General features: G+C 37.1%; 52 protein-coding genes, 1 tRNA gene and 1 pseudogene (1 of these 54 running past the window's edge). 18 read left to right on the top strand and 36 right to left on the bottom strand.

What is annotated here, in order from left to right; all coding sequences use genetic code 11:
• Window positions 1–377: 377 nt before the first annotated feature.
• Window positions 378–824, bottom strand: coding sequence for a peroxide-responsive transcriptional repressor PerR (gene perR, locus HCB45_RS11750; protein WP_185320052.1), 447 nt, complete (start codon window positions 822–824; stop codon window positions 378–380).
• Window positions 825–906: 82 nt separating this feature from the next.
• Window positions 907–1,848 carry an NAD(P)-dependent oxidoreductase gene (locus HCB45_RS11755; protein ID WP_185619999.1) on the bottom strand — a complete coding sequence of 314 codons (942 nt, stop codon included), beginning with the start codon at window positions 1,846–1,848 and terminating at the stop codon, window positions 907–909.
• 141 nt (window positions 1,849–1,989) lie between these two features.
• On the opposite strand from HCB45_RS11755, the gene HCB45_RS11760 reads away from it, so the two are divergent.
• Window positions 1,990–3,288 (top strand): glutamate-1-semialdehyde 2,1-aminomutase, encoded by a 1,299-nt coding sequence (locus tag HCB45_RS11760; RefSeq protein WP_185620001.1) that lies wholly within the window; start codon window positions 1,990–1,992, stop codon window positions 3,286–3,288.
• A gap of 104 nt (window positions 3,289–3,392) precedes the next feature.
• Complete coding sequence (locus HCB45_RS11765) at window positions 3,393–4,481, top strand: aromatic acid exporter family protein (protein ID WP_003767254.1); 1,089 nt, start codon at window positions 3,393–3,395, stop codon at window positions 4,479–4,481.
• A gap of 41 nt (window positions 4,482–4,522) precedes the next feature.
• On the opposite strand, the gene ntdP is transcribed toward HCB45_RS11765, so the two are convergent.
• The 3 genes from ntdP to mutY form a co-directional block, all read right to left on the bottom strand.
• Entirely contained in the window at window positions 4,523–5,050 is a 528-nt protein-coding gene (gene ntdP / locus HCB45_RS11770; RefSeq protein WP_003719986.1) for a nucleoside tri-diphosphate phosphatase, read from the bottom strand.
• Between the two features lie 154 nt (window positions 5,051–5,204).
• Window positions 5,205–5,951, bottom strand: coding sequence for an enoyl-[acyl-carrier-protein] reductase FabL (fabL, locus tag HCB45_RS11775; protein ID WP_185320049.1), 747 nt, complete (start codon window positions 5,949–5,951; stop codon window positions 5,205–5,207).
• A 3-nt stretch (window positions 5,952–5,954) separates the two neighbouring features.
• Entirely contained in the window at window positions 5,955–7,052 is a 1,098-nt protein-coding gene (gene mutY / locus HCB45_RS11780) for an A/G-specific adenine glycosylase (RefSeq protein ID WP_185620003.1), read from the bottom strand.
• Between the two features lie 200 nt (window positions 7,053–7,252).
• Between mutY and HCB45_RS11785 the strand changes: the two genes are divergently transcribed.
• A complete protein-coding gene (locus tag HCB45_RS11785; protein ID WP_185320047.1) occupies window positions 7,253–8,233 on the top strand; it encodes a metal-dependent hydrolase in 981 nt (326 codons plus the stop codon).
• 30 nt (window positions 8,234–8,263) lie between these two features.
• Here HCB45_RS11785 and HCB45_RS11790 read toward each other — a convergent pair whose 3' ends face one another.
• The 3 genes from HCB45_RS11790 to recX are packed head-to-tail and all read right to left on the bottom strand — an operon-like array spanning window position 8,264 to window position 9,781.
• The gene (locus tag HCB45_RS11790) at window positions 8,264–8,725 is read right to left on the bottom strand and encodes a dCTP deaminase/dUTPase family protein (RefSeq protein ID WP_185320046.1); all 462 of its coding nucleotides are present in this window, start codon (window positions 8,723–8,725) and stop codon (window positions 8,264–8,266) included.
• 11 nt (window positions 8,726–8,736) lie between these two features.
• Window positions 8,737–8,970 (bottom strand): YfhJ family protein, encoded by a 234-nt coding sequence (locus tag HCB45_RS11795; protein ID WP_003767261.1) that lies wholly within the window; start codon window positions 8,968–8,970, stop codon window positions 8,737–8,739.
• A gap of 1 nt (window position 8,971) precedes the next feature.
• Window positions 8,972–9,781 (bottom strand): recombination regulator RecX, encoded by an 810-nt coding sequence (gene recX / locus HCB45_RS11800; RefSeq protein ID WP_185620005.1) that lies wholly within the window; start codon window positions 9,779–9,781, stop codon window positions 8,972–8,974.
• A gap of 97 nt (window positions 9,782–9,878) precedes the next feature.
• Here recX and HCB45_RS11805 point away from each other — a divergent pair, with 97 nt between their 5' ends.
• Window positions 9,879–10,781 (top strand): TIGR01777 family oxidoreductase, encoded by a 903-nt coding sequence (locus HCB45_RS11805; RefSeq protein WP_185320044.1) that lies wholly within the window; start codon window positions 9,879–9,881, stop codon window positions 10,779–10,781.
• Between the two features lie 18 nt (window positions 10,782–10,799).
• On the opposite strand, the gene mprF is transcribed toward HCB45_RS11805, so the two are convergent.
• Together mprF and HCB45_RS11815 are read right to left on the bottom strand one after the other, a co-directional pair.
• Window positions 10,800–13,397, bottom strand: a complete 2,598-nt coding sequence (gene mprF / locus HCB45_RS11810) for a bifunctional lysylphosphatidylglycerol flippase/synthetase MprF (RefSeq protein WP_185320043.1) — start codon at window positions 13,395–13,397, stop codon at window positions 10,800–10,802.
• A gap of 25 nt (window positions 13,398–13,422) precedes the next feature.
• Window positions 13,423–14,097: a VanZ family protein gene (locus HCB45_RS11815; RefSeq protein WP_185320042.1), complete on the bottom strand. Its 675-nt coding sequence runs from the start codon at window positions 14,095–14,097 to the stop codon at window positions 13,423–13,425.
• A gap of 207 nt (window positions 14,098–14,304) precedes the next feature.
• On the opposite strand from HCB45_RS11815, the gene HCB45_RS11820 reads away from it, so the two are divergent.
• On the top strand, window positions 14,305–15,270 hold the full coding sequence (locus tag HCB45_RS11820) for a cation diffusion facilitator family transporter (protein WP_185620007.1): 966 nt from the start codon (window positions 14,305–14,307) through the stop codon (window positions 15,268–15,270).
• A gap of 42 nt (window positions 15,271–15,312) precedes the next feature.
• On the opposite strand, the gene HCB45_RS11825 is transcribed toward HCB45_RS11820, so the two are convergent.
• Window positions 15,313–15,855 carry a GNAT family N-acetyltransferase gene (locus HCB45_RS11825; RefSeq protein ID WP_185320040.1) on the bottom strand — a complete coding sequence of 181 codons (543 nt, stop codon included), beginning with the start codon at window positions 15,853–15,855 and terminating at the stop codon, window positions 15,313–15,315.
• A gap of 190 nt (window positions 15,856–16,045) precedes the next feature.
• On the opposite strand from HCB45_RS11825, the gene HCB45_RS11830 reads away from it, so the two are divergent.
• Both HCB45_RS11830 and HCB45_RS11835 read left to right on the top strand, forming a co-directional pair.
• Window positions 16,046–16,948, top strand: a complete 903-nt coding sequence (locus HCB45_RS11830; RefSeq protein ID WP_185320039.1) for a methyl-accepting chemotaxis protein — start codon at window positions 16,046–16,048, stop codon at window positions 16,946–16,948.
• A 27-nt stretch (window positions 16,949–16,975) separates the two neighbouring features.
• A complete protein-coding gene (locus tag HCB45_RS11835; RefSeq protein WP_003762628.1) occupies window positions 16,976–17,182 on the top strand; it encodes a hypothetical protein in 207 nt (68 codons plus the stop codon).
• A gap of 34 nt (window positions 17,183–17,216) precedes the next feature.
• Here the strand turns inward: HCB45_RS11835 and HCB45_RS11840 are convergent, their stop codons facing one another.
• The 4 genes from HCB45_RS11840 to HCB45_RS11855 form a co-directional block, all read right to left on the bottom strand.
• Window positions 17,217–17,570: a hypothetical protein gene (locus HCB45_RS11840; protein WP_185320038.1), complete on the bottom strand. Its 354-nt coding sequence runs from the start codon at window positions 17,568–17,570 to the stop codon at window positions 17,217–17,219.
• A 20-nt stretch (window positions 17,571–17,590) separates the two neighbouring features.
• Entirely contained in the window at window positions 17,591–17,992 is a 402-nt protein-coding gene (gene fosX, locus HCB45_RS11845; protein WP_185620009.1) for a fosfomycin resistance hydrolase FosX, read from the bottom strand.
• A 15-nt stretch (window positions 17,993–18,007) separates the two neighbouring features.
• On the bottom strand, window positions 18,008–19,387 hold the full coding sequence (rlmD, locus tag HCB45_RS11850; protein WP_185620011.1) for a 23S rRNA (uracil(1939)-C(5))-methyltransferase RlmD: 1,380 nt from the start codon (window positions 19,385–19,387) through the stop codon (window positions 18,008–18,010).
• Between the two features lie 64 nt (window positions 19,388–19,451).
• Window positions 19,452–19,832 carry an OsmC family protein gene (locus tag HCB45_RS11855; RefSeq protein ID WP_045552641.1) on the bottom strand — a complete coding sequence of 127 codons (381 nt, stop codon included), beginning with the start codon at window positions 19,830–19,832 and terminating at the stop codon, window positions 19,452–19,454.
• Between the two features lie 105 nt (window positions 19,833–19,937).
• Here HCB45_RS11855 and HCB45_RS11860 point away from each other — a divergent pair, with 105 nt between their 5' ends.
• The gene (locus HCB45_RS11860) at window positions 19,938–20,582 is read left to right on the top strand and encodes a deoxynucleoside kinase (RefSeq protein ID WP_185320035.1); all 645 of its coding nucleotides are present in this window, start codon (window positions 19,938–19,940) and stop codon (window positions 20,580–20,582) included.
• Between the two features lie 27 nt (window positions 20,583–20,609).
• On the opposite strand, the gene HCB45_RS11865 is transcribed toward HCB45_RS11860, so the two are convergent.
• Window positions 20,610–21,479 (bottom strand): YihY/virulence factor BrkB family protein, encoded by an 870-nt coding sequence (locus HCB45_RS11865; RefSeq protein WP_185320034.1) that lies wholly within the window; start codon window positions 21,477–21,479, stop codon window positions 20,610–20,612.
• Between the two features lie 91 nt (window positions 21,480–21,570).
• Here HCB45_RS11865 and HCB45_RS11870 point away from each other — a divergent pair, with 91 nt between their 5' ends.
• A complete protein-coding gene (locus HCB45_RS11870) occupies window positions 21,571–21,792 on the top strand; it encodes a DUF1128 domain-containing protein (protein WP_003768985.1) in 222 nt (73 codons plus the stop codon).
• A 19-nt stretch (window positions 21,793–21,811) separates the two neighbouring features.
• Here HCB45_RS11870 and HCB45_RS11875 read toward each other — a convergent pair whose 3' ends face one another.
• Both HCB45_RS11875 and map read right to left on the bottom strand, forming a co-directional pair.
• Complete coding sequence (locus tag HCB45_RS11875; protein ID WP_185620013.1) at window positions 21,812–22,618, bottom strand: AAC(3) family N-acetyltransferase; 807 nt, start codon at window positions 22,616–22,618, stop codon at window positions 21,812–21,814.
• A gap of 127 nt (window positions 22,619–22,745) precedes the next feature.
• Entirely contained in the window at window positions 22,746–23,504 is a 759-nt protein-coding gene (map, locus tag HCB45_RS11880) for a type I methionyl aminopeptidase (protein ID WP_185320032.1), read from the bottom strand.
• A gap of 187 nt (window positions 23,505–23,691) precedes the next feature.
• Here map and HCB45_RS11885 point away from each other — a divergent pair, with 187 nt between their 5' ends.
• From HCB45_RS11885 to HCB45_RS11905, 5 genes are all read left to right on the top strand, one after another.
• Window positions 23,692–24,138, top strand: a complete 447-nt coding sequence (locus HCB45_RS11885; protein WP_003767289.1) for a flavodoxin — start codon at window positions 23,692–23,694, stop codon at window positions 24,136–24,138.
• 137 nt (window positions 24,139–24,275) lie between these two features.
• A complete protein-coding gene (locus HCB45_RS11890) occupies window positions 24,276–25,508 on the top strand; it encodes an aminopeptidase (RefSeq protein WP_185320031.1) in 1,233 nt (410 codons plus the stop codon).
• Window positions 25,509–25,609: 101 nt separating this feature from the next.
• Window positions 25,610–26,869, top strand: coding sequence for an MDR family MFS transporter (locus HCB45_RS11895; RefSeq protein ID WP_185320030.1), 1,260 nt, complete (start codon window positions 25,610–25,612; stop codon window positions 26,867–26,869).
• 218 nt (window positions 26,870–27,087) lie between these two features.
• Window positions 27,088–28,080, top strand: a complete 993-nt coding sequence (gene mreBH / locus HCB45_RS11900) for a rod-share determining protein MreBH (protein WP_185320029.1) — start codon at window positions 27,088–27,090, stop codon at window positions 28,078–28,080.
• A 107-nt stretch (window positions 28,081–28,187) separates the two neighbouring features.
• Window positions 28,188–28,261: transfer RNA gene (locus HCB45_RS11905), tRNA-Arg, on the top strand.
• A gap of 199 nt (window positions 28,262–28,460) precedes the next feature.
• Here the strand turns inward: HCB45_RS11905 and HCB45_RS11910 are convergent.
• From HCB45_RS11910 to HCB45_RS11925, 4 genes and pseudogenes are all read right to left on the bottom strand, one after another.
• Window positions 28,461–30,710 carry an ATP-binding cassette domain-containing protein gene (locus HCB45_RS11910; protein WP_185608194.1) on the bottom strand — a complete coding sequence of 750 codons (2,250 nt, stop codon included), beginning with the start codon at window positions 30,708–30,710 and terminating at the stop codon, window positions 28,461–28,463.
• On the bottom strand, window positions 30,703–31,134 hold the full coding sequence (locus tag HCB45_RS11915; RefSeq protein WP_185620015.1) for a MarR family transcriptional regulator: 432 nt from the start codon (window positions 31,132–31,134) through the stop codon (window positions 30,703–30,705). Before HCB45_RS11915 ends, HCB45_RS11910 begins: the two co-directional genes overlap by 8 nt.
• A gap of 207 nt (window positions 31,135–31,341) precedes the next feature.
• Window positions 31,342–31,617: pseudogene (locus tag HCB45_RS11920) on the bottom strand (hypothetical protein); the annotation flags it as partial.
• Between the two features lie 35 nt (window positions 31,618–31,652).
• Entirely contained in the window at window positions 31,653–32,321 is a 669-nt protein-coding gene (locus HCB45_RS11925) for a class I SAM-dependent methyltransferase (protein ID WP_185320026.1), read from the bottom strand.
• Between the two features lie 184 nt (window positions 32,322–32,505).
• Between HCB45_RS11925 and HCB45_RS11930 the strand changes: the two genes are divergently transcribed.
• Window positions 32,506–33,084: a TetR/AcrR family transcriptional regulator gene (locus tag HCB45_RS11930; RefSeq protein WP_185608196.1), complete on the top strand. Its 579-nt coding sequence runs from the start codon at window positions 32,506–32,508 to the stop codon at window positions 33,082–33,084.
• A 76-nt stretch (window positions 33,085–33,160) separates the two neighbouring features.
• Here HCB45_RS11930 and HCB45_RS11935 read toward each other — a convergent pair whose 3' ends face one another.
• The 12 genes from HCB45_RS11935 to HCB45_RS11990 form a co-directional block, all read right to left on the bottom strand.
• A complete protein-coding gene (locus tag HCB45_RS11935; RefSeq protein ID WP_185320024.1) occupies window positions 33,161–34,249 on the bottom strand; it encodes a DUF871 domain-containing protein in 1,089 nt (362 codons plus the stop codon).
• Between the two features lie 21 nt (window positions 34,250–34,270).
• On the bottom strand, window positions 34,271–34,573 hold the full coding sequence (locus HCB45_RS11940) for a PTS sugar transporter subunit IIA (RefSeq protein ID WP_003722196.1): 303 nt from the start codon (window positions 34,571–34,573) through the stop codon (window positions 34,271–34,273).
• A gap of 72 nt (window positions 34,574–34,645) precedes the next feature.
• Window positions 34,646–34,951 (bottom strand): PTS sugar transporter subunit IIB, encoded by a 306-nt coding sequence (locus HCB45_RS11945; RefSeq protein WP_185620017.1) that lies wholly within the window; start codon window positions 34,949–34,951, stop codon window positions 34,646–34,648.
• A 154-nt stretch (window positions 34,952–35,105) separates the two neighbouring features.
• Complete coding sequence (locus HCB45_RS11950; RefSeq protein WP_185620019.1) at window positions 35,106–37,784, bottom strand: sigma-54-dependent transcriptional regulator; 2,679 nt, start codon at window positions 37,782–37,784, stop codon at window positions 35,106–35,108.
• Between the two features lie 134 nt (window positions 37,785–37,918).
• Window positions 37,919–39,214, bottom strand: coding sequence for a DEAD/DEAH box helicase (locus tag HCB45_RS11955; protein ID WP_185320021.1), 1,296 nt, complete (start codon window positions 39,212–39,214; stop codon window positions 37,919–37,921).
• Between the two features lie 42 nt (window positions 39,215–39,256).
• Window positions 39,257–40,030, bottom strand: coding sequence for a hypothetical protein (locus tag HCB45_RS11960; RefSeq protein ID WP_185620022.1), 774 nt, complete (start codon window positions 40,028–40,030; stop codon window positions 39,257–39,259).
• Complete coding sequence (locus tag HCB45_RS11965) at window positions 40,023–40,703, bottom strand: ABC transporter ATP-binding protein (protein ID WP_185620024.1); 681 nt, start codon at window positions 40,701–40,703, stop codon at window positions 40,023–40,025. Before HCB45_RS11965 ends, HCB45_RS11960 begins: the two co-directional genes overlap by 8 nt.
• On the bottom strand, window positions 40,696–41,064 hold the full coding sequence (locus HCB45_RS11970) for a GntR family transcriptional regulator (RefSeq protein WP_185620026.1): 369 nt from the start codon (window positions 41,062–41,064) through the stop codon (window positions 40,696–40,698). Before HCB45_RS11970 ends, HCB45_RS11965 begins: the two co-directional genes overlap by 8 nt.
• A 114-nt stretch (window positions 41,065–41,178) precedes the next feature.
• Complete coding sequence (locus HCB45_RS11975; protein ID WP_185620027.1) at window positions 41,179–42,162, bottom strand: Gfo/Idh/MocA family protein; 984 nt, start codon at window positions 42,160–42,162, stop codon at window positions 41,179–41,181.
• 59 nt (window positions 42,163–42,221) lie between these two features.
• On the bottom strand, window positions 42,222–43,187 hold the full coding sequence (locus HCB45_RS11980; RefSeq protein WP_185320016.1) for a LacI family DNA-binding transcriptional regulator: 966 nt from the start codon (window positions 43,185–43,187) through the stop codon (window positions 42,222–42,224).
• 47 nt (window positions 43,188–43,234) lie between these two features.
• Window positions 43,235–46,495 carry a 1,2-beta-oligoglucan phosphorylase gene (locus tag HCB45_RS11985; RefSeq protein WP_185620030.1) on the bottom strand — a complete coding sequence of 1,087 codons (3,261 nt, stop codon included), beginning with the start codon at window positions 46,493–46,495 and terminating at the stop codon, window positions 43,235–43,237.
• On the bottom strand, window positions 46,492–48,663 hold the full coding sequence (locus HCB45_RS11990; RefSeq protein WP_185620031.1) for a glycoside hydrolase family 3 N-terminal domain-containing protein: 2,172 nt from the start codon (window positions 48,661–48,663) through the stop codon (window positions 46,492–46,494). The genes HCB45_RS11985 and HCB45_RS11990 overlap by 4 nt, the downstream gene beginning before the upstream one ends.
• 429 nt (window positions 48,664–49,092) lie before the next feature.
• Here HCB45_RS11990 and HCB45_RS11995 point away from each other — a divergent pair, with 429 nt between their 5' ends.
• Genes HCB45_RS11995 through HCB45_RS12005 form a run of 3 tightly spaced genes read left to right on the top strand, consistent with a single transcriptional unit; the run spans window position 49,093 to window position 52,139 of the window.
• Window positions 49,093–50,337 carry a sugar ABC transporter substrate-binding protein gene (locus tag HCB45_RS11995; RefSeq protein WP_185608197.1) on the top strand — a complete coding sequence of 415 codons (1,245 nt, stop codon included), beginning with the start codon at window positions 49,093–49,095 and terminating at the stop codon, window positions 50,335–50,337.
• Window positions 50,338–50,397: 60 nt separating this feature from the next.
• Window positions 50,398–51,291: a carbohydrate ABC transporter permease gene (locus HCB45_RS12000; RefSeq protein ID WP_003762776.1), complete on the top strand. Its 894-nt coding sequence runs from the start codon at window positions 50,398–50,400 to the stop codon at window positions 51,289–51,291.
• Between the two features lie 17 nt (window positions 51,292–51,308).
• The gene (locus tag HCB45_RS12005; RefSeq protein WP_003729785.1) at window positions 51,309–52,139 is read left to right on the top strand and encodes a carbohydrate ABC transporter permease; all 831 of its coding nucleotides are present in this window, start codon (window positions 51,309–51,311) and stop codon (window positions 52,137–52,139) included.
• A gap of 46 nt (window positions 52,140–52,185) precedes the next feature.
• On the opposite strand, the gene HCB45_RS12010 is transcribed toward HCB45_RS12005, so the two are convergent.
• Window positions 52,186–53,655: a glutamate synthase subunit beta gene (locus HCB45_RS12010; RefSeq protein ID WP_185620033.1), complete on the bottom strand. Its 1,470-nt coding sequence runs from the start codon at window positions 53,653–53,655 to the stop codon at window positions 52,186–52,188.
• A 14-nt stretch (window positions 53,656–53,669) separates the two neighbouring features.
• Window positions 53,670–57,671, bottom strand: partial view of a glutamate synthase large subunit gene (gene gltB, locus HCB45_RS12015; protein ID WP_185620035.1) — the 3' portion only. Its footprint extends 591 nt past the window's final position; only the last 4,002 of its 4,593 coding nucleotides appear in the window; its start codon lies beyond the right edge, outside the window — the gene reads right to left on this strand; it ends in the stop codon at window positions 53,670–53,672.

Genomic DNA, 57,671 nt, shown 5'->3' on the forward strand with positions numbered 1-57,671 from the left:
TAGCAATTAAATTACTAGTTTGTTTTTGTTGAAAACAGCTTTCTGTTTTCTGCCCTGCGATTACCAGTGAGACTTTACGTCTCATTGCTTTTCGTCTTCTTCTTTGTTCAGTTTTCAAAGGTCAGTTAGTCGCTTTTATGCTTGATGTATGAATGTTTTCTTTTGTTTTTTGCGACTTTTAAATCATATCATTTCAGCGTCTATCTGTCAACAACTTTTTAAATTTATTTTATGTATAAAATTCTTTTAAATCACTGCTATTGTAGCGCCGAAAACTAATATATCAAGTTTTGAGATATATGTCAACTGAATTATGCATAAAATTAAATAAAAATGAAAAAAATATAAAAACACCTAGCTAAGCTAAGTGTTTTTGTTTAATTATTTAATTGTTTTTCTTTACATTCTGGACATGTGCCATATACTTCTAGTCTATGATTATCAATTTCATAGCCGGTTACATGGGCTGCGAAATGTTCGACTTCGTCTAAGCCAGGATAATGAAAGTCTACTATTTTTCCACATACATTACAAATTGCGTGGTAATGGTTCGATGTTGAGAAATCGAATCGACTAGATGCATCACCGTAAGATAGTTCTTTAATTAGACCCGCATCTCGAAAAACGCGCAAATTATTATACACCGTTGCTACACTCATGTTAGGGAAGTTTCCTTCTAAAGCCCGATAAATATCATCTGCAGTTGGGTGGGTGTGTGAGTTAATTAAAAATTCAAGTATAGCATGACGCTGAGGAGTGATTCTGACTCCTGTTTTCTTTAAGACATCTACTGCTTCTTTCAGAGTTGCATTAGACACCGCCATGCACTCCCTTCCAAAAATAATTATTATATTAATAATACCGGAAATAACGCTTAACTGTCAATAGAATGGCATAATTTATAGTTTAATAACCTTTGTTTAAATCAATTTCATTACGTAATTTTGTATTTTCTTTCAAATGATTTATATTTTCGAACCAAATCTCAAAACTACGATCTAAATACTTATTAGAATGTCCAGATACATGGGGGGTGATAGTTATATTGTTTGCATGCCATAAATTGCTATCTGGAGGGAGGGGCTCTCCTGGTAAAACATCTAAATAAAAATGAGCGATTTGTCTATCTTTAGAAGCTCGTTCAATTGTCTCTAATTCTACTGCACTTCCTCTACCAATATTGATAAATACAGCACTAGATTTCATTTTCCGAAAAAAAGATAGCTGATAAATTCCTGAAGTTTCTTCGGTTTGCGGTAAAACACTAACGAAAAAATCGGCTAATGGAGCTACTTTTTCCAAGTCGGTCATAGCATATGTTTTACTAAATGGTTTTGCTGCATGGCCAGTTGTATTAATCCCTAAAACTTCCATATCAAAAGCTTGAGCGAATTCTGCTACTTTTGCTCCGATAGCTCCTGTACCTGCCACTACTAATGTTTTCCCTGCTAATTCAGTAATAGGTTCTTCACTCGCCCATTCTTCTTCTTTTTGCATTTGATAGAAGAAAGCCGCTTTTTTTACGTGAGACAACATAAATGATAAGGCATATTCACCCATTGGTATTGCGTGAATCCCTCTTACATTAGCAACTTTTATTTTTTGCTTTTGAATAATTTTTCTTGGCAGGCTATCTATGCCTGCAGAAAACACCATTATTAATTTTAGTTTAGTAGCTTTTTTTACTATTTCTTCTGTGATGTTGGATCCGTATGTAATGATGACATCCAATTCGCCTAGATTAGCAAAATGATTAATATTCTCATAATAGAAAGTATCGTCCGGAAATTTTTCCGCTTGTAACTTTTGAAGGTGTTCAGGTACATCGAGTGTAAATAAAACTTTCATACTGCCCACTTCCTCTCTTTAGCTCTACTCTAATTTTATGCTTTTTTTCATTTATCAGCAATAATATTGTTTTTTCGATTGCGGCATCTCACTTTTTCGCATAGAATATAGAAGGTATTAAAATTTTGAGGAGATGACAAAATGGATCATTCAATGTCAAAAAAATTGCATGACGAAGCACTTTTACATATAGTTGGCGGGGTTAATAGCCCATCCAGGTCAAATAAAGGAGTCGGCGGTGGCATACCTGTAACAATGGAGCGAGCTGACGGAGCTTATTTTTATGATGTAGATGGCAATAAGTACATTGATTACTTAGCTGCATTTGGACCAATTATTACCGGACACGCGCACCCTCATATTACAGAAGCTATTACAAAAGCTGCGCAAAATGGGGTTTTGTACGGTACACCTACTAAACATGAAATAACTTTTGCTAAAATGCTAAAAGAAGCCATACCTTCTCTTGAAAAAGTTCGGTTTACAAATTCCGGAACAGAAGCAGTTATGACAACTATTCGTGTGGCTCGTGCTTATACCGGACGGGATAAAATCATTAAATTCGCTGGTTGCTACCATGGTCATTTTGATTTGGTGTTAGTGGAAGCTGGTTCTGGCCCTTCTACACTTGGTATTCCAGATTCTGCTGGAGTAACAAAATCAACAGCGGAAGAAGTTATTACGGTTCCATTTAATGATCTTGCATCTTTCAAGGAGGCATTAGCGGTTTGGGGAGACCAAGTTGCTGCTGTTTTAGTAGAACCAATTGTTGGGAATTTTGGAATGGTTGCTCCCGCGGAAGGCTTTTTAGAGGCTGTGAATGAACTTGCACACGCCAATGGTTCTTTAGTAATTTATGATGAAGTTATTACTGCTTTCCGTTTTATGTATGGTGGAGCTCAAAATTATTTAGGTGTTATTCCTGATTTAACTGCTATGGGTAAAATTATTGGTGGCGGCCTTCCAATTGGCGCTTACGGCGGTCGTGTCGATATTATGGAAAAAGTTGCACCGCTTGGCCCAGCCTATCAAGCCGGAACGCATGCTGGTAATCCAGCCTCTATTCTTTCGGGTATTGCATGTCTTGAAGTTTTACAAGAAGAAGGGCTTTATGAACGCTTTGAAAAATATGGTTCAATGTTAAAAAACGGGATTGAAGATGCTGCTGTTAAACATGGTATCTCGGTGACGGTCAACCAAATTGTCGGCGCTCTAACTGTTTACTTCACGGATGAGCCTGTAACTAATTATGCTGAGGCTGGTGCAACGAATGGTGATTTATTCGGTCACTTTTTTAAAGGTATGTTAGAAGAAGGTATTAATTTAGCACCTTCAAAATATGAAGCTTGGTTCATTACTTCAGCTCATTCAGAAGCAGACATTTTAGAAACAATCCAAGCAGTTGATACTGTTTTTGGAAAAATGGTTCAAGGTAACTAGGTAATATTACTGTATAAACTTGAAAGAAACGTTATAATAGAAGAAGAATGAGCGGGAAAATAAAAAATCCCGCTCAAATAGTCTATAGAAAGGAATAACCTTCCATGAAATTCGGAGCTAGAATTTTGAAAACAGGTATTGCAATTACATTGGCACTTTTTATTGCCCAACTTTGCAATTCACCCTCTCCATCTCTGGCAGGCATTTCCGCCGTTTTTGCTATCCAGCCTTCTATTTATAGGTCATATCGAACTATTTTAGAGCGGGCACAAGGGAACGTTATTGGAGCCATCATTGCAATTATTTTCGGACTTTATATTGGTAATGATTTTATTTTAATTGGTGTTGCTTCGATTATCTGTGTAGCTTTATTAATGCAATTTCGTTTGGAGAATACGATTGGCCTTGCTGTAGTTACTCTAATAATTGTCATGGACTCTCCTGGTAATGACTTCTTAGAAATCGCTCTTATTCGTTTTGGGACAATTATGTTAGGTTTACTTGCTGCATTTATTGTCAATCTATTCTTTTTACCACCGAAGTATGAAGTTTCATTGTTTCAGTTAATTTATAATACGAATAGCGAAATTGTTCGTTGGATTAAATTAAACTTGCGTCATGCCGCTGACTTCCCGCTTCTAAAAAAAGATATGGAATGGATGCAAAAACAGTTAAATCAAACGCGTAACTTATATGGATTATACCGAGAAGAGCGTACTTTTTTAAAGAAAAATGCTATTTCAAAAGGTCGGAAAATAGCTGTTTATAGGCAGATGTTACTTTGCTCACAAAAAGGTTTTGAACTGTTAAAAATCCAACACCGTTATGAAAATGATTATTTGCAACTACCTCCAGATAAACAAGAACTAATTAGGCAACATATTGATTACTTAACAGATAAACACGAGCAACTCTTATTAACATACATCGATAAAGTTTCCATTGATCTCGAATATGTAGAATCACATTTAGCGCAAGATCCGCAAGATTTAATGCAACTTTTCCTACGTGAAATGGAAGAAACAGAAAAAGATGAATACGAAGACATGATGGATAAATATCATTTAATGCGTATTATTGCCTCAGTTTTTGCTTACCAAGAAACAATCGATTATTTAGAAAAATTAATTCATAGTTTTAAACTTCGACACACAGAAGAAAATCAAATCGATATTAATGTTAATGAAGAATAAACAAAAAACGAGCTTGGAGATAGACTCCTAAGCTCGTTTTTTTAACGATATTCTTTATACTTTTCATACCAAATGTCAATGTAATCAGGAGAAAACGGACCTTTTTTGTCCAGAATCCAGTGGCTTAGCACATCTACATTAGTTTTTAGTATCCGATCAATTGAATCTGGATACTTCATTTGGCGACGGTGTTGTTCGTATTCGCCTTCATCAAGCAAATGGAACCTTCCATCTGGGAAAACCTTAATATCGAGGTCATAATCAATGTACTTCAGCGCTTGTTCGTCTACCGCAAAAGGTGTACCTAAATTGCAGTAATGATAAATACCATCTTCTCTAATCATCGAAATTACATTAAACCAGTAATCACTATGAAAATAACAAATTGATGGCTCGCGCGTTACCCATTTACGTCCGTCTGCTTCCACAACTAATGTATGGTCGTTTCCGCCGATAATAATATTCTCCGTAGATTTAAGCACCACTGTCTTTTTCCAAGTACGATGAAGTTTACCGTTATGTTTGTAACTCTTGATCTGTATTATTTCTTTCTCTTTAGGTAAGTACATCCTTTATCCTACTTTCCTCATGTACTATCAAAATCATTTTTATTATAACATAAGGCAAGACAGCAAAAAAACAATATCGTGCTGAAACAGAAGATTTTCCTGAAAAAAGAATGTTTTTTACATCAAACAGCTGATTTTCCCCTGTTTTGCTTTACTATACTAAAAGTGTTCTGCCGCCATCTACTAAAATAGTTTGCCCGCGTATCATGTCTGCTTTCTCACTAGCAAGGAATAATACAGCATTTACTAAATCATTTGGCTCAATCATTCGTCCAGCTGGCGTTTTACTTACTGCATCTTTTAACAATTCTTCGCGATTTGGAAAGTGATTTAGTGCATCCGTTTCAATTAAGCCTCCAGAAACAGCATTAACCGCAATACCAAATGGTGCGAGTTCTACTGCTAAATAACGAGTAAGTGATTCTACCGCCGCTTTTGAAACACCGACTGTTGTGTAATTTTCTAAATAACGAATGGAACCAATTGAGCTTAAACTGATAATCTTCCCACTTTGGTGGCGTTGCATTAACTTAGCTGCCTCCTGACCTGCAAATAGTAGTGCCTTCGCATTAATATTCATCGTCCAATCCCAATGCGATTCTTCTAACTCCATCAAAGGTCGAAGGACACCGCTCGCTGCATTATTAATAAAAACATCTAAACGACCGAATTCTTCGTCTACCGCTTTAAATAAGTCTCTAATTTTTTCCACATCACCAACATTTGCTTTAAAAATAACGCATTTTCTTCCTATTTGTTCAATTTCTTGCTGTACTTCTTCTGCCTTTTTGCGATTTCTAGAAAAATTCACGGCGATGTCATAGCCTTCTTTTGCAAGTGCGATGGCTATTTCTCTTCCAAGACCTCTACTACTTCCTGTTACTAATGCTACTTTGTTCATTTGTTACTCCCCCTTAAAATCTTTCCAGGCTTGCCACATTTTTTGATATGGTACTGGAAAAGCAAGCCGTTTCATCTCTTCTTCCGTCGCAAAATACCAATTTTCATTTGGGACTGCTGACTGAAGTTTTGCCACACGAATGTCCATTTTCCAGACTAAATGAGAAAAAATGTGTTTGATATGCGCAATTGGCTCGTTTTCTAGTAAAACTTCTAAGCCATAATTATGTAAAAATTGTAGTTTAGCTACTTCATCATTTTCTTTTTTTGAAATTTCAATAGTAGGAAATTGCCACATATTCGCAAGTAGACCATTTTCTGGCCGTTTTTCTATAGCAATTTTTCCTTCTTCTGAAATAACAATAATGCTTAATAGTTCTTTGGTTTTCGTCTTTACTTTTTTAATTTTTACTGGATAATTCGTTTCGACGCCATTTTTATGCGCTTCACAAAACGATTGCAGAGGACAGAGCAGGCACATTGGTTTTGTAGATGTACAAACAAGTGCGCCAATTTCCATTAAACCTTGGTTAAAGGCTGCCGGATTTTCTTTGTCGATTAGTTGATATAACACTTCCTCAAAAATTTTCCGAGTGGATGCTTTCATAATATCCTCGCCAATTTCTAATACGCGCGCGATAACACGCATAACATTTCCATCCACAGCTGGTTCAGCTTGATTGTAAGCAATACTTAAGATAGCTCCCGCTGTATATGGACCCACACCTTTAAGCGATAAGATAGTTGTTAAGTCAGTAGGAACTTTACCAGAAAAATCTATCATCACTTGTTTCATCGCTGTTTGGAGATTTCGGACACGTGAGTAATAGCCTAATCCTTCCCATGCTTTTAATATATCTGCTTCATCAGCATTTACAAAACTTTCCATTGTTGGAAATTGAGTCATAAAACGATTAAAATAAGGGATCACAGTATCGACTTTTGTTTGTTGAAGCATGATTTCTGAGACCCAAATCCGATAAGGTTCAGTATTTTCGCGCCACGGTAAGATGCGCTTATTCGCTTCATACCAGGAAACGAGTGCCTCTTGAAAAGCAGTTATTTTTGTTTCATCCCATGTTAGTCTCTTCATTTTTCTCATTTTCCCCTCGTAATTCTAATAGATTTCTAATGTGTGATGCTCCGGATGTGTAGTATAATGTAAACAGGGAATAAAATTGTATACCCATTCTTAAGCCGTTTTCTATTATACCGAAAGCTGACTTAATTGAATAGTGTTGTGCTTTCTCAGACGACACCACTTATATTTTTAAAGACCGATTTTAGAGGAGGCAAAGTCACTTGGATACTGGCACACATGTAGTAATGGGAATTGCACTCGGAGCGTTAGCAACCGTTGACCCGGTAGTTGCCGGAAGTTCTCAAGCTGCCATTGGTATTATGACAGCAACAATTATTGGTTCACAAATTCCAGACATTGACACTGTATTAAAACTTAAAAATAACGCTGATTATATTAGAAATCACCGAGGAATCACGCATTCCTTGCCGATGCTTGCCATTTGGCCATTACTTATTTCATCTATTTTGTATTTACTTTTCCCAGCAGCTACGTTTATTCATTTGCTATTATGGACATTTATAGCGGTTGGGTTGCACATTTTTGTTGATATTTTTAATGCGTACGGAACGCAAGCAATTAGGCCGTTTAAGGAAACCTGGGTTGCTTTTGGATTTATCAATACATTTGATTGGTTCATTTTCGGCTCTCACGTCGTTGCTATTGCAGCTTGGTTGTTAGGTTCTCCTGTACTACCTACGTTTGTCACGCTCTACGTTATTTTGGCACTTTACTATGTGGCAAGATTTGTTACGCAGCGAATGATTAAACATGCGGTTCAAAACTTAATCCCCGATTCAGAAGAAATCATTATCGCGTCCACAATTCATTTCTTTCAGTGGCGTGTGGCGGTTACAACCAAGGATCATTACTACGTAGGTAGAGCTTTCAAACGAAATATCTCTATTTATGAAAAATTTGACCGTTTACCTGTTCCAGATAACGAAATCATCCGTTCTGCGAAAAAAGATAAAAATCTCGCTGCTTTTATCTCATTCTCCAAAGTATATAATTGGCGCATTGAGGAAAAACTAGACGGAACTTATGTAACATTTACTGATTTACGCTACCGTAGTAATGGGCATTATCCATTTGTAGCAGTAGTTAAATTAGATGATAATTTAACTATTATTTCATCTTACACTGGTTGGATTTTCTCCACTGAAAAATTATACAAAAAACTAGCACCTGTTAGTATTTAAAAAAAGACCCGGCATTCCGGGTCTTTTCGTTTACCTACCAGTACTTCCTACCCCACCAATTCGTGATTCGTTTGCAACATTGTCAGTATCTGCTACTAAGTATTTTTGGAATACGCCTTGAGCGACACGTTCGCCAGACTCAATTTCTACTGGTTTTGAAGAGAAATTTTTAATTGCAATACCGATATTACCGTCATTACCTGGGTTACTATAATAAGAAGAATCGATTATTCCAGTACCGTTACATAACAATAAACCTTTTTTAATGCCGATAGAAGAACGCACGTGGATATTTAAAACTTCATCTTCCTGCATATAACTTTTAATATCTGTCCAAAAAATATGTTTTTCTCCGGGTGCGATAGTTATTGTTTCATTGGAGAAAAAATCATAGCCAGCTGAACCTTTGTCGCCGCGTATTGGTAACGATATGGTTTGTTGTGGAAACTTTCTACTTGCTTCATTAACTACTTCAAATCCTCTTACTTTCACTTTGTTCACTCCTATTTGTTTGGGTCTTTGCGTTCTACTTGGTGTAAAAAATTGCCATGGCGCTCGATTTGCTGCCGCACATAATCCGCCGCGTACTCAGGGCCACGGTATGGGTAACCTGCTTTGGCATAGGAACTTTCGAAATCTGACCAAAGCATTTCAATCCACCATAAAGCTTGTTCTTTATCTAAATGCGGGTTTTTAGCCATTAATTCCGCTGTTAGTTCATCTAAATACGTATACAACTCACTCTTCCTCCTCAAAACTGATTTCATTTTCAGTTAGGTATGATTGAATTGTATCATAAGAAAAACCTTTCTGCATTAGTGATGTGATTGTTTTTTGTTTGGCAATACTAGGTTTGTAACGTTTATTTTTACGCATCGTTTTTTCGACTTGCTTTTGTAAAATTTCTGCTTCATCAGCCACATCCAATTCGCTCGTTGCTTCAGTTGCAGCTACTTTCGCTAATTCACTCGTATAGCCTTTTTGGATTAAATCAGTAATGATTTTTTGTTGGAGCATTTTTTTAGCACTTTTATTATTTCGTTTCATAATTTTTATTGCTTGTTTGGTGGCATTTTCTAGCTGAGCCTCATCCGAATATTCTTCCATTACTTGACTAATAATTTCTCTTGTTAAACCTTTTTCGACTAATTCACGTTCAATCGTTCTTGGACCTTTTAATGTAGTTTTGATTTGTGTTTTTGTATATAGTTCCGCAAATTCGACATCATTAATGTAATCCATATCAGCTAATTTTTTTAAAATCTCATCAATAGCAAAAGCTTCCATTTCTTGTTTTCTTAAATAATCGCGAATTTCTTTTTCCGAGCGGACCCGGTGAGACAAGAAATTAATTGCTTTATTAAGACCTTTGCGAACCATATCAGCTTGTTTAATTTCTTCTATCTCGACTTCAGTCAACACTTTTCCTTTCATCAACTGAAATCGGGCTAAAACCTCTTCATCTACACTAAAGTTGTATTTTTCATCAATAAATATGTTATAGCGTTCTTTGTTTTTTTGTTGGACACTTATGGACGTGATTTTCATAATCCGCCTCCTTCTAGCTTCTATCATACCGCAAAAATTGGTTTTAATACTACTAAAAAGGGAATAAACTAGTTAGGACAATGAAGAGGTGATAAAATTGCATATCTTACTTACAGGCGCAACAGGTTTTATTGGTGATCATTTAGTACATGAACTAGAAAAATCAGATCACGAGCTTTATATTTTAACAAGACAAAAGCTAAAAAACCGCGCAAATATACATTATATTGAATGGTTAAATGAAGATAGATTGCCGAATTTAGAAGATTTAGCAGTGGATATTTGCATTAATTTTGCAGGTGCTGGTTTGATGGACGAAAAATGGACTTACGACAGAAAGAAAGTGATTGTAAATAGCCGCATCGAAGCTACTTCAGCACTCTTATCGATTGTGAAGAAAATGAAATCCAAACCAAAATTATGGATTAATGCAAGTGCAATTGGGGCTTACACATCCTCTAAGTCAACTATTTATCTGGATACAGAAGAAAATACCTATGCTGATAACTTCTTAGGAAAAACAGTTTATGAGTGGGAAAAAACAGCCAGTGCGGCAAGTAATCTAGGTATTCGTGTTGTTTATGCTCGCTTTGGCCTTGTACTTGGAACTGATGGTGGGTCGTTCCCTATTTTCAAAAAATTATTCCAAACATATACTGGCGGAAAATTCGGCAGTGGTAGACAATGGTATTCTTGGATTCATGTCGATGATGTTGTAGCAGCAATATTATTTATTTTTGATCAGGAACAAATTAGTGGTGTAGTTAATTTTACCGCGCCTCATCCTGTTCAAGAAAAGAAATTTGCCGAACGACTTGGTAAAACAATGCATAAACCTTATAAGACTCCAGTACCGAAAAAAATCATTAAATTCATTCTCGGTGAACGAGCAATGACTATTTTAGATAGTCAAAGAGCATATCCAGAAAAATTAATGAGTAATCATTTTGAATTTCGGTTCGAAACGTTGCAAGATGCTTTAAATGACTTAATTGACTAAGAAAAACCAGATTCTGCTTTACTCAGAATCTGGTTTTTCTATTTCTTCATTTAGAGGGAAATCAAGCACTACTTGATTGTTTGCAAGTGGTCGTTTTTTTCCAACAAGAATCATTAGCTGGAGCATCGTAAACGCAATGGAGCTTCGTTTTCTAAATGCTACAAATTTTTGTTCCCATTCTGTTACATATTTGGATTTGAAATTCCGTAAACCTTTAAATCCATAAAAACCTTGACTATAACGGTACACAAGCCCTGCCAATCGTTCACCTAGAAACGCATACTTACTTTCACCAACGTTTGCTAGTGGCGCCATGCCTGCGTTAAATATCTGAAAACCGTCTTCTTTCGCTCTTTCAAATAAATTAATGAAGAGAAAATCCATGATGCCTGATGGAGCTTCTTTTGAGTATCGCATTAAATCAATTGAAGTCATTTCATCCGTATACGACGGCATCATCGAAGCAAAACCAACCACTGTTCCATCTGCATTTTTAGCGAGAGCTATATCTGCTTGTTCTAAATAATAAGTATCAAAGAATCCTAGAGAAAAGCCCTTTTCTTCTCTGCCATCAAGCCATTCATCGGAAACAGCTCGCAAAGTTTTCCATGTGTCATTATTAAAGGGAGGCTGAATAATTTCAAAAGTGTAACCTTCGCGATCTAATTTGTTCATTAGCGCTCGTTCACCTTTTTTCTTCTTACCACTCATTGTAAAGTTTTGGACATCAACAAAACCTTCCTCGCCAAGCTTAATGAAGTCAAAACCGTGATCATGTAAATAAGGAATCATTGTACCACGTACTTCATAAAACACAGGACGATAACCAAATCTATCTGCATTTGTCATGACTTCTTCAATGGCGTCCTCCATTTTGTCCATATTTCCAGTTGGTTCTCCCATAATTACCATCTTATCAGCAATAATTCGGTAAGAAAAAAGTACTTCCCCATTGGCTGCCCAAAATAGTAATTTATCGCGTAAGAACATCGTATGGCTTACTTCATTTCCACCCCATTTAGTTAAATGTTCGCGTACTTTGACCGCTTCAAATGGGGAGCCGAGTTTTTCTTTGGTAGTAGATAAGTAAATATAAATAATAACTAAACTAACAACTGCAATAAAGACGCCGACAAACCCTACTAACCATAAATGTTCAGAAGCAATACGTAGATAATCAGGGATTTCTTTGGAATGCTTGATGTTTGGTGAATTATAAATACCGATAACAATATAACCTGCTAAACATACGATAAAGATGATACTATCAATAATTACTTTACTCCATGTGTACACTAATTTTTCTCGGTAAAATTCGTTTCTAGCAAGGAATAAACATAGTAAAACAATTCCTAGGAAAATCGCTTGTTTCATCGAAAATACGCGAGCAAGTGTATTGAAAATAGCGCAACCTAATACGATTACAGTTATAATGTATGCTTTTTTAGTTTTACATTCAATACCTCTGGCAAGTCCTAGAAGCAGAAACCCAAACGCAACAATAGTAATTTGTGATGTAAACAAGAAGTTAAATGGCATGATTTTGTATAAGAACGGAACATGATAAATTGCATTTGGCACTGCGGAAGATAATATTAGTAATAGCCCCGATCCATATACGAAAAACACTAAAAATCGATGTGCCACTTTTTGTAAGAATAGTAGTGGTAAACCTTCTAAAAAATCATTCAGACGTTTTCCAGCTTTTTGAACAAAGAATAGCAAGCCGACAATAAACGGGATAATATAGTAGAAAATACGGTAAAATAGCATCCAAGCAAGCGCTAATTCTTGAGAAACACCTAACTGGCTAAGTCCAAGAATCATCACTACATCAAAAGTCCCAACGCCTCCAGGAACCATCGAAGCAATACCAATAACAGAAGCGATAACAAATAGTGGAAATACCTTGAAAATATCTACTGGTTCTCCCATTAAAACACCAATAATCGCAAAACAACCAAACGCAAAGCCCCACTCTAAAAGAGAAGCTACAATTAAAGTTAATTCTCTTTTAATTGGCAAATCTACAAACAATGATTTGCTTTTCCATTTAGTAATCGTGAATAAAATCGGAAAGTAAAGACCTCCAGCTAGAAGCCATGGCCAGTAGTTAACGAAGTGATCAGCAAAACCCGGAATGAGTAAAGTTGTTAATGATACTAAACAGTATATTGATAAACCTGATACTAAAAATAAGGCAATTTTAGAGATGGCAAGTAAAATTTCTTTATGAGAAGCATTCTTTCCATAAAAACTTGCCCTTAAACTTGCGCCTAACACCCCACCAAATCCGCCTATATTAGTGAATGTATTTGTAATCCAACCAGATGCAACTACATGAATTGGCGAAAACTTTCCTGGCAAAAGTTTAACAATAACATAATCATATAAAAGCATTGGTGTAACGGCAATTAAGCCTACAATAAACATAATAAAAATTTGTTCTGGGCTTTGAGAAGTAATATTTGCTTTTAATGATGGATAGTCAATTCCTGTCGCAATATTAACAATCTCAAATATAACAAATCCCATTACAAAAGTAATAAAAACTATTTTTACAATCAAACTATTTTTTTGGAACCAAGCATAGGCTTGCATTAACTTTTCTTTCATAACTAATTCTCCTTAACGAATACATTCATCTTCTTTTATTTATACGTTTTCTAACTGGTGGAGTAACATATGCAAGTAACACACCAATTAAACCGCTTAACGTGTTCAAAATAACATCATCTACATCTGTAGAGCGGTTTGGTGGAAGGGAGATGCTTTCAAATCCTGTAATCATTGTGGTCTGAGCAAATTGTAATAATTCAATCCCACAAGAAGTAAGGAAAATAACAAGTATAGTTTTTCCTGCTGTACTCGTGATTTTAAAGTAAAGTAGAAAGAAAGACAGCGGACATAATAATAAAACATTCCCGATTATTTGAATAATTGTTGGCATCGTTGGTAATGTTTGTTCGAATGTATTTTCTATTGTTGTAAAAGGGATTAAATTAATCATTTCTTTTTGAATATGAAAATCTCCTGTATAAGTGCTGTTTACAAAGTCACCAATAGAAATATAAGCCACTAGGTGTACGAGCACAAATATATATAAAATAAATACACAAAACCAGATAAAATCAATCCAATTTTTTAATTTAGCCATTTTCGTTAAAATAAGTGTCGTTAATAAAAGTATAGAACTATTAGTAATCGTATTAATTAAATCAGCATTATTCCCAAATTGTAATGCAAGTGAAACTCCATATAAGAGATATAATACTGGCAGTAACAATACAAAAAAACGGCATTTTTGGACTTGCATTCTCGTACTCCCACGCCTTCCGTTTCAAAATCAGCTTTCAGACTCTCTGAATAAGCACTTAGTATCAGTTTAGCAGATATAAATTTGAAAAGAAAGCTTGTTTATGCTTACATTTTTGCAAGCTTCTTGAAAGCTACTTAGTTCCTATTTTCTTTTTAACTGAAAAAGTGCTACAATTTCTTAATGATATTCTTGGAGGAGACTAGTATGAAAGAATTATTAGGATTATTAAAAGAAGGCAATAAATCAGCTTTAACCGCAGCACTTGTCAATACGATTGTTTCAGTTATAAAAGGCGTCACTTATTTTTTCACAGGGAATATTGCGATGTTTGCTGAAACGTTACATAGTCTTGGTGACGCAGCTAACCAGTTTTTCGTATTTATTGGTTCTGCTTTGAGTAAGAAACGGCCGACGCAACGTTTTCCTCATGGCTTTGGCCGGATGGTTAACTTAGTACTTCTTGGTGCGGTAATTGTTGTTGGCATTATGGCATTTGAGACAATTCGAGAAGGTTTCGCGCACATTATAGACCCGACAAGTTCAACTGGTTTTCTTATTAACCTTCTAGTACTTCTACTTTGTACTACCTTAGAGTTTTCCGTTCTAGTAAAGGCGATGCACGAAATTGCTCATGATGTTGGTTTGGAATCAAAAGGTCTTAGCTTATTTAAAGATAGTATTTTAAATCTTGGTAAGGCAAAAGCAGCGACTAAACTAGTATTTTTGGAGGATTCGGTTGCAACTGGTGGTGGTTTGCTTGCGATGATAGCAGTCATTATTTCTCACTACACCCCTTTTCATCAAGCAGAAGGTATTGCCTCGATGTTAATCGGCGTTATGATGTTTATTGTGGTTGGGAAAGTATTTTTAGATAATGCTGCTGGAGTTATTGGCGAGTCAGATCAAAGTATGCATTTAACAGTTGGACAATTAGTAATGAATGATCCCGATGTACGCGATATACAAGTACTTACTGTATTAAAAGAAGGTGATCTATTTCACGTTGATGTTGAGATAGAGCTTGATCCAATGCTCACACTTGCGGAAGTAGATGATATTAAAGACCGTTTAGAAGAAAATATTGGTAAACTCCGCGGAGTAGCTGATGTATTAATTTCTTTTGATGAAGACGATGCTATTCGTAACTGGGAATATGGCGACGGACGTTAAAAAAGAAAAAGCCAAGTGGACAAATTGCGCCACTTGGCTTTTTTAGTCTAGAGGATTTATAATTGCTAGTACTTGATGATCTTCCCAAGTTCCATTTATACGCACATTTTGAACCGCTAGCCCTTCTAAATGGAATCCGGCTTTTAGTAAAACTTGCTTAGAACGCTCGTTTTTTGGCATAACACCCGCTTCAATACGATGAAGTCCAAGAATGTCAAATCCAAAATCTACTATTAACTGTACTGCCTCGGTAGCATATCCATTTCCATTATGAGCCTTATCCAAAAAATAACCGATAAATGCAGATTGTAACGATTCACGCAAAATACTAAACAAATTAATCGTGCCAATAAGTTCATCTGTATCTTTCAAGAAAATTCCATAATAATACTCTACATCACTTGCAGCAAAATCTTCTAATCGCAAAATAAGCGCTTGTTGCTCTTCTACCGTATAAAAACGCTCATCTCGCTCCATCGAATAGCCTGCAAAAAAAGCCTTATTCGCTAAATGAAAAGCTAGTTTTTGATTCGCATCGGTAATTTGAAAAGGTCGTAAGTAAATTCGTTCCCCCGTAATTCGCATCCCTATCCCTCCCGTATTTTTCTAAATTATAAGATTGTTCTAACAGGATTGCAAGTAACTCTACTAAGCTGAATTTTTCTATTTTTTCATTTTATAAAAAAATAAATCTTCTAATACAAATATAAGTATGTTATTATGTTGATGTTGGTTATTTTCATATTATTTTTCTAAAAAATGGAGGTTTTTTTTAATGAATGTTAATGCGGAAACAGAAGACGCAACTCTCCTTCTCGATGGTTTACTTCAAAACGTGGCAATAATTCGTTTTGATACTAATAAAAAAGTAACTTATGCTAATGCACTTTTCGCGGAAGCTATGGGGTATACAGAAGAAGAAATGTTGCAATTATCGCACCCTGACTTATGCTTTCCTGACTTTGTCCAAACTGCTAGCTACAAAGCAATGTGGACTAATCTACTTGCTGGACAAAAATTTCAAAATAAAATTGAACGAAAAAACGCTCGTGGCGAACGTGTTTGGTTTGAAGCGACTTATATCCCTATTATTCGCGAAGAAATAGTAGTCGGAGTTGCAAAAATAGCAACTGATATTACGAGAAGAGAAGAAACGGTCCATGATTTTGCATCTGGTTTAAAAAGCATGGCGACAAATTTAAAAGAACATTCCAGTGTTGGAAAAACGCGTAGTGAAGCTCTCCTGGAACTAGTGAAATCAATCACGAAAGAATCCAATGAAAATACAGTTACACTTCATGATTTACAAATAGAAGCACAAAATATTCATGGTATTATCAATACAATTAATGGCATTGCTTCTCAAACAAATTTACTTGCACTGAATGCAGCCATTGAAGCCGCACGTGCTGGCGATGCTGGGCGTGGATTTAGTGTTGTTGCTGAAGAAGTTCGCAAACTTTCAAGCCGTGTAGAAGAGGCGATAAAAGAAGTTGAAAAAAGCGTCAACGGTATCACACAAGAAATTAATACGATTTCCAGTGGTACAGAACGAGTGGAAGCAAAAGTCGAGGAAAGCCAAGAAGTACTTATTTTATCTTTAGAAGATTTTAATCAAATCGAATCAGCCTCTACTGCCTTAGATCAAAATGCCGGTGCTTTCACAAAAATGATTTAACTGACTGAAAAAAGGAGCGAAGAAATCTTGAAACTTATTGGAAAACATCCTTCTGGTCGCGCCATTATTATCCGTTTGAACAACCAAGAGTACCATTATGAAACCGCAAATAGTTTTGGAAGCGCCACTTCATTAACGCGAGCAAAAACAGAAGCAAGAGCTGATAGTTTTACATCAAATGAAATGGATCAAGGTTTACATATCGGTAATTGGCACTGGAAAGAACTTGGATGAAAGAGAATCCCACCTAACAATAGGTGGGATGTTTTTATTTATTCAAATCTTGTTCAAGTTGATTTTTAAAGTTGATTGCTACATCAAACACGGTAACAAATTGGAAATCGCTCATGTTGTAATGGACGACAAACTCGTTATCACGCCGGCGAACCATTATGGATGAGCGGACTTTATCACCGATTGCATCGCCAGCTTGTGTTCCACTATAGAAAACCCAGTGTGTTGCTTCGATTGGATTTGCCATTTTTTCTGCAAGATCGCTTTGAATTAGCTGTTTTATCATAGCACTTAATTCAGGTTCAAACTCATTTTCGATATAACCGTACCAAATAGTTCGGTAGTACTTATTTTCAAATTCATTCGTTTCATCAAATAGTTTTTTCATAGTAGTTCCTCCTGTGTTTGCTATTTATGATACCTTTTTAAGCGTTCTTCTAATGTCCCGGCGTGTAATTCAAACAGATGATTATCATAATCATAAAAATAAACGGATCGTCCTTCGCCTTTTACTCTAGCGCGTTCTGGTTTTATTTCCATGCCGAGTGATTTAATTCGCTCGATATACTCATCCATTTCCTCCACTTGAATTTGGAAAGCAATATGGTTATAAGTGCGCTCTTGTAAAGCTTCACCTTCCATAATGCAAATCCACAGGCCAGCAATTAGAAAAAATTTTTCTTTGGAAAGCGAAAATGTTTCATCGCCACTAGAATAGATTTCTTCTGCATCAAAAATTTCTTCTAAGAATGTGGTTGTTTTATTCAAATCTTTCACAATTAAAGTGATATGGCTTAATCCTGAAATCATGTACCACCAGTCCTTTTAGTTATCTTTTAATTGCAAAAGCACTACTGTTTCGACGTGTGCTGTTTGCGGGAACATATCGACAGGTTGCATATAGCGAATGCGGTATTTCATCGCAAGTAAAGCCAAGTCGCGTGCTAATGTGGACGGATTACATGATACGTAAACAAGTTGTTTTGCTTCTACTTGTAACAGCGATTTAATTAAACCTTGGTCACAGCCACTTCTTGGTGGGTCAACGATGACAGCATCTGGGCGGAAACCTTCATTTACCCATTTTGGCAAAACATCTTCTGCTTTCCCTACTTCATAATAAACGTTTTCGATACCATTTTTCTCTGCGTTTCGTTTGGCATCTTCAATGGATTCTGGAATAATATCCATACCGCGGACTTCTTTTACTTTTCCGGCAAAGGCTTGACCGATTGTTCCAACGCCGCAATAAGCATCTACTAATGTTTCACTGCCTGTTAGTACGAGCGCTTTTTCGACTTCTTGGTATAATCGCTCTGTTTGGAACGGATTTAATTGGAAAAAGGCACGAGCTGATAAATCGAATTCGAGTTCCATTAATTTTTCTTCGATGCTTTCTTTTCCGGCTAGTAGGAACGTTTCGTCACCAAAAATAAGTGAGGATTTTGCTTGGTTGACGTTTTGCATAATTGAAGTGACTTCTGGAAGAGCTGCTTCAATTTCTGCGAGCATTTCACGTTTTTTAGGTAACTTTTTACTATTTGTAATGAAGACGAGTTGTGTTTCTCCAGTTTTTACGCCTGTACGGACAACGATTGTTCGGACGATGCCACTACCAGCTTTTTCATCATAAATCGGTACGCCATATTTTTCGAGTAAATCACGTACAAAATTGGTTACTTTGATGGTAACTGGTTGTTGGACGATGCAGTCTTCAATCGGAACAAGTTGGTGAGAATTGGCGCCGAAAAGCCCTGTTTCGACTTGACCACTGCCTACCATTCTTGTTTGGAATTGGCTTTTATTGCGGTAACGCCAAGGGTCTTCCATTCCGATTGTTGGGCGGATTTTTAATTTTGCTGGATCGATTTTTGTATGTTTTTCGATTGATTGAATAACAATATCTCGTTTTAATTCAAGTTGGGCGCTATAGGCCACATGTTGCAACTGGCAACCACCACACGCCTCGTATACTGGGCAAGGTGCGGTAACTCGGTTTGGAGATTTTTTACGAATTTTATTTAATTTTGCTTCGGTGAAACGATCACGAACTTTGACCGCTTCGACAACTACTTCTTCACCGGTAATTGCGCCAGGTACAAATACAACTGCTTTTTTAAAGTAGCCGATTCCCTCCCCGTTGATTCCCATGCGTCTAATAGTTAGCGGGAACTTTTGGCCTTCTTCTACTGGATTTTGATTCATTATTTTCCTCCATCATTCCAAGTCTTCATTAATACTAACAAAAAAACTGCCACTTGTCAGTAGTTTATGGCATGATTTCAAGACTTTCATCGACAATGATACTTTTTTCAACAGAACGAACCATCGAACAGTATTTTGGGGTTAATTTTAGTGCTTTTTCAAGTGGATTAGGATCTAAGTCAGCACCGGTAATTTTAAAATGAAGATGAATCGCGCTAATCCGATTTTCTTCTTCGGGAATACGTTCCATTGTCGCGTCTACCCATAAATCAGTAAAATCTACTCGTTTTTTCCTTAAAATGTTACGAAAAACAATGGCGCTACAACTGGCAATAGACATCAACATCAAATCTGCTGGTGAATAATCGGTCATTTTGTCATCAATTAAAAAACTTCCTGTGTCAAACCCATTTTCGGTATAAACTAGCTTTAATGGTTTTGTCATCATTATCCCTCATTTCTTCTCTTTTATCGTACAAAAAATCTCCTTATTAAGCAAATTAGTAGTATAATGAACAGATAGTCGACCAAAAAGGAGGCTACTCGTTTTATGGAAGGAGTAGGAAATAAAGTGATTGTTTTAGCAGGAATGATTGGCGCTGGGAAAAGTAGTTATACAGAGCTAATTGCAAATGAACTTGGAACAAAGGCATTTTATGAAAACATTAAGGATAATCGCATCCTTGAAATGTTTTATGATGACCCAAAAAGATGGGCTTTTGCCTTACAAATATATTTTTTAAATACCCGTTTTCGCAGTATTAAAGCTGCACTAACGGATCAAAATAATGTGCTTGATCGGAGCATTTATGAGGATGCGCTTTTTACGCAAATTAATTTTGAAGAAGGCAACATTTCGGAACCTGAGATGGATACATATCTTGATTTACTCGATAATATGATGGAAGAGCTCGCATATATGCCAAAAAAAGCGCCGGATTTGTTAATTTATTTACGTGGAAGTTTGGACACCGTGTTAAGTAGAATTTCCTTACGTGGCCGTCCTTACGAGCAAACCTTTGATAATCCTGGTTTACTTGATTACTATAAGCATCTCCACAGTCGCTACGATAGCTGGTTTGCGTCTTACGATAAAAGTGATACACTCGTTATTAATATTGATGAGATTGATATTAATAAACCAAGCGACGCAAGATATGTCATGCAACTTATTCATGAAAAATTAAAACGCTAAAACTGCCCACTGCAGTTTTAGCGTTTTTTAATTGATTTCGCCTAGTTCTTTTTTCTTTTTACGGATTGCAAGTGTTGCATTTAGCTCTCCGCCAATCATTAAAATAATACCAGTTAAGTAAAACCACAACATTAAAATAATAATCACACCGATACTACCATATGTTGCGGAATAATTGCCGAAGTTATTTACGTAATACGCAAAACCAACTGAAGCTACCGTCCAGCCAATGGTTGAAAAAAGCGCTCCAGGAAGAACACTAATTAACGTACTACGCCTATTTGGCGCCACCCAATATAAAAAGGTAAAGACGACAAAAATAACAACGAGCGTAACAGTCCAACGAAGATTATTCCAAAAACTAAGAAAGTCTTCCGAGAAATTCAAATGGTTAATTAAAAACATTCCAATTTGTTGTCCAAATACGAGTAATAGCAAAGTAGCCCCCACCGTTGCAAGCATTGCTAACGTGAAAAACATCGATAATAAGCGCTGTACGACATAGTTCCGTTTATTCGTTACACCATATGCTTTATTAAGCGATTTCATCACAGCATTCATACCATTAGATGCCGACCATAAAGTCGCGATAATCCCGATAGAAAGCAATCCACCATTTTTCTGCGTTAGTAAGGTGTTTAAATTTTCTTCTAAAAAGCTCATAATCTGATCTGGTGCAAATTCTTTTATCATATTAAAAACCGAATCTTTATCAATATGAAGATAAGCGAGCAACGTGGCCGCGATTAGAAGCATTGGAAAAATCGAAAACAGCATATAATAAGCTAGCTGTGCTGCATTCCCAGAAACGTCATTTCGCCCTACTCGTGCGCTTACTGTTTGGCCCACTTGGACAATTCCGTTATGTTTGATATAATTTACTACTTTTTTCCACACTGATAAGGTCCCCCTTTTTCTAGTCATTCATCTGGAAGTTTTTCTTCTATTATGGTAAAATTTTGTCTATTAGCTTGAAAGGAGCAAAAAGATGAATCTTGAAACCCCTTCACAGGAAAACTTAGATTTTATGTTAGCAGAGATTACTACTAAACTAAAAATGGTGAATGTTGGCGTTTTTGAAAACCTCGAGCTTGACTCTGTTGATTATAACGCACTTACTGATATTTATCAGCTAATTAAACGTAAATCAAATTTTAGCCCACGCGAAATGCAATTATTTGCAGAAGAGTTGCGGCGGATTAGAAAATAAAACAAATTCCAGCCACTATTTAGTGGTTTTTTGTTTGGAAATAATGGGTTCCAAAATCTACTAAATCACACATATCATAGATTTTAGTTGGCGCTCCTATAATCGTCGTTGGGTGAAAATCACGTTCTTTCTCATATGTACGACCTAACGCGATAAACGCTTCACTGTTATAATCAATTTCCTGATACTTCTCCCAAACAATCTCACCTTGTTTCAAAAATGCAGCTTGATTTTCGATAAGCGGAAACATATTTGACCGTTCTTCTGCTAAATGAAGAGAAGTATTATTATTGTTATCCACTCCAAACAAAATTATTTTAGCTGAACGTTGATATAACTTACCGAGCGGTGAATCATCCCCTAAGCTTTTTGCAAGAGGTTGGTGAGCAAGTATTTCTTCTTTGTCTTTTCCCCATGCGCAAAACGAATGATATGGATGAAAACTGCGCGCCACATCTGGCATAGCTCGAAAGGTTTCCGCAATTACGCCCATACCACGAGTTGGTGTTACTAATGGATCAAAGGGTGGCGTCTCTGCTCGAATTGTTTTCCACCAGCTTTCTGGAACGGGTGGATTTTCCCATTTTTCCGGGTCGCTCAATTGTCCGGTTTGCGCTGGCATGATGATATTTCCTTTAATGCCAACCGCCTCTTGAAGGGCATAAATCACCGCCACTGGTCCTCCGCAAATCCAGTGTGCTTTTGACATGGAGGCATGAAAAATAACCGTATCACCTTCTTTAATACCCGCTTTTTCCAGGTCTGACACGATTTTTTGTTTTGTTGCTGGTTTTTTCGTTCGCCAGATGGCCATTTTTTCTCCCAATTGTCCTGTCACCACCTCTAAAAATAAAGCCAGATGCCTAGAAAAAACGTTAAAGTAAAAACAGATGTAATAAACTACATGTTTTTACTCCAATTCTGTTCTAAATTCATCTGGCTCACTAATTTAATTAATCATTTTCGCCTTGATAGGTTAAAATTTCTGGACCATCTTTTGTAATGGCAAAGGTATGTTCATATTGAGCAGATAAAGAACCATCAACCGTTCTCGCAGTCCAGCCATTATCATCCATTTTGGCTTTCCACGCGCCCATATTTACCATTGGCTCGACTGTAATGACCATACCTTCTTTTAAGCGTAGTCCTTTTCCAGCATTACCGTAATGCGGAATATCTGGTTTTTCATGTAAAGTAGGTCCAACACCGTGACCAATAAACTCACGTACAACAGCAAGGTTTTCAGATTCTACATATGTTTGGATAGCATGACCAATGTCACCTACTCGAGCTCCTACCTGTGCTTGCTCGATTCCAAGATAAAGAGCTTTATGCGTTACATCCATTAAGTGTTTCACATCATCAGAAACTTCTCCTACTGCATAAGTCCATGCGGAATCAGCAAGCGCACCATGATAGTTCACGACCATATCCACTGTAATAATATCGCCTTGATTTAACTTTTGTTTGCGCGGAAAACCGTGACAAATTTCATCATTAATACTTGCACAAATGGCATATTCATAACCTTCAAAGCCTTTTTGTTCTGGAGTTGCACCATTTTTGCGTAAAAACTCATCTGTAAATACTTCTAAATCCCAGCTAGTAATACCAGGTTTAATGATTTTTTTTAGTTCTTTATGCGTATCGGCAAGGATTTTCCCTGCTGCTTTCATCTCATCGATTTCGCGTCTTGATTTGAGTGTAATCATCTTTTCATTCCCTCCTAAAATTTCCACTATTTACTATTATAGCTCGAAAACCCTTAGAAATAAAGTAATCTGGAAAAAAGGTTGCAGTTTTTCTGAAGACATTTATAATAGAATGTATCAGTTGAAAAATGGTAGACTGGCTTGTGCCATTTTAAACAATAAAAAATTCAGAAAATGGTGATGCAAAATGACAAAAGTGATGATCGTTTATGCCAGCATGACTGGTAATACACAAGAAATTGCCGACATTTTAGGTGAAGAATTAGAAAAATACGATATCGAAGTAGAAATTGAAGAATGTATTTCAGTTGATCCTGAAGATTTACTAGAATATGATGGCGCACTAATTGGTGGCTATACTTATGATGATGGTCAGCTTCCTGATGAATTCGTTGATTTTTATGAAGATATGGCGGACGTTGATTTTAGCGGCAAAGTTTGTGCTTCTTTCGGTTCTGGCGATACTTTTTATGATGAATATTGCTTAACAGTTGATTTAGTTGAAACACGTCTGAAAGAACAAGGCGCTACAGTTCCAGTTGCTGGGCTAAAAGTAGACCTTGATCCTGACGAAGAAGATGTTGTTCGCGCAGAAAGTTATGCAAAAACTTTCGTTGAGGCATTAAAAGGATAATAAAAAAGCAAGTCCTCTTTTTCGGACTTGCTTTTTTATTTATTTAAAAATAGCAAAAACAGTAGCCTCGTGGTTGCTTTACCTCATTAATTGAGATACAATTCTCGTATTGAATAAAAAGATTGGAGTGATTAATTATGACAGTATTTAGTGAAAAATTAGAAAAGTATGCAGAATTGATTGTAAAAGTTGGTGTAAACGTCCAACCTGAACAGAAAGTAGTAATTATGGCTCCAGTTGACGCGGCTCCCCTAGTTCGCCTTATTTCCAAATATGCTTTTGAAGTAGGCGCAGAGGATGTCATTATGGATTGGCGCGATGAAGAATTAGGCGCATTACGTTACAAAAATGCTCCACTACGCGTTTTTGAAAGCGCTCCGGTTCACCGTGTTGCAGAAAAAACAGAACTTGCCAAAGAAGGCGCTTGTTTTATTTCCATCACCTCGGAAGACCCCGATTTACTAAACGGTGTGGATAGCAACAAAATCGCTACTTTCCAAAAAACAATGGGTGGCGCAATGAGCGAGTTTCGTGAGTTAATGCAAGCAAATGTCGTAAGCTGGACAGTTGTTGCAGCAGCTTCACAAGGATGGGCAGCAAAAGTATTCCCAGATTTAACACCAGTAGAACAAATGGAAACACTTTGGGAAGCTATTTTTGAAACAACTCGTATTAACACAGAAAACCCGGTAGAAACTTGGAAAAATCACGATCAAACACTTGCTGCAAAAGCAGAAAGTTTAAATGAAAAACAATTTACTTCTTTACATTATACGGCTCCTGGAACAGACCTTACAATTGGTCTTCCAAAAAACCATCTTTGGGTTGGCGCTGGTAGTAAGAATAAAAAAGGACATGAATTTATGGCCAATATGCCAACAGAAGAAGTTTTCTGTTGTGCGGATAAACTAAAAGTGGAAGGCTATGTTTCAAGTACGAAACCACTTAGTTATGCAGGAAATATTATCGATGACTTCAAAATCACTTTTGAAAAAGGTCGTATTGTTGGTGTTGAAGCTGCATCTGGCGAAGAAATTTTAAAAGATTTAATCGCAACGGATGAAGGTTCTCATTATTTAGGCGAAGTGGCTCTAGTTCCAGATCCATCCCCTATTTCCCAATCCGGCATTTTATTCTACAACACGCTATTTGACGAAAATGCATCTAACCATCTAGCAATCGGTAGTGCGTATGCGTTTAATGTTAAAGGTGGCGAAGAAATGTCTCGCGAAGAATTAGAAGCTGCTGGTGTAAACAATAGTTTGACACACGTTGACTTCATGATTGGTTCTTCTGAAATGGACATTGATGGTGTAACAGAATCTGGTGAAGTTGTTCCTGTTTTCCGTAAAGGTGATTGGGCATTCTAATCCTTTTTTAAACCTTATACCTTTTGCGTAAAACCCTTGTAGCTACTAGCTTTCAAGGGTTTTCGTTTGTTATTTTCATAGAAGAGAGCGAGGTGCATTAGATGAAATTTAGTACATGGGACATCAATTTAAAAGTAAGGCTTTTTGGGGAAGCACTACTTGATATTTCTTTTTGGATGGTGTTCCCCTTTTTAACGATTTACTTTTCCGAAAGTATTGGCCGTGAACTTACAAGCATTCTACTGATTGTTTCACAAATTTTGGCGGTTTTCACAGCATTACTTGGTGGCTATTTTGCTGATAATTTTGGTAGGAAACGGATGATGAGTATTTCTGTTATCGGAGAAGGTTTTGGTTTTCTTGTTTTTGCGATAGGTGCACTTCATGTTGTGGATTCTCCTTACTTAAGTTTTGCTGGTTTCGCGATTGCGAGTGTTTTTATGGCGTTTTATCAGCCAGCAAGTCAAGCAATGATTGCGGATGTTGTTCCACCTGAGCATCGGACGCATATTTATTCGGTGTTCTATATGATGATTAATATTGCAGTCGTTATTGGTCCGATTCTTGGTTCGGTATTATTTTATAATTTCACGACAGAAACATTACTTGCTATTGTTTGTGCGGACTTATTACTTCTCTTTTTACTGCAAAAATTTGGTCACGAAACAGCACCTCTAATAGTTAATCCAGATTTACAAAAAGCCGTTGTTCAAAAAAGCATTGGCACTGTTTTAATGGAGCAGTTGAAAAACTATAAAATTATTTTTAAAGACAGGATTTTCTTCTTGTATATTATTGCTGGAATTATTGTTTCTCAGGCGTTTATGCAACTGGATTTGCTCTTCCCACTATACATTAAAGAAGTTATCGGTGCCTCTAACTTATTCGCTTTTCATTTTACTGGTGAGCAATTATTTGGTGTTATCGTTTCTATCAATGGATTCTTTGTTGCTGCGCTTACAGTTGTTGTCACTCGCTGGATGAGCCACTTTAGGGAAAAATTTGTCTTTATGAATTCTTCTTTTCTTTATGGAATTGCGATTTTCTTATTTGGTATTTCGACCGGACCATGGGGAGCGATTTGCGCCATTATTCTCTTTAGCTTTGCAGAATTAATGACAGTTGGGTTACAACAAACGTTTGTTTCACAGTTGGCTCCGGAAGATAAACGAGCAATGTATTTTTCCGCGGCCGGTCTCCGTTATACACTCGGTAAAGTAATTGCCCCACTTGCAATTACACTTTCGACTTTAATTGGCTATACTGGAACCTTTACTATTATTGGTATTTTAGCGCTCCTTAGCGGATTGATTTATTACTATATGTATTCAGAGTTTGAAAAACAACGTAAAATTTCCTAATAAAAAACGACTAGCTATTATGGGTAGTCGTTTTTTATTGGATTACTTTTTTTACGATTTATTTACGAAACAACTAAAAAAACTGTTATATCTCGTGTTTAAATTACCTTTTCATGTCAACCATGTTTAAATAATGCTTATACGCTGAAAAAAGTCTATACTGTTAGTTGTACACCTAGAATTTACTCGCTATTTTTAATAGAAAATTAGGTGTGAGAATGTTTGGAACAACAACTATAGGAATTGATTTAGGTACTGCAAATATTTTAGTTTACAGTAAAGAAAAAGGTATTATTTTGAATGAACCTTCTGTGGTCGCGCTAAATACAAATGATGGAACGGTACTTGCGATTGGCCAAGAAGCAAAAGAGATGATTGGTAAAACGCCCACTTCCATTTCTGCTGTAAGACCTATGAAAGATGGTGTTATTGCTGATTTTGATTTAACGAGTGGATTATTGCGCGAGATTATGCGTCGAATCTCCGTTAGTGGTGTTAAAAAACCTAATGTGGTTGTTTGTACGCCAACTGGTGCAACATCGGTTGAGCGCCGTGCTATTTCTGACGCGGTGAAATCAACTGGAGCTCGTTCGGTTGTTTTAATTGAAGAACCTGTCGCAGCTGCGATCGGTGCTGATTTACCTGTAGCTGAGCCTGTCGCGAATGTAATTGTGGACATTGGTGGCGGCACAAGCGAGGTTGCTATTATTTCGTACGGTGGTGTGGTTTCAAGCACTTCTATTCGAACTGGCGGCGACCATATGGACGAAGAAATTATTCAATACATCCGCAAGAATTACAACCTTTTAATCGGCCAAACGACGGCAGAGCGAATTAAAATGGAACTAGGTTACGCGCCAATTGAACATGTAGCTCAAACTGCTGACATTCGTGGTCGTGATTTACTTACTGGCTTACCAAAAACGATTCAAGTAAGCTCTACGGAAATCCAAAGCGCCTTAGCTGAAACGCTACAACGTATACTGGAAGCTATTCGAAATACACTTGAACTATGCCCACCCGAGTTAAGTGGGGATATTGTCGATCGAGGTATTATTTTAAGCGGTGGTGGCTCTCTCCTTCAAGGATTCCGCGACTGGCTAGTAGAAGAAATCGATGTTCCTGTACATATGGCTCCAAGTCCGCTTGAATCCGTGGCAATTGGCACAGGAAAGTCCCTCGTTTTCGTAGATAAATTAGCTAAAAACTAATGAAAAGAAGCATTTGGATTGGCGCTTTATTCCCCAATCTAAATGCTTCTTTATCTTGCTCTTAATGTTTATTTCTGGTAAACTTATTTCTGTTGTTTATATCTCAAGTCCCTGTAGCTCAGTAGGATAGAGCAATTGCCTCCTAAGCAATAGGTCGCTGGTTCGATTCCAGTCGGGGACGTCAAAAAATAAAGCTAAAAACCTCATTTTAGGGGTTTTTAGCTTTATATATCTTTTAATATTTTGGATAGCTCATTCTTTTCTTTGTAAAATAAATGTTGATTTTGTTTGGTTAATGGATGATTTGCTAACCAAATTTCTTAAAAACTAATTTTCTTCATTTACTAGAAACATTTAGCCAGACCTAAATGTTATTTTCTCTATTTTGTTATATAACTTTGTAAATATTTTGCTGTGTAAGAGTCTTTATTTTTCAATAAATCAATTGGGTACCCTTCAAACAATATCTTTCCACCTAAATTACCTCCTCGAAGTCCCATATCAATAATCCATTGAGCATTACTAATAATTTTGAGATTGTGCTCTAAAACAATTAATGTTTTATTTTTTTTCAAGAGTTTATTAAATAATAGAAGTAAATTATCAATATCAATTTCATGTAGCCCTGTTGACGGTTCATCTAATATTAATATATTTGAAGTATCTTGATAAATTGTCTTAGCTATCTTTAGGCGTTGAAGTTCCCCGCCGGAAAACGTATCTAAAGACTGTCCTAGCTTGATATAACCCAAATTAACATCAATTAGGTCTTGCATGACTTTGGTTAATTGGCCATCGTCAAATAAATTTATCACTTTATCGACTGGTAATTGTAAGATATCATAGATATTTAAGCCGTGCCATAAAACAGAAAGAGCCTCATCATTATACCTTTTTCCGTGGCACCCCTCACAAACTTGTTCGACATCCCCCATATAAGCTAAGTCTAGCTTAATATATCCTTTACCTTTACAGATAGAACAAGCTCCTTTTCCATTGTAGCTAAACAGAGATGCACTTTTGCTTGAATGATGAGCGAAGATACTCCTAAGCTTATCAAATATGTTTAGATACGTAAGCACATTTGAACGAACACTACCACTTATCTGACTCTGGTCTAATATACTTGCTTCAGGATATCTATTTTTAAAAAGATACCTAATTAAGGTGCTTTTACCGGAGCCAGCTAACCCTGTTACAACTGTTAATGATTGCTTGGGTACTCTTATCGAAACCTTTTTAACATTGTGCAAACTAGCATTCTCTAATTTATAATAACCAGAGAATTTTTTTCTTTCTGGATTAATATTTACCTTCGTAGATAACACTCTCCCAGTAACTGTATTTGATTTCAATAATTCTCCGTAGCTTCCTTCAAATGTAATAGTTCCACCTCTATCGCCAGCTCCTTGTCCTATCTCAATAATGTGATCTGCCATTTTGATAATATCTGGATCATGATCAACCAGCACTACGGTATTTCCTTTATCTTTTAGTCCTTTAATTATTTTTGATATTCCGTGAACGTCTTCGGGGTGAAGTCCGATACTCGGTTCATCAAAAATATATAGAACATCACTAAGCGCGCTACTGAGATGTTTGGTCATTTTTATTCTTTGAGATTCTCCTCCAGAAAGAGTTGCAGTTGGGCGATTGAGAGATAAATAACTTAAGCCTACATCCTCTAAACTTTTTAATTTTTTAATTAAATCCTCCAAAATTATCTGAACGGTAGGAGACTGAATACCTTTAATGAATTCTATTAATTCAACAATAGTCATGGTTACACAATCTGCAATAGATTTTTCATTAATTTTTGCAGAACGAACTAGTCTATTCACTCTAGTTCCTTGACAGCTTGGGCATTCTTTAACTTCTAAAATACGTTTTAATTGCATAGTATATTTATTAGCCGCTTTTTCGATGAAGTTTTTAGTAATTCTTGGAATAATACCAACATAAGTTGCTGTCTTTGGCCATTTTTCCGTAGGATTGATGGGGGAGCTTCCACGATTGTTTAGTAAAAGTTCCAATTCAGTTTTATTATAATCTTTAATTTTTTTATCATTATCAAAATTACCAGATTCTGTATATCTAGTCAGTCGCCATCCACCTGGCTGAAAAGTAGGAAAGTCAATCGCACCATCATTTAAAGACTTGTCAAAATCAATCAGTTTGGATATATCAATCTCTTTAACCTCACCTAATCCTTTACATGTCTCACACATTCCTTTTGGATTATTAAACGAGTATGTCATAGAGTAGCCTATAAATGGGATGGCAATTCTTGAAAACAAGAGTCTTAAGCTCGCATAAATATCTGTTACAGTGCCTACTGTTGAGCGCGCGTTATCCCCTATTTTTTTTTGGCTAATCACAATAGAAACTGGTAAATTTTCTATTTTATCAACAATTGGTTGCGGATAATGCGGCAGTAGCTGTTGAATATAACTGGAGTAAGTTTCATTTAATAATCTTTGAGATTCAGCAGCTAGAGTATCAAAAACCAAAGAAGACTTACCAGAGCCGGAAACCCCAGTTACGACACTGATTTGATATTTAGGAAATTTAAGAGAAATATTTTTTAAATTATTTGTTTTGGCTCCTTCTATAGAAATAAAACTATTCATAATCTCTCAACCTTTCTAATTTAAGCGCATTCAAATATTTTTCCGCTAGGGATTTAAACTGCTCTTTTTCCTCCATTTCAAAAACTGTATTTGCAACTTGTAAAAGATGAGCGTGTCCACTATCAATTTGAGCTAGTAATTGGTGTCCGTCTTTTGCTAGAAAAGTTAGTAACTCCCGACCATCTTTATCATTTGGCTTCTGTTTAATATAGTTCATTATTTTTAATTCTTTTAATGCCTTTGATAGTTTTGTTCTGCTAGTTCCAAGTAAAATACTGATTTTGGAGGGAAGCATCTCGGACTCTGAATTAAGAAGATTTAAGATATCATATTGAAGCCAACTAATGGTTTTCGGATTATTTCTAGTCCTTTCTGCGACCAATTCACACTGTAAATCCTTTAGCACATTTTCTAACTGAATCATTTACTTGTCCTCCTCGATATAGTTTCTATATAGAAACTATATCAAAAAAGCAATTAAATACCAAGCGCTAATAGTTAAACAGATATAACTTGCCCATCCTAGAGATTAGTTCGTAGCTTGATTCCTCTTATCGGCATTCCAAAAAGCCAAAATTCTTAATTTAACAAGGATTTTGGCTTTTTTACAATCATTATTTTGAAACTTTACTCATACATAAAAATCTAAATCATTTTTCTTTGCTGAAAATTTTAAAGCATATTCAGCATCATCCGAAAATGGTCTGGAAGCAATTTTTACTCTAGTATAATCACAACTATTATTTCTTAGGGCTGATTTAATCACTTTGACACCTATTTCTTCATCAACAACTACACAAAATATATTTAAAGCAAATTGCTTATTGGGATTCGCGGTTTGTCCTATGTCAAAACCATCTACAATTCCTAAACCTTTCCAACCCAGATTGTCATTTAAAACATCTGTATAAAAGAAATTTCAAAAGATAATATAACTCGCAATTATTTTCTGATTGTATACAAAACCCAATTTCCCTTTTCTTTCTCCACTACTTCTCTAAAGCCAATTTCTTTCAAGAGTGCTGTTAGTGTAGCATTTGTTTTATATTCGTCCATATGATAATCAATTTTGTCTTTTTCGGACGACACTATTAAAACACCTTTTTGTGACATGACCCGATAGATTTCTTCAAACCCCTTTTTAGGATTATCCCAATACATATGGGTTTGTATGGCATAAACTACATCGAAAATACCCGCTTGATAATTCATCGATGCAACATCTTGTACAGATAGCTCTACTTTGCCATTATTTATTGCTTTTTTATTCAAATTTGTGGCTGTTTTATAGGATTCTTCAGAAATATCCACACCATAAATAGTTAAATTTTTATTTAGTTCAACGAGGTTTTTAACATTGGAGCCGCCGCCGTAACCAATATCTAATACATAATTAACATCGCTTAGTTCAGTATTACTAATGGTCCACTCACTCAAATCTTCAAAATAGGATGACCATATTTTCGTAGTAATTTCACCAATAATCCCATGCGGGTTCGCCGCTTGTTCGCTTAAATAGTTAATTAATGGTTTATATAAAATAAAACTCAAACCGATGATACCTCCCAAAATGATTAACGTTATTTTCTTTCTTTTTGTTATTTTCATCATAATTAAAGTCCTTTCACGGGTCTTTAGTTTTAAAATAGTTGTATTTATATTTCAAAACTATTGTATAATAATCCCATCTTACAAGTCAATAACTTTTGAAATTTACTGCTTCATATTTCAAATTAAATGCTTTTGTGTTATATTATTACTGAAGATAAGATTAGCTTAGGGAAGTGTTTAGGACATGAATAATTATGAAAAAAGAACACTAAAAAAGAAGACTGCAATTATTCAGGCAGCCCTTTCTTTATTTGGAAAACATGGTTTTTCTGATGTAAGTATTAAAGATATTGCAAGTCTCGCTGGGGTCTCCCAAGTTTCTATATATAATTATTTCGGAAATAAGGAAGCTCTCGTTGCTGAATGCGCTAAAATCATTATGCAAGATACGATTACTTTAGCCGCAGAAATATTAGTTTCTGAAGGTACTTTTACAGACAAACTAGCACGCGCCATCCAGCTTTGCCAAGCGGAAATCAACGTGTCTTTAAGTAAATTTATATCTACAGAAGCTAGCAAGGATTCTCAATTTATAACACTTTTAGTAAACAATATTAACAAGTTAAAAAAAGATATTTATATGGAATATGTTGCCGCTGGAAAAAAAGCAAAAGTAATCAATAATGACATTTCTGATGATGTAATCCAACTTTTCATTGATTCTATTAATGGATTAGGTTTAACAGTTCCAGAAGAAGAACTAGAGAAGAAACAAGCGGAGATTATTCATTTATTTTTATATGGGTTGATTGGGAAAGCTTAATTTCAATACAATAAACGCCTGTAATCCTTTTTATAAATAAGGATTACAGGCGTTTTTAGTGCTAATTATAGTTGTTTTATTTCTTCTTCTCAACCAATCTAAAATGTTGCCACGGTAGAATGGTATCTAGTAAATAACGCTCTTCTGGAACAATTCGAGCAACAATATTGGTATTGCCTGAGTTTTCCATTTCTTGAAGGGCTACTTGCATTTCGCCTTTGTAGCGTTCGTAGCCGTCGTTGTCGATTGTTACATCGCCTTTTGCAATGGTATTTGTGTCATGTGCAGGGAAGTCAAATTGTTTGAAATTAACACGGGTCATTGTCGAGCGTAAAACATACTCGGAAGCATCGCCACGGTTGAAATGTTTTTGTGTTAAGACAATTTCTTTTTCCACATCTGTTGCACCATCTAAAAATTCAACAGCGAGTTGTAATTCATTGCGGTTTAATTCGCTTAAAGCGCGTAATTCATCTTCTGAAGCGAACATATTACCTACAATGACATCATCAATAAGACCAGTGTTCCAAAGATCTTTCGCTTGAACCGTAATGTCCACGCCACGATGTTCTTCCATTGTTGGAAGCCCGCCATCTACAACAAACCATGGGCCGAATTCGCCGCTGTTAGAAGAAACGAAAGCGGCTGTACGTAAGTTTAAGTCTTTGAATTGCTTACTTGTACGCAAGAAATGTTCTCTAGAAAGACCAGTATATTTTCTTGGGTAGAAGTTGTGACAACCAATAATATTTCCTACGTTTGCTTGGTATGATAGAATATTTTCCACGTAGCGAGTACCATTACTGATGTTTAGCTCGATTTTTAGGTCTGTATCGTCAAATGACATAGCAGCCTCTTCTGAACCAGAGAAGCCCAAATCAAGACGAAGCCCTGCTAAACCAAGTTCTTTAAAGCGATCTAATTCTTTATAAGTGATATTTAACGATTCAAATACAGTAGGATCAACATCAGCAATAACATCAAATCCTAGTTCTTTAGCGCGTTTGCAAATTTTCTCTAATTTAGCAAATTCCGCTTCGTCATTAGCAGAAATCAAACACGTGAAAATGCGGCTAAAACCATATTTTGCAGCTGTTTCAATGTATTCTAATGATTCTTCAAGCGCTACGTGTTGTGGAAATACGGATATTCCTAATTTTCTCATTTAAATCATCCCTTCAAAAGCTTATTTAGAGCGGTATAAATCAACAATTTCTTTTGCTAAGTCTTTAAAAGTAATGGCGTTCATCAAGTGATCTTGCGCGTGTACTAAAAGTAAAGAGACTTCTGCTTTTTCGCCGCGTGCTTCTCCTTGAATTAAAGAAGTTTGTGAATGATGCGCTTCAAGTAGTGCCGCTTCTGCATTTTTGATTTGCTCATCTGCAACGTCAAAATCCCCTTTTTTTGCCGCTTCGATTGCTAACATTGCATCACTCTTGGCGTTACCCCCGTGTACGATTAATTGCATAATTGTTTGTTCTAATTCCATTGTTTACACATCCTTTTCATTTATCAAAACTGTGTCTTTTTCCTCTTCAAGCAGTATCTAAACTTGAGGCGATTAGTTAATCATTGCTAGTGCATCATTTAGCACTTTTTCGCCGTCCATTGTCCCGTAGTCAATCCCATTAATAATTGCAACTGGAATACCTAATGGATCCAGTACTCGTTTCAAATTCTTCTCTAAAAAACGAACTTGTGGAGCAAGTAAAACGACGTCTACATTGCCTTTATACTTATCAAAATCAGCTTCTGCAACTGCTATTACAGTGGCATCTACCTGATTGTTTTCGATAGCTTCTGTCATTTTTTTTACAAGAAGACTTGTGGACATACCGGCCGAGCATACTAACATGATGTTTTTCATTTCATAAACCTCCCAGTTTGAAAAGCTGCACGTATATATAATATGCAAGATATGTGCCAACTTTTCTTGTTATAAGTTGCTTCCGTTCGAACTTTCCACTTACACAAGTAAAAAAGCCAAGTGTGTAAGACAATACACACTTGGCAGGTTTTTTCTAGTTTACTTCTACCTGATTAGAGAGCATCATCTGAGTTAAATAAGCAATTTCTGATTGTGGGATAACGATATCATACTCAATTTCAACATTTTCCATCATTTGTTGCGTAATCTGCATTTCAACCATATGATTTTTTGCAAATTCATTTAAATCTGGGAACTCTCTATCTACCGCGCCTAGTTTAACACGTTCAATTAGGAAAGCTAAGTGAAGAATCATACCGATATCTACACCCGATTCAAGAATTACATTAAGTTGCAGCTGTAGTTCTGAAATCACTTTTCTGAGGAAATAAACAAGTTGTTCAGCAGAACTCACTGCTTGTAAATTACCTTCTAATGAGGCGATTAATTTTTCATAAGGTACTTCATCGTTTAAAATTCTGGAAACAATTCCTAAACCGCCTTCTGATAGTACTTCAAGTGCGCTAAAGAATGGAATATCACGATATTCAAAAGCAACTGAACCCATAATTGCTAGAATATTATACTCTTCCATCAGTTGATCAATCCGCTCTCTGAAAGCTTCTTTATGCAAGAACTGTAAAACGATAATTTCGATTTTTGTTTCATCAATAATTGGCGCTACGACTTTGCGCAGTTGTTCAGCTACCCCTTCACCAGTAAAACAAGTAAAGATGACAGCATTTTTCACTGGCTTAGCTCTTAATACATGCGCTTTATATTTATTTTCAAATAATTGCTCACAGCTTTGGTAAATATCTTCTAAGCCACGACCTAAAGATGCTTTTCGCATTGCTTCAAGCACTACAGGTGTACTGACCATTGTTACCGTTTTCGTGCGGATACCGAGTTCTTCTGTAAGCATATTCCCAAATGAAGTGAGTGAACCCATATCAGAAAGTATCAACACACCTTTGACAGGATTTAATTTAATGACGGTTTGTTTTAGTTTTTCATACATCGCTTTCACTTCAACTGTTAGAGGCATATCGAGGGCAATTCCGCTTTCAATGCTTAGTAACTCTTGCACGGTTTCGACCATACTTGTTGCAGTGGACCTGCCATGCATCATGACTATTACTTCAACTTGATTTTCCTGAGAAAGCGCTGTATCTACTACTTCCTCTGTCAAAAACATTGTCAAAAATCCGATTTCATCAAAAGGAATCTCAATGCTAAGTTCTTGTTCAATCAATGCGGATAGATCAATTGCGACTTGGAATTCTTTTGGATATTTTTTACGGATATTATTTAAATCAGGATGAATAATATGTTTTTGTTCACGAACTCGTTCAATCGTGCTTTGTAAATGCAAGGAAAAAGCGAATTTCATTTTTTCATTATATTTACGATTTAATTTTTCTTCTGCCATTGTGTAAACTTTTTCTGTTAATTCCCAAACTGCTGGCGCGATAATTTCTTTGGCTGTTTGGTGGGTAGGTAATTGGACCATATAGTCGTGGAAATATTGATCCACATCGACATAAAGCGCTTCTTCTAACTCACTTTGGTCTTTACCTTCTTTCATTAACTGGTCTGCTTTTTCTTGGATGGCATGGTAAACATCGTGCACATCTTCCACTTCAGCAGAGGCATCACTTGTATCAACAAATTTAAAAATCGCTTTATTAACGTCAATTAAGCGGTTTAATTTTTCTGGTTCGTCTTTTAAATGTAGCAAGCCTTTTTGGACGTGAATAGGTAAGTCATCTTGTTCGATTAAAATATAATTGGCCGTTTTTGTTTTATAATGTAAGAATGCTTTGGCACAGGCTAATTTTAAATCTCTTTGCAATTGACCAACGTTGGCGCTTGCATGATAAAGTAAAAAGGCAATGAGTGCTTTTCGGTGTACGCGAATGGATTGATGCAGCCTGATTGCTTCTTGGTTTAAGAAAAACTCGACTAATTGATAACGTTCTTCTAAGTTTCTTTCAGCAAGGGATGGCAAGGTAATAGTCATCGGAATACGTCTAGTGAACGTTTCTAGTAAAAAGTTATCTGGTGATTCTGTTGTTGCACCAATGATTTGCACTTGCGCATGATGAACGTTAGCGCTTTCCCCAAGTGGCCGAAATTCGCCTTTATCAATGAAAGTGAAGAGCATTTCTTGTCCTTCTGGAGGTAAACGGTGAATTTCATCTAGAAATAAAATACCGCCATCTGCTTTTTTTAGTAAACCTTCACGAGTTTCTTCTGCTCCTGTGTATGCTCCTTTTATAACACCAAAAATATGACCGAATAAAAGTTGCGGGTTTTGCGCATAATCGGCACAATTAAAGGATATAAATGGCGCATCAGCGGGAATAGTCTCAGATTCTTTCGCGAATTGATACATACATTCCGCAAAAAGGGATTTCCCTGTCCCAGTCCGACCTAAAATCAAACTATGAAGTCCATTTGGGGGATATAGTATCGCCGCTTTTGCTTGTTGGATGCTTACTTTTAAGCTATCTTCTGACCCAATTAATCTTCCAAATGCAGACTCTTGATAAATCCCTGTTACTTCTTCTGCTTTAGAAGTAGTTTTTAGCGCCTGATAAAATACTGGTTTCCCAGGAAGTTTGTCTATTCTTTTTTCTTTAAAAAGATCATTTAGATAACGACTAGCGTTTGCTCGGTCCATTTGAAGCAATTCTGCGACATCCGCTGCAGATACTTTTTCTTCTTTTCCATTTAGAAGTTGGAGGACTTCTTCTTTTCTACTAGACATCTACTCTACTCCTTTTTAAAACTCTATGTTCCCATTATACCTTTTTAAACAGCATACTCGCAACGATAAAAATTAAGTAAAAAAAAGCGCGAATGCTTTTCTATCTATCAAGAAAGAAAAACATTCAGCACCGTTTATGATTTTTTAAAATTATTTGGTTTTCTATTAGTTTTATTCGGTTTGTTATTCCTTGTTATTTTAGAAGAACTGGTAGACTTTTCTTTACGGAAAGGTTTTTTCGTTTCTTCTTTTTTACCTTTTTGAACTTGCTTCGGTGGTCTAGTTGCTTTTTTGGCAATTTTATTTTCTGGAACTGCTCCGTCGAGAAGTTTTCCTTGATAAAATCGAACTTGTTTGCCTTTTAGATGATGGATAGTTAAATATTGTTTTAACGTTCTGATTTCACGAGGGTTGGCAAAGGTAATCACCGTACCTGTTTTTCCCATTCGTCCAGTACGACCTGAACGGTGCGTATACTCTTTTTCGCTTGCTGCTAAGTCATAATGAATCACATATGGTAAATCTTCTATGTCTAGTCCACGGGCCGCAACATCTGTTACGATTAAATAAGTTAACGTGCCTTTTTTAAAGTCGTCCAAATATTTTTTGCGTTTTTCTTTACGAATTTCGCCGTGGATTCCAGCTGCTTTTACTTTATCATAATGTAGTTTTTCTAATAAAATTTCCATGCGTGGTTTATCTTTCACAAAAACCAAGCCTCGCATATCTTTTATGTGAGAAATTCGGCGCAGCAGAGTCGCTTTATCGCGTGACTCTACATCCATGTATAAATGCTCTACGTTCGTTAATTCTTCTGGTTTTGCTGTTACTTCAAGCATCACTGGTGTTTTTTCTGTTTGTAAGAAAAAGGCTTCAGGATTTTCCAGTTTTGTTGCGGATACTAATGTCAATTGACGATCGCGAACAGCACTCTCAACTATTTCTAGAGTACTTTTGAAGTTCTCTTGGCGTAGTAATTGGTCACACTCATCCAAAGTAATCGTTTTAATTTCGTGCATTTTTATTTTCTTTTGTTTGATTAGTTCAAGTGCACGACCTGGAGAGGCTACGATAATTTGTGGTTTTTTCTTCAATTTTTCGATTTGCCGTTTCACATTAGCTCCCCCGATTAAAGAGATTACTGTGAGTTCATCACTTGGTAACCACGAACGGATTACTTCCGTGATTTGCATAACTAATTCATGAGATGGCGCTAAAACAAGCCATTGCGTTTTTGGAATTGCTTCTATTTTTTCAAGAGTTGGCAGTGCATAAGCGACTGTTTTCCCCGTTCCAGTTGGTGACACTGCGAGTACATCAGCCCCGTCTTTAATTGGTTGGTACATCGCACTTTGAATCTCAGTTGGCGTTTCATAACCATGTTCTTTCCATTTTTCCGCCCAAAAGCTAGGGATATTTGATTCTGTCATGACCCGACTCCTTTATTAGTTCTTCTCTGTATCATACCATGCTTACTGCAAGTCTGCACTTTTATTTAGAATTTTTGTTGCTAGAAAAATGTAAACAAGAGCCATCAAAAGATTAAAACCCAGCTGGATAAAATTAAAATGAACACTTGAAAAAAGGGAATAATAAAAATGGATTTCTGAGCTACTTTTAGGTAAAAAATCTGTTCCGATAGATATTTGAATGGCGTTAATTAATACAAAGTAGACTAACGCGCCGATAAAACCAACGCGGAAACCATTGACTGGTACCATACTCAAAGCTGTTGCTAAAAAAAGGATACATACTAAAGAAAAAGTATTAAGACCCATCGCTAAAAAAGTATCAAAAATGATATTTAATATTACTGAAAAAGACATCTCTGCGCCACCTATTATCGCCAAGCTAATTATAATCATAAGAACCCCAGCCGTTAGAATAGCCGTTTCGATTAAGACGATGATTAATTTATTCAATAGAATTTTCCAAATAGGTATTTCTGTTTGAAAAAACAAGTAACGGTTTTCATCGTAAACCCCAGATCGAGCTGCTGCCAAAAATAAAAGTAACCAAATAAGTAACCAACTAGCACCAACAAACCCTATTAAAGCTATGAAAACACCATCGCCGGACCCAAATACAACTCCGTCTATATCTGATTCCATTACAAGCGGCTCAGATAAGCCATTTCCTAATTTAGAAAAAAGGCCAATAAGTAAACTAATCAGCCAACCAACAAAAGTTGCAAAAAATATGTAACGATGCGAGTTCCATTCTAATTTCCAGTGTGCTTTAAGCATGCCCAAATACCTCCCGATAGTAATCCACCACTGATTTACTGTATTCTTCCCGAAGTGTTTCTGTGTCTATTTTCTCGATTATTTTGCCTCGTTTCAAAAAGATAATTTCATCAAACATCATTTCCATATCTTGGATTAAGTGTGTTGTGACAACAAGAGTTGCATCTTCTTTAAGAAACGTCGCGATGCTTTTAATTAGTTCATCGCGCGAAATCAAATCAATTTCTGAAAATGGCTCATCCAGCAAATAAAGATCTACATCTCGACATAAAATAAGTGCCAACATTACTTTTGCAGCATTCCCTTTGGATAAGTATTTGGTATTTTCTTTTACGTTGATTCCCATTGAATGAATCATTTGTTTTGCTTTTTCTTGGTCAAAATCCGGAAAAAAGCTCCGATAAATTTGAAAATAGTCACGAATAACCATATTAGGCAGAAAATCTTCACTCGGTAAATAGGCGATTCTGCTGTTTTCTGCTAAGTTTATTGTTCCTGATGTTGGTTTAAGCAGACCAGATATGGCATTTAACAAAGTCGTTTTTCCCGCGCCATTCGGACCAAGCAGCCCGATGATTTTCCCTTTTTTAAAAGAGAGGTTAATGTCATTTAATGGTTTTCTTTTTCGATATTTTTTCGTTAATTTCGTGATTGTAATAAGATTTTCATCCATGGTTGCGGCTCCTTTTTATTAGTAATTCTATTGCTGTCTGATTATCTAAACCGATACTTTTCGCTTCTTCCAAAAAGCGATTTGTAATTTCATCTGCTAACTCTTTTTTTAATTGGTCGAAAAGTGCTCTGTCGGAAGTGACAAATGACCCCATTCCGCGTTTTGCATAAATATAACCCGCTCGTTCTAACTCTTGATAAGCGCGGCTAACGGTATTAGGATTTACTGCAAGCATTACGCCCATTTCCCGAACAGAAGGCAACTTATTCTCCTCCTTCCATTCACCTGTAATCATTTGTTTTTTCATCCAGTCGACGATTTGACTATAGATTGGTTTATCTGTATGAAAAGTCGGATTCATCGCTACCTCCTTTTTAAACGAAACTAGTGTATTAAGTGAATAGTACACTAGTGAGAAAGTATTTGTCAAGAATAAAAAAAGCTAGAAATCGCGAGGATTTCTAGCTCTTCAACATTATTTTTCTGCGTCAAACCAAATATCGTTTTGGTGGCGTAGTTCGTTTGAAACACGTAATACTTTTAAGCTTAAATCGGCCAAGTATTCGTATGTATCTCGGTCACCTTGTTCGATAATTCTTGCAAACTCAGCTGCTTCAAATTGCATATCATTAGCGACAACTGGACCAGCCAGTTCTGTTTCTTCTTTTGTCGCATTATCATAAAAAGTAATTTTTTCAATTCCTGTAAGTGGATCTACAATTAATGTTCCTTTTTGACCGTAGATTTCACTTGGTAAGAAGGATTGTGAATTTTTTCCTTGAATGATAGTGACATTGAAGGATGGATATTCAAGAACAATTGGCCCAAGTCCGTCTACACCAGTTGTTAATTTCGTTGCAAAATAAGTTGCTTTAATGGGTTCACCAAATAGTGTAATTGCTGAATATAATGGATAGACACCTAAGTCAACTATCGATCCGCCAGAGAATTTCAACGAGAAAATATTTGGTTCTTCTCCGTTTAAAACTTGATCGTATCTGGAAGAATACTTCATGTAAGCAAGTGTTGCGCCGTGAATTGTGCCAACTTTTTCAATGTTTTGTTGTAATCGTTTGAAGTTTGGTTCTTGAATGTGGCGTGCTGCTTCAAATAAAAAGACATTGTTTTCACGAGCAATTTGGTGCGCATGCTCTAATTCTGCTACGGTAGAAAAAATCGGTTTTTCTACAATAACATGCTTTTTATTTTTCAGTAAGCTCACTGCATGCTGATAATGAAGCGCATTGGGAGAAGCAATATAGACAGCATCAAGCGCATCTGATTTTCCCATTTCTTCGATATTTGTAAAATAAGTTAACTCGCCGTATTTTTCTCCAAATGCGCGTGCTTTTTCTTCTGTTCTTGAATAAACAGCAGTTAAATTCCATTCGCCTGAATTAATTGCGCCTTCAATAAAAGAATCCGTAATCCAGTTCGTTCCCATAATTCCTAGTTTCATTAGCCAACAGCTCCTTTCATTTTATCTTAAGTATACCTTAAAATAAGGAAAAAAGCGTACTAACTGTTTGAAACAGATGGACCACTGATTCTAGTTGTATAGATTATTTCATTTTCAGCTTTTTCACCCTCGAGAAGTTCGACAAGTTTATCCGCAGCCACTGCTCCCCATTTGTACTTCGAGTATTCGATAGTAGCTAGACGCGGCACTAAATATTCGCTAATATCCGTATTATCAAAGCCAATAATTCGCACGTCTTTGCCAATTTCTAAATCCGTTCCAGCAAAATAACGATACATCCCAATCGCCATATTATCGTTTAAAGCAAAGACGGATACAGGTGCTTTCCAGCCTTTAGCAATAATTGCCGCTGCTTTTTCACCACTCTCTTCGGAAAAATCACCTTCAATAATATGCACTTTTTTATCATTCGAACGAGCCAGTTCTTGTTTTGCTGTTTCTAGACGGACTCTTGCATCATAAGAATCTTCCGGGCCGGTAATGACATAGAAGTCACCTTTAAAATTAGTTGATAAGTAATCAATTGCTAGCGTTGCGCCGCCTTTATTATCTAGAAGGACTTGGCTCACGTTCTCATGGGTAAGTTCGCGGTCAAGCACAACTAATTTATGACCACGATTGGCATAATTAATGATCTCACTTGAAGGAAAATTTGCATCTAAAATAATAGCGCCATCAATCATTTTCTCGGGTAAAAAACGGTGTGTTTTTGTACCACTGCAAGCAATTAGTTCATATCCATGTTTGTATAGCGTCTTCGTTAAACCTTCCAGTAAAGTCCCGTAAAAAATCCCACCGTAATTCGTTAAATAAACGCCGATAATTTTTGTTTCTCTTGTTTTTAACGTTCGCGCTGCCATATTGGGAATATAATTCAATTCATTTGCGATGGTCATAATTCGTTTTCGCGTTTTTTCGGTTACTTTCGGGCTGCCATTAAGCGCGTAGGATACTGTTGAAATGGAAACCCCTGCCTTTTTCGCGATATCTTTGATTCCTACCACATGAATCGCATCCTTTTCTGTTTTCTTTTATTATACACAAAACAACCTTAGAGACGGTTATTTTTTTGAAATTTAATCGTAATTTGTGAACATTTTGTCGTTAAGTTCTTTTTCGCTAAGATGAGCGCGCCATTTCGGTATAGATTCGCTTCATTTTCAACAGGCTGTGCTTCACCGTTAACTATAATTCCAGGCTCATCGGCACTTTCAAAAGTAATATCTAATGGATAATTATCTAGTTCCATATGGCATTCTAATCCATCCAGTTCTTCTGGTAAAATTGGGTCAAAAATAAGCGCATATTCTGTTTGTCGAATACCAAGAACAGAACTTATTAACTGATGTAAATAGATTCCTGGACCGCTAGAATAAATCCGCCAGCCGCCTTTCACCGGAATGTTGCCTTCTTTCACGCGACTAAACTCATTTTGCGCCTGATAGCGATCTAAAAATGCTGCATCAGAACTACTAAAATAAGTGTTACTTTGACGAAGTGCCGCATTTGGAACAACTTCTTTAATATTAATTGGATTAATGACATCAAGCATATGCCAAGCGGATTTATCGCCAATTTTAGCTAAGGCTTCAATATAACGAATATGCGCATGCACGTATTGCAAACCAACTTCTCGGCCAAAATTGGCTGCTTGTTCAGCTCGTTTAAAATGAGTGCTCACGCCACCAGCATAATGTGCTGGCTCGCTCATTAATCTTACGCCATCAGGATGAAGTAAATGCTCGTCAATAATTTCAAAATTACGACTGGCTTGCTTTTTATCGACTAATTCGGCAATGACACTGCGCGTAAGTGGAATTAAGCGATACTTAATATTCGTTTCTTTATCTTCCGGGTGAATCATCCAAACTGGCGCTTTTCCTTCTTCTAAATATAGGAAGCCTGGAATAACATCGGTATCATTTGTCATATATTTCGTAAAGTCCGCTTGAACATTTTTTGCTAGCCTCTCGTATTTCTCACCTACTGGTAAGAATGCAGCTAAACGTCTAAATGTTTGATAAGTTAGCGCGACCGTCCAGCTGGACACCATGTTTTTCTTAAGCTTTGCATTTGCTGGTTGAAGTGTGTCATCCCAATCACCATCGCCGTAATTAGAAAGAGCCGTTCCTTTCATAAAGCGTGCTTCGATTGTTTCTACTGCGAGTTCAATGTGTTCAAGAAGAGTTCCTTGCTCTTTTGTAAAGGTTTTCGATTCGCGGTCAACAAAAGGAATAGCTTCTTCTAAAATCCCTGTATCTCCGCTCATTTCCAAGTAATCACCAATAATTTTCAGAGGCCAAACAATAACATCACCATGGCTCTCTTCTTGCTGAATCGATGTATATTTATCAAACATAAACCATTGTGGCCAATCACCAGTATCTTGATATTGATGAGAAAAAATCGTCAACACTAGCTTACGTAAAACAGCCTTATTGCCCGTTGCAAGGAAAAATTCAAATGGACCTTGACTCACATCACGCGTACCCCAAGCCGCCCCGCTATACTGCTCTAACCCATGCGGCGAAGCATAGTGTACTAACATTTGATGTGCATACCAATAAACCGTTAAATTTAACTTTTCCGCTGTTGTACTTTGATGATTTAAATGGAACTGAGCAGTTAATTCGTCATAGCTAGCGCGAATTAATTTGTTGTTTGCTTCTAAATCCTCCGTTGGTTTCGAAAATTCATCGGTGAGTTTTGCTTGAACGTGAAAAGTCGCTTTATCACTTGGTTCAAAAACAAACACATCTAACCCTGCTGTTCCTGTGTATTCTTTCGCAAAATAACGTTCGTCAGTCAATTCATTATAAGTTCCATCTACGCGGAATTGAAGTGCCGGATAGGTTTCTAAAATCGGCGAGTCTTCTGCTGGAAAATAAGTGACGATTCCATCTTTAATTTCTTTTTTCACGGTAGTATCGTATTCATTTGTTCCCATAGTTACTTGATTTGTTAAGACTAATTTATATGAGTGACCTTTTTCCGAATGAACGGTGACGAATGCCTCTTTACTTTCAGCAGTTAATGTCGTTTGCACCGTGATTAGGTCGCCGTTCCACTGATAATACCAAGTCGAGTAATTCGTACTAGTTTCCCAGACAGACGGTACGCCAAGTAGTCGAAGTTCGGAATCTAATTCGATATAAATTCTTAATCCACTTGTTTGAAGAATATTGAGCGGATTACGTGCATGGCTATTCCATTTGTTCATATTCGTATTTCCAGCAACTAATTGTGATAAAAATGCCCCATACATGTACGTTGTTGCCGAAAGTGTCGCTTCTGGATTTAACACATCGACTTTATCAAGCAAAATACTGCCATGTGGGCGTTCTAATTCTGCTTCTTTTTCGCGCATCACAACATGTGCATAGTTTGGTGTGAAAAAGGAAAGCAGTGCGCCGTTTTGTTGTTCTTCTTGAATCCGGTCTGGGAATTTCTCTTGGAGCCAGCTGTCAGAAATTGTTTCGCCGGTAATTGGAGTTCCTATATGTTTATTTAGTATAGCTTTAGTACTTGGTTGGTAAGGTTGCTTGGAAATATTACTTTTTAGTTCTGCTAAATTTTCGATTGGTGCTCCAGATGCTTTTGGTTGATTTTCTGTTGCATACCCGTAAAAGCTTGTTTCACCGTGATTAGTAAATAGCTCTGTTTGTAAGGAAATTTGAGCGAATTCATATTGGTAGACTCGGTTTGGCAATGATTTCCCCTTAAGGTTAGTTAGTTCGCTAGTCAGTTTATAATTAGTTCCATAAATATCAAAACCATCTGTTGCATACCCTACAATTTTCGTTAATGCTCCAATTTGAACTGCTGGGAAACGCTCATTTTGTGGTTGGTTTTGGCGGGCTTGAACCGTGAAACCAGTCGCGTCTTCTGTCACATGATAATCAATATACTGCGACATATAAGCTTCATTTGTTCTCACTGCCGCTTGTTCTGCAAGCCCTAAGTCTTGTAAGTAAACAAGATCAAACTCAAGATCCCCGTCCACTGTAACATCATAAAACCAACCGCGCGGGTGAAAATGCATTTGCACGTTATAACGAAATGGTCCAACTACACCGCGATACTCCACACCGTTTTCATTAAAACTAACTTCAGCATCTCTGTTAAGTAGTGGATAAATTTCTAATTTATCTCCTAAATGCGCGCGTACATATATTTGCGACAGACGATTCTCTAATGGATTTTGAATTACTTGATTTAACATAATATCTTTCCATTTTAGCCAAGCAAGCTCTCCACTCGGATAAAATGCGGCTGATAAATCCGCTTTTTTAATTTCTTTTAACATTGTCACACATATCCACCCACTTCCACTTCAAAAACGTCTACATCTTCACTACTAGTTCCAACAAAAACTCGGTGAAGCCCCGGTTCCTGCACTTTTTCAAGTTGATGGTTATAGAATGAAAATGCCTCGCTTGTTAATTCAAATGTAACTGTTTTTTCTTCGCCAGCTTGAAGCGCCACTTTTTCAAAAGCTTTTAATTCTTTGACAGGACGCGAAATGCTCGCTGTCACATCTTGTAAATACACTTGGATTACTTCTTTTCCAGCAATTTCGCTCGTATTTTTAATAGTTACTTCCACATGAAGCGATTCGCCTAGGTTTAATTCTGTCGGAAGTTCTGCCGTTTTCAGTGCAAATTCGCTATAGCTTTTTCCGTAACCAAATGGATAAAGTGGTTCATTTGGTATATCAAGATAATGCGACACATAGCGTTCACCTTTATTTTCCGGTGTTTGTGGTCGTCCAGTGCGTAAATGATTATAATAAACCGGAATTTGACCCGTTGTTTGCGGGAAGGACATGGATAATTTCCCTGAAGGATTACTTGTACCACTTAATAAATCTGCAGTGACACGACCTGCTTCTGTTCCTGGGAACCATAATTCAAGAAGCGCATCACTAGATTCTGCTAATTCTTTCACTTCGAGCGGTCTACCATTAAATAATGTAATAACGACTGGTTTTCCTAGTGTTTGGACGAATTTTGCTAATTGATATTGTGCTTCTGGTAAACGAATAGTAGCAAGACTTCCTGCTTCACCGCCCCATTCATTTTTTTCACCTAGAGCAAGCACGACAACATCCATATTCTGTACTATCGCTTTCACTGCCGCTTTGTCTTCTTCTGACAATTCAGTGTACCCTGTTGAAACGATCTCAACTGTTTCAAATACTTCACGCAAACCTGTTTCAACATTGATACCATCTTTTTCTTCGCCGTATACATTCCAACCGCCGAGAATATCAGGTGACGTTGCAAGCGGACCGACTAAGGCAATTTTTGCTTCTTTAGCCAGTGGAAGTAATTGGTTTTTATTTTCTAATAACACAGCGGATTCAACGCCTGCTGCACGAGCTTTCCCACGACTTTCATCGGTTAAAATGTCTTTTGTGCGGTCGTTATTTTTTAATCCGCGATATGGATCTTCAAATAGTCCTAAATCATTTTTTAAAGTTAACATCCGAAGTACTGCTTCATCTAAAAGGCTTTCGGATAATTTGCCTTCTTCAATTAAACCTTTTAATTCATGGATATAACAAGTCGTCATCATTTCTAAATCAACGCCTGCTTCCATCGAAAACTGTGCAGCTTCTTTAGGATTTCTGGCTGTTCCGTGATTAATTACCTCGGCAACAGCGCCCCAGTCAGAAATAAGTACACCGTCAAAATCCATTTCACCTCGTAGTACATCTCGGTTAAGCCATTTGTTCATTGTTGCTGGAATCCCGTCCACCACATTAAATGCTGTCATAACTAATTTAGCTCCGGCTTGAATTGCTGCATGATAAGCTGGTAGATAATTTTGATATAGTTCGCGCGTAGACATATTAACTGTGTTGTATTCCAGTCCAGCCTCCGCAGCCCCGTAAGCCGCAAAATGTTTGACACATGCCGCCATCTGCTCCAAGTTTTCATGTAGTTTACTCGCATCACCTTGGTAACCATCTACCATTGCTTTTCCAAGTTCACTATTTAAAAATGGATCCTCACCAGTTGATTCCATCACACGTCCCCACCGAGGGTCCCGTACTAAATCAAGCATTGGTGAAAAAGTGACATGATGCCCATCTGCCGTTGCTTCGAGCGCCGAAACTTCTGCCATCACTCGAACAGTCTCCCGGTCAAAAGAACAACCAAGTGCAAGTGGAATAGGAAAAACCGTTTTATAACCATGTATAACATCCGCCATAAAAACAAGCGGAATTCCTAATCGATTCGTTTTTAAATAAGCTTCTTGAATTCCAATCATATCAAGTGCCGAACTTGATCCAAGTACCGAACCCGCATTTTCAGTATGCGCATCCGTTAATTTCATTTCTTGAAGAAGTGGCCCTGTTAGTTCTGTATTTTTGCTTGTACCTTTAAAAAGAAAAGGCGAAAGTTGAAGACATTGAGCGATTTTTTCATCTAAGGTCATTTGACTAACTAATTCTTGTACTTTTTCTTGTTTCATAGGAACCTCCTGCACACATTTTTCGAAACGTTTCTATTCAAATATAACAACAGTATAAGCGCTTTCTTTTCTTTAGTCAACCAAAACTAACATTCACATGGTGAAAACATCCGATTTTTCTATTTCTTCTATATTATCTCGTTTCCAAAAAAATCCATTCAACAAGTTTCTCACTACCGAAAATCATTGATACACAACAGTTAATCTCTATAATTTAAAAATAAAATAACAATTTACTTGAAACCGATTACATTATATACTATAATAACCTTGTCGAAACGTTTCTATAAAATATTGTGTATGTGAATTTATTTTCACAATTTGCTTCATCCCGTACGGCGCTCAAGTTCCGTACAACAGTTTTTATTCTTTAACAGCTTTTAGCTAGTCAAATTGCTTTGAAAAAAACAAAAAAATGGAGGAAAAATCATGAAGAAAAAGATGTTTGTCGTATTAGCTTTAGTGTTATCGCTTAGTTTGGTATTAATGGCGTGTGGCGGGTCAAAGGATGATGTGAATTCCAGCGATTCTAAAGTATTAAATGTTTGGGCAATGGGAGATGAAGCCAAGTCATTAAAAGAACTCGCACAAAAATTCACGAAAGATACTGGCATCGAAGTCAAAGTTCAAGTTATTCCTTGGGCAAATGCACATGATAAATTACTTACAGCTGTTGCTTCTAAATCCGGTCCTGATGTAGTCCAAATGGGAACTACTTGGATGCCTGAATTTGTCGAAGCTGGTGCGTTACTAGATATTACAAAAGATGTCGAAAAAAGTAAAAATATGAATTCTGATTTATTTTTCCCTGGTTCCGTGAAAACAACTCAATTTGATGGCAAAACTTACGGTGTTCCGTGGTATGCAGAAACTCGCGTATTATTCTACCGTACCGATTTACTGAAAAAAGTTGGTTATAATGAAGCGCCAAAAACTTGGGACGAACTTTCCGACGCTGCACTAAAACTTTCTAAACGTGGTAAAGATATGTACGGCTTTGCCATTGATCCAAACGAACAAACGACTGGTTTCATTTTCGGACGTCAAAACGGCTCCCCTCTTTTCGATAAAGATGGTCAACCAGTATTCAATAAAAAACCTTTCGTAGACACTGTTACTTATTTAGATAGTTTCATTAAAAATGGTTCTGCTCCAGACACTGATCTTGGTTTAGATGCATCTCAAAGCTTCGGCGGCGACGGCATTGTGCCAATGTTCATGAGTGGTCCTTGGATGGTTAATACACTGAAAGACACTGCCCCTGACATTGACGGAAAATGGGCAACTGCTGTACTACCTAAAAAAGAAAATAACGAATCAAGCCTTGGTGGCGCTAACCTTTCCATTTTCAAATATAGTGATAAGAAAGATGATGCTCTAAAATTCATGGACTACATGAGTCAACCTGATGTGCAATTATCTTGGTTAAAAGATACAAACTCCATGCCAGCTCGTATGGATGCTTGGGAAGATGATATGCTGAAAAATGACCCTTACTACAAAGTATTCGGCGAACAAATGAAAACAGCTGAACCAATGCCACTTATCCCACAATTTGAAGAAATTGCTCAATTATACGGAAAATCTTGGGAACAAATTTACCGTGGCGGTGCAGATGTACAAACACAAATGGATACATTTAACGATCAAGTAGAAGCACTTCTTAAAAAATAACGAATAAAAAGGGCAAATGATTTATTCTGCCATTTGCCCTTTTAGAATGGACTGGATGTTATGAAACAATTTTTAAATAAAAATACACCCTATTTGTTTATATCGCCAGCACTGTTTTTACTTCTTCTGTTTTCCCTACTTCCGATTTTGCTTGCTTTTGTCATCAGTTTTACGGACATAGATTTAGTCGGGCTTGCCGATTACTCTAAAATTAACTTTGTTGGTGTGGACAATTACGTCAATATTATGCAAGACCCGGTATTTTTAAAATCTATTTTTAACACGCTTTTCTATGTAGTTATTGGCGTTCCACTGGTTATCGTTTGCTCGCTTGGTATTGCGCTTATGATTAACTTTTCGCAAGCAAAGATTTTCCAATTTTTCCGGTTAATTTTCTATACTCCTTCAATTACAAACGTTGTCGCTGTAGCCGTTGTTTGGAGTTACTTATATAATCCGCGCTTTGGTTTACTTAACTATTTGCTTTCGTTTTTAGACCTAGGACCAGTTCCATGGTTACAAGACCCTACAATTGCAAAATTATCCCTGATTATCCTAGCTGTTTGGCGAGCAATCGGTGTAAATATGATTATTTTCTTAGCCGCACTTCAAGGCATTCCACGTGAATATTATGAAGCAGCCTCACTTGATGGAGCAAATAGCCGCCAACAACTATTTAAAATTACTGTTCCAATGCTTCGTTTCGCGATTTTCTTTGTAACAGTTACAACAATGATCGGTTGGTTACAATTCTTCGAGGAGCCGTTCGTTATGACAGAAGGTGGACCACTTGATAGTACAAACTCTGTCGCACTCTTTATTTATCAAAATGGTTTCCAATTAAGTAAATTTGGTTATGCCGCTGCTGGATCGTTTATCTTGTTTATCGCGATTATTATTATCACGATTATTCAATTCCGGATTCAGCGCAAAAATAATGATGGGGATATTTAAGAGAGGAGTGTTTATAAATGAATCAATATAGACAAAAGTCGCGCGGCGCTCAAATTGCCGTCATTAGTATTTTAACGGTTGGCGGATTCTTTATGATTTTACCGTTCATTTGGATGGTGCTCTCCTCTTTGAAAACGGATGCTGAAATTTTAAAAATCCCACCTACTATTTGGCCAGAAACTTTTACACTAGATAATTTCACCAAACTATTCACTGAAATGGACTTTGCTATTTACTTAAAAAATACGTTAATCATTGTGTTCTTCTCGTTTTTCGGTTTATTTTTAAATGCGATGGCGGGTTACGGCTTTGCTAAATTTAAATTTAAAGGGAAAAACAAGTTATTTTATCTTGTTCTGGCTACGATGATGATTCCAGGGCAAGTAACAATGATTCCGGTTTACTTGCTGCTTAATGCGGCTGGATTAACGAATACAATGACAGGGATTGTGCTTCCTGGACTTGTTGGTGCATTCGGGATTTTCTTATTCCGACAATTTATGTCAACCATTTCCGACGATTTACTAGAAGCAGCAAGGCTCGATGGTGCTAGTGAATTTTACATTTTCTGGCGGATTGTTATTCCGATTTCCAGACCAGTGCTTGCGGTTCAAGGGATTCTTACCTTTATCGCTGGTTGGAACTCGTTCTTATGGCCGTTAATTATCGCCAACGATGAAAAATTCTATACCCTATCAGTTGGACTTCAATTATTAAAAGGTCAATATGGTAGCAACTATGCCTTACAAATGGCTGGGGCAACCTTCATGGTTATTCCAATCATCTTAATTTTCATGACTTTCCAAAAATATATTTTAAAAGGCTTCAATGTTTCTGGAATGAAATAATGGACCAAAAAAGAGCTTACCCTTTTTTAGGATAAGCTCTTTTTTATTAAGGTAAAAATGTTTCACCCATCAAGTAAAAGTCAACTTCACGAGCCGCTTCTCTTCCTTCTGCAATTGCCGTTACTACTAAGCTTTGACCATGACGTGCATCGCCGCAAGCAAATACGCCTTCTTCGCTTGTACGGTAAAATCCTTTAGCAGCATCAATTGTATGGCGTTCTGTTTTTCCTACACCGAAGTTTGTAAAAATATCTTCTGTTGTACCTGCAAAACCGATGGCGATTAAAACCATATCTACTTCAAAATATTTTTCGCTGCCTTCTACAGGAATATATTTCCTTTCTTTCTTGTTTTCCACTACTTCTATAGTATGCAGTCCCACAAGATTTCCCGCCTCGTCTTTTTCAAAAGATGTAGTATTAATGAGATACTCACGTGGATCTCTTCCGTATACCGCTTCTGCTTCTTCGTGCGCGTAGTCCATTTTAAAAACGCGTGGATATTGTGGCCAAGGATTCTCTCCAGCACGTAATTCAGGAAGTTTATCTTGAATACCAAATTGATAAATACTTTTTGCACCTTGTCTTAGTGCAGTTGCTACACAGTCGGCGCCTGTATCCCCGCCACCGATAATTACCACATTTTTATCTTTAGCGGAGATGGTTTGGTTCCCGCCGTTGTCCAAATTATCCCGCGTGCTTTGCGATAAATACGGAACAGCAAAGTGAATACCAGCTGCATCACGTCCAGCAAGTGGGATATCTCGTGCATTACCGGCTCCTGTCGCAAGAACGATAGAATCATACTCTTCGCGTAGTTCTGCAAAAGTAACATCTGTCCCTGCTGCAACACCTGTGACGAATTCGATTCCTTCTTCCGCCATCAAGTTCACTCGGCGCGTTACTTGTTCTTTCTCTAGTTTCATCGTTGGAATACCGTACATTAATAAGCCACCAATGCGATCACTTTTTTCAATGACCGTTACGCTATGGCCAGCTTTATTCAATTGATCGGCGCAGGCAAGTCCAGCCGGTCCTGATCCAATTACAGCAATTCGTTTACCGGTACGTTTTTTAGGAGGAGCCGGTTTAATCCAGCCTTCTTCAAAACCTCGGTCAATAATCGCTTTTTCGATGGATTTAATCCCTACAGCAGGTTCCGAAATTGCCACCGTACAGCCACCTTCACACGGTGCCGGGCAAATTCGACCAGTAAATTCCGGAAAATTATTTGTTTTTAATAGTAATTGTAATGCCTCATACCAGTCCCCTCGGTAAACAGCATCATTCCACTCTGGAATTAAATTATGCAGCGGACAACCTGATACGCCGTTTTTAATCTCCATTCCTACACTACAAAACGGTACGCCACAATCCATGCAACGAGCCGCTTGTAAAGTTAAATCTGCTACCGGCATTGGTAAACTATATTCGTTCCAGTCACGGGTCCGACTTTTCGGATCACGCCCTGGAGAGGGAATTCGGTCATATTCCATAAATCCAGTTGCTTTTCCCATGGTTTCACTCCTCTCTATTTCGCCACTCCGGCAACTAATTTTCCATCTTTATGTTCATAAAAAGCTTGTAATTCTGCTTCATCGTGTGTTTTTCCAGTTTGTTCTAGTGAAGTTATTCTTGTTAGCATCATTTCATATTCGTTTGGAATGACGAAAATGAAATTCGCCTTTTCATCTTCCCAGTTACTAAGAATTTCTTTTGCAAACTCACTTCCAGTAAAGTTAGCATGTTGCTCGATTAATTGTTTTAGTTTAGCTAATTCTGGTGCAGATAACGTAGACCTACTGTTTACAAGTTCGTGGTTGATTTTTGTAGTTGTTTCCTGGCTGTTTTCCGTATAAATGTAAGCAACCCCACCAGACATTCCAGCTGCAAAGTTCTCACCAATATCACCAAGAACAACTACCGTACCTCCTGTCATATATTCGCAACCATTGTCGCCGATACCTTCTACTACAGCTGTTGCACCACTATTACGTACAGCAAATCGTGCACCTGCTTTTCCGTGCATATACGCATATCCACCTGTTGCCCCGTAAAGCGTTACATTTCCAACAATCGCAGAGTCATGAGCTTTAATTGGCGTTCTATAATCTGGACTCACAATCAATTTGCCACCAGAAAGTCCTTTTCCAAAGTAATCATTGGCATCGCCGTGAATTCGGAGCGTCATGCCAAGTGGCGTATAAGCACCGAAGCTTTGTCCAGCTGAACCAACAAAATCGAGTGAAATGGTATCTTCCGGCAATCCTTCTGCACCATATTTTTTGCTAATAAAGGAACCAGCAATCGTTCCAATCGCGCGGTCAACATTCCGTACATCGAAAATTCCAGTTACTTTTTCACCATTTTCTAGTGCTGGCTGAATTAATGGCACAAGTTCGCGCATATCGAGTGTTTGGTTGATTTTGTGGTCTTGTTGTTTTGTGCAATATTGGACTTGGTTTTTATAGAAATCATCGCTATAAAGCATATTCGAAAAATCGATATATTTTGCTTTCCAATGCGCTTCTTTTTTCTCGTGAGTAGTTAAAAATTCTTTATGTCCAATGATTTCTGTTAAACTTCTAAAGCCAAGTTCTGCCATCATTTCACGCATTTCAGCAACGATAAAATGGAAGAAGTTCACGACATAATCTGCTGAACCACTGAATTTTTTCCGAAGCTCAGGATTTTGCGTTGCTACCCCAACTGGACATGTATCTAAATGGCAAACACGCATCATCACACAACCTAATGTTACGAGTGGCGCGGTTGCAAAACCGAATTCTTCTGCGCCGAGCATGGCCGCAACAAGGACGTCTTTCCCTGTCATTAACTTACCGTCAGTTTCCACAACCACTTTGTTTCTAAGTCCATTGAGAAGTAACGTTTGGTGTGTTTCTGCTAAGCCAATTTCCCACGGTACTCCTGCATGACGGATACTTGTTCTTGCCGCGGCACCAGTTCCGCCTTCATAACCACTTACCAAAATAACGTCGGCATTTCCTTTTGCTACACCCGCAGCAATCGTACCAATACCAGTTTTCGAAACTAGCTTCACATTGATCCGTGCATTTTGATTCGCATTTTTCAAATCAAAAATCAGCTGAGATAAATCTTCAATGGAATAAATGTCATGATGTGGTGGTGGTGAAATCAATCCTACACCTGTTGTTGAACCACGTGTTTTCGAAATCCATGGATAAACTTTATTCCCTGGCAAGTGTCCACCTTCACCGGGTTTTGCCCCTTGAGCCATCTTGATTTGTAGCTCTTCGGCATTGACTAAGTAATGGCTTGTTACACCAAAACGACCAGATGCAATTTGTTTGATAGCACTTCTACGCCAGTCGCCATTTGCGTCAGGAATAAAGCGGTTCGGGTTTTCGCCGCCTTCTCCACTATTACTTTTCCCGCCGATACGGTTCATTGCGATAGCAAGCGCTTCATGAGCTTCTTGACTAATCGAACCATAAGACATCGCGCCAGACTTAAATCGTTTAAAAATCGCTTCTGCCGGCTCTACTTCATCCAGTGGAATCGGCTTGCGGTCACTTGTAAACGTTAATAACCCCCTTAAAAAGGCATTATTTTGATTTTGCATTAAATCTGAATATAGATTATATGTTTCTCGATCATTTTCTCGAGTAGCTTGTTGCAAAGAATGAATCGCAAGTGGGTTATATACGTGATATTCTCCGTTTGAGCGCCACTGATACTCTCCGCCTGTATTAAGTGTGAAACTTTGGTACCCGATATCATGATAGGCTTCGCGGTGTCGCAACCAAGCTTCTTGCGCGATAACTTCCAGTGGAATTCCACCAATTTGTGAGGCTGTTCCCGGGAAATAATTTTTAATCACATCATCGCCAATCCCAATCGCTTCAAAAATCTGGGCACCACGGTAACTTTGAACGGTAGAAATCCCCATTTTTGACATGATTTTTAAAATCCCATCGGTAATTGCTTCAATATATCGGCTTTCCGCCTCATCTAGCGTGAAGCCTTTAATACGTCCTTCTTTAATTAAGCCATCAAATGTATCAATTGCAAGACTTGGAAATACTGCGTCTGCCCCGTAGCCAATTAAAAGCGCACATTGATGAACGTCTCTTGCTTCTGCCGTTTTGATAATAATACTCACTTGAGTTCGCGTTCCAGCTTTAACTAAATGATGATGTAAGCCGCTGACAGCTAAAAGGGCTGGAATTCCAATCCAATCTGCGTTCACCCCGTCGTCTGATAAAATAAGCAATTCTGCCCCACCTGCGATTTTTTCATCTGCTTCTGCAAATAATACTTCTAAACGTGCCGCTAAACCATCCCGTTCCTCTGCTTTAAATAAAATTGGTAAAGTAACAGTTGGTTGGGCAAATTTTGTTTGTTGCTCAAGTGCTCTAAATTCCCTTCGAGATAAAATAGGCGTTTTCAAACGAATCCGGTTTGCATTTTGAGCAGATGGATTTAGAATATTGCCTTCGTCTCCAAGTAGCGTCATCGCAGAGATCACTGTTTCTTCGCGGATGCCATCAATGGGCGGATTCGTTACTTGGGCAAAAAGTTGCTTAAAATAATTAAATAATACTTGTGGTCGTTGACTTAAGACAGCAAGTGGTGCGTCGTAACCCATCGCCCCCATTGGATCCTTTTTCTCCGTTACCATCGGAATCAAAATTTTATTTAGTTCATCTTGTGTGTATCCAAATGCACGTTGTTTTTTAAAGCGTTCTGACTTATCCATTGCTTCATAATTTAAATCTGCTGTCACTAAGTCAGCGATTTCTGCCATTTCCGCATCTAACCAGGCACGATATGGTTTTTCCAAAGTTAGATCTTCCTTTAATTCAGTGTCTGACACAATTCTGCCTTCTTCTAAATCAATTAACAACATCGTTCCTGCTCCAACAGTTTCTTTGCGAATAACCTCACTCGGATCCACTGGCACAACACCTGTTTCCGAAGAATAAATGATTGTATGGTCTTTTGTTTCGTAATAACGTGCCGGCCGTAAGCCATTTCTATCCAAAATCGTCCCGATAACACGACCATTTGTAAATGAAATCGATGTCGGTCCATCCCAAGGCTCCATTAACGTACTATGATATTCGTAAAAAGCGCGTTTTGGATCGGTCATGTGTGGATTTTTGTCCCAAGGTTCTGGAATTAACATCATCGCCGCATGAGGTAACGAACGTCCTGCCTGCACTAAAAATTCTAATGCATTATCCAAAGTAGCTGAATCACTACCACTTTCATCTATAATTGGTAGTAATTTAGCTAAATCTTCACCAAGTAAATCAGATTCTGCTCTTTTCTCCCGAGCTTTCATCCAGTTAACATTGCCTCGTTGTGTATTAATTTCACCGTTATGAATTAAATAACGATACGGATGCGCTCGTTCCCAACTTGGAAAAGTATTCGTGGAAAAACGAGAATGCACCAGCGCAAAAGCCGATACATACGCTGGATCTGCTAAGTCTAAATAATATTGATTAATTTGTTCTGGTAATAGCATTCCTTTAAAAATAACCGT

Source organism: Listeria farberi, assembly GCF_014229245.1.
Taxonomy (GTDB): Bacteria; Bacillota; Bacilli; order Lactobacillales; family Listeriaceae; genus Listeria; species Listeria farberi.

Bases quoted from the DNA above. Each gene is read 5' to 3' on its own strand.
- perR (WP_185320052.1), bottom strand. From the start codon at position 824: ATGGCGGTGTCTAATGCAACTCTGAAAGAAGCAGTAGATGTCTTAAAG.
- HCB45_RS11755 (WP_185619999.1), bottom strand. From the start codon at position 1,848: ATGAAAGTTTTATTTACACTCGATGTACCTGAACACCTTCAAAAGTTA.
- HCB45_RS11760 (WP_185620001.1), top strand. From the start codon at position 1,990: ATGGATCATTCAATGTCAAAAAAATTGCATGACGAAGCACTTTTACAT.
- HCB45_RS11765 (WP_003767254.1), top strand. From the start codon at position 3,393: ATGAAATTCGGAGCTAGAATTTTGAAAACAGGTATTGCAATTACATTG.
- ntdP (WP_003719986.1), bottom strand. From the start codon at position 5,050: ATGTACTTACCTAAAGAGAAAGAAATAATACAGATCAAGAGTTACAAA.
- fabL (WP_185320049.1), bottom strand. From the start codon at position 5,951: ATGAACAAAGTAGCATTAGTAACAGGAAGTAGTAGAGGTCTTGGAAGA.
- mutY (WP_185620003.1), bottom strand. From the start codon at position 7,052: ATGAGAAAAATGAAGAGACTAACATGGGATGAAACAAAAATAACTGCT.
- recX (WP_185620005.1), bottom strand. From the start codon at position 9,781: ATGAAAATCACGTCCATAAGTGTCCAACAAAAAAACAAAGAACGCTAT.
- mprF (WP_185320043.1), bottom strand. From the start codon at position 13,397: ATGAAAGAAAAGTTAATGCAAGCCTATGCTTGGTTCCAAAAAAATAGT.
- HCB45_RS11815 (WP_185320042.1), bottom strand. From the start codon at position 14,097: ATGCAAGTCCAAAAATGCCGTTTTTTTGTATTGTTACTGCCAGTATTA.
- HCB45_RS11820 (WP_185620007.1), top strand. From the start codon at position 14,305: ATGAAAGAATTATTAGGATTATTAAAAGAAGGCAATAAATCAGCTTTA.
- HCB45_RS11825 (WP_185320040.1), bottom strand. From the start codon at position 15,855: ATGCGAATTACGGGGGAACGAATTTACTTACGACCTTTTCAAATTACC.
- HCB45_RS11830 (WP_185320039.1), top strand. From the start codon at position 16,046: ATGAATGTTAATGCGGAAACAGAAGACGCAACTCTCCTTCTCGATGGT.
- HCB45_RS11840 (WP_185320038.1), bottom strand. From the start codon at position 17,570: ATGAAAAAACTATTTGATGAAACGAATGAATTTGAAAATAAGTACTAC.
- fosX (WP_185620009.1), bottom strand. From the start codon at position 17,992: ATGATTTCAGGATTAAGCCATATCACTTTAATTGTGAAAGATTTGAAT.
- rlmD (WP_185620011.1), bottom strand. From the start codon at position 19,387: ATGAATCAAAATCCAGTAGAAGAAGGCCAAAAGTTCCCGCTAACTATT.
- HCB45_RS11855 (WP_045552641.1), bottom strand. From the start codon at position 19,832: ATGACAAAACCATTAAAGCTAGTTTATACCGAAAATGGGTTTGACACA.
- HCB45_RS11860 (WP_185320035.1), top strand. From the start codon at position 19,938: ATGGAAGGAGTAGGAAATAAAGTGATTGTTTTAGCAGGAATGATTGGC.
- HCB45_RS11870 (WP_003768985.1), top strand. From the start codon at position 21,571: ATGAATCTTGAAACCCCTTCACAGGAAAACTTAGATTTTATGTTAGCA.
- map (WP_185320032.1), bottom strand. From the start codon at position 23,504: ATGATTACACTCAAATCAAGACGCGAAATCGATGAGATGAAAGCAGCA.
- HCB45_RS11885 (WP_003767289.1), top strand. From the start codon at position 23,692: ATGACAAAAGTGATGATCGTTTATGCCAGCATGACTGGTAATACACAA.
- HCB45_RS11890 (WP_185320031.1), top strand. From the start codon at position 24,276: ATGACAGTATTTAGTGAAAAATTAGAAAAGTATGCAGAATTGATTGTA.
- HCB45_RS11895 (WP_185320030.1), top strand. From the start codon at position 25,610: ATGAAATTTAGTACATGGGACATCAATTTAAAAGTAAGGCTTTTTGGG.
- mreBH (WP_185320029.1), top strand. From the start codon at position 27,088: ATGTTTGGAACAACAACTATAGGAATTGATTTAGGTACTGCAAATATT.
- HCB45_RS11910 (WP_185608194.1), bottom strand. From the start codon at position 30,710: ATGAATAGTTTTATTTCTATAGAAGGAGCCAAAACAAATAATTTAAAA.
- HCB45_RS11915 (WP_185620015.1), bottom strand. From the start codon at position 31,134: ATGATTCAGTTAGAAAATGTGCTAAAGGATTTACAGTGTGAATTGGTC.
- HCB45_RS11925 (WP_185320026.1), bottom strand. From the start codon at position 32,321: ATGATGAAAATAACAAAAAGAAAGAAAATAACGTTAATCATTTTGGGA.
- HCB45_RS11930 (WP_185608196.1), top strand. From the start codon at position 32,506: ATGAATAATTATGAAAAAAGAACACTAAAAAAGAAGACTGCAATTATT.
- HCB45_RS11935 (WP_185320024.1), bottom strand. From the start codon at position 34,249: ATGAGAAAATTAGGAATATCCGTATTTCCACAACACGTAGCGCTTGAA.
- HCB45_RS11940 (WP_003722196.1), bottom strand. From the start codon at position 34,573: ATGGAATTAGAACAAACAATTATGCAATTAATCGTACACGGGGGTAAC.
- HCB45_RS11945 (WP_185620017.1), bottom strand. From the start codon at position 34,951: ATGAAAAACATCATGTTAGTATGCTCGGCCGGTATGTCCACAAGTCTT.
- HCB45_RS11950 (WP_185620019.1), bottom strand. From the start codon at position 37,784: ATGTCTAGTAGAAAAGAAGAAGTCCTCCAACTTCTAAATGGAAAAGAA.
- HCB45_RS11955 (WP_185320021.1), bottom strand. From the start codon at position 39,214: ATGACAGAATCAAATATCCCTAGCTTTTGGGCGGAAAAATGGAAAGAA.
- HCB45_RS11960 (WP_185620022.1), bottom strand. From the start codon at position 40,030: ATGCTTAAAGCACACTGGAAATTAGAATGGAACTCGCATCGTTACATA.
- HCB45_RS11965 (WP_185620024.1), bottom strand. From the start codon at position 40,703: ATGGATGAAAATCTTATTACAATCACGAAATTAACGAAAAAATATCGA.
- HCB45_RS11970 (WP_185620026.1), bottom strand. From the start codon at position 41,064: ATGAATCCGACTTTTCATACAGATAAACCAATCTATAGTCAAATCGTC.
- HCB45_RS11975 (WP_185620027.1), bottom strand. From the start codon at position 42,162: ATGAAACTAGGAATTATGGGAACGAACTGGATTACGGATTCTTTTATT.
- HCB45_RS11990 (WP_185620031.1), bottom strand. From the start codon at position 48,663: ATGAAACAAGAAAAAGTACAAGAATTAGTTAGTCAAATGACCTTAGAT.
- HCB45_RS11995 (WP_185608197.1), top strand. From the start codon at position 49,093: ATGAAGAAAAAGATGTTTGTCGTATTAGCTTTAGTGTTATCGCTTAGT.
- HCB45_RS12000 (WP_003762776.1), top strand. From the start codon at position 50,398: ATGAAACAATTTTTAAATAAAAATACACCCTATTTGTTTATATCGCCA.
- HCB45_RS12005 (WP_003729785.1), top strand. From the start codon at position 51,309: ATGAATCAATATAGACAAAAGTCGCGCGGCGCTCAAATTGCCGTCATT.
- HCB45_RS12010 (WP_185620033.1), bottom strand. From the start codon at position 53,655: ATGGGAAAAGCAACTGGATTTATGGAATATGACCGAATTCCCTCTCCA.